The sequence below is a fragment of the Bacillus sp. FSL R7-0646 genome (assembly GCF_037969865.1).
Lineage (GTDB): Bacteria > Bacillota > Bacilli > Bacillales > Bacillaceae > Bacillus > Bacillus licheniformis.
The window spans coordinates 3,492,357-3,548,826 of record NZ_CP150217.1 but is presented as its reverse complement, the minus strand read 5'-3'; the positions used below and the strand labels follow the sequence as shown (position 1 = coordinate 3,548,826).

The following is a 56,470-nucleotide window of genomic DNA, read 5'->3' as shown; positions in this document are numbered from 1 at the left end:
GCGCTATTTATACGAAAAGAACTATGTCGGCTATCGGGAGCATGTAAAATCCCTCAATTTATCCTCAATTGATAAAAGCAGGCTGCTGGAGCTTTTGGAGCTGAGGGGCGGTATTGAAACGTGCAGCAGGGCGGCATCCATCGTCGATTCTGAAAAAGGAAAACGTGCGGTTTTAGAACTTGAAACGCTATGGGAGACGCTCGGCGATTATGGTTGCACAGACGACATTAAGCTCGATTTAGGCATGGTCAGCCATATGAGCTACTATACCGGTGTTTTGTTTGAAATCTATGCTGAAAACGTCGGCTTTCCGATCGGAAACGGCGGCAGATATGATCAGCTTCTCGGCCGCTTCGACTCACCCGCACCGGCAACCGGTTTCGGCATCAGGACTGACAGGCTGCTGGAAGCATTGAAGCCGGCGGAAGAACAAGAAAAGATCGATGTCGTCATCTTCAGCACAGAACAGAGAAAAGAGGCAATCAGATTTGCCGAAGAAGAACGAAGAAAAGGCAAAAAAGTCGTCATGCAGGACTTAGCGGGAATCGGAGATATTGATCAAATGACAAAGTCTTTTCAAAACGTGACCTATTTTATCGGAGCCAGAAAGGAAGAGAAGCATGGGTAAGGAATTGACGATTGCGATGCCGAAAGGGCGGATATTTGAGGAAGCGGCCGATATGCTTCGAAAAGCAGGCTATCAGCTCCCGGAAGAATTCGACGATTCGAGAAAGCTGATCATTCAAGTGCCTGAAGAAAACCTTCGCTTTATCCTCGCTAAGCCGATGGATGTCACAACATATGTCGAGCACGGGGTGGCCGATGTCGGAATCGCAGGCAAAGATGTCTTGCTAGAAGAAGAACGAGATGTCTATGAGGTTCTTGATTTAAACATCAGCAAATGCCGTCTTGCCGTAGCCGGCCTGCCCGAGACGGCGGCAGACACCGTTGCGCCCCGGGTTGCGACCAAGTACCCGAATGTCGCATCAAGCTACTTCAGAGAACAGGGAGAACAAGTGGAAATCATCAAGCTCAACGGGTCGATTGAACTCGCTCCGCTGATCGGGCTTGCCGGCCGAATCGTTGATATCGTATCAACAGGGCAGACTTTGCGTGAAAACGGGCTAGTTGAAACTGAAAAAATTTGCGACATCACATCCCGCTTAATCGTAAATCCTGTCAGCTATCGAATGAAAGACGCAGTCATCGATGAAATGGCTTCAAGACTTTCTCTTATTGTGGAAGGAGAAAAAGCAAAATGAAGATCAAATCCATCAGCGGAAATACGTCGGTTTCACTAAAACGCTCTATTGACGCCGGAACGGAGGAACAAAGAAAAGCAGTCCGCGGCATTATCGAAGAAGTGAAAAAGAACGGAAATGCAGCTGTTTCCGCATTCACAAGACAATTTGACGGAGCGGATGTGGCCGGCTTTCGCGTTTCCGAAGAGGAAATCAAGGAAGCATACAGCGCGCTCGAAGAACGTGATCTCGAGATTATTCAGGCGGCGATTTTCAACATTAAAGAATATCATGAGCGTCAGCTCGCAACATCTTGGTTTTACCACCGCAAGGACGGAACGATGCTCGGCCAAAAAATTACGCCGCTTGATTCAGCGGGGGTGTATGTGCCCGGCGGAACGGCTGCTTACCCATCATCCGTTCTGATGAATGTCATTCCGGCGCTTGTTGCAGGCGTCGACCGCATTGTCCTTGCCTCACCTCCGGGAAAAGACGGTAAATTGTCGGCGGGAGTGCTGGCTGCTGCTGCGGAGCTTGGCGTCACAGAGATTTACAAAATGGGCGGTGCCCAAGCGATTGCCGCATTGGCTTACGGAACGGAAACGATTACCCCCGTCGATAAAATTACGGGACCCGGAAATATTTACGTCGCCTTGGCTAAACGGGAAGTATTCGGCCAGGTTGATATCGATATGATCGCGGGTCCAAGTGAAATCGCCATACTCGCTGACAGTACGGCAAACTACCGGGAAATCGCCGCAGATCTACTTTCACAGGCTGAACACGATGCGATGGCATCGAGCATTCTTGTCACCGATTCAGAGACGCTTGCCGAATCCGTTTTAAAAGAGGTTTACAGACAGCTCGAACATCTTCCGAGAAAAGAGATTGCACGGCAGTCGATTGACAACTATGGCCTGATCTATGTTACAGAGACGATGAATGAAGCAGTTTCCGTCATCAATGAGCTCGCTCCTGAACATTTGGAAATTTTAACAGTTCAACCCGATGCGCTGCTGGGACAGATCAAACATGCGGGCGCCATTTTCCTGGGCCGCTACAGTTCAGAGCCGGTGGGCGATTATTTTGCAGGCCCTAATCATGTCCTGCCGACTAACGGTACAGCCAGATTTTCAAGCCCGCTAAATGTGACAGACTTCCAAAAGCGCTCCAGCATCATTTCCTACAGCAGGGAAGCTTTCCGCGCGAATGCTGAGAAAATTGCGGCCTTTGCCAGATTGGAAGGGCTTGAAGCACATGCAAGAGCAATTGAATCCAGAAACCGGGAGGAAGACTGATGAGAAAAGCCGAACGGGCAAGAAAAACCAATGAAACTGATATTAAATTATCCTTTCATATTGACGGAGAAGGAAAAGCGGATATTCAAACGGATGTCCCGTTTATGACACATATGCTTGATTTATTTACAAAACACGGGCAGTTTGACCTTTCAATTGAAGCGAAAGGCGATGTTGAAATAGACGACCACCATACGACGGAAGATATCGGAATTTGTCTCGGACAGGCGCTTTTGGAAGCGCTCGGAGATAAACAAGGAATCAAACGCTACGGTTCGAGCATGGTGCCGATGGATGAAGCGCTCGCCCAGGTTGCGATTGATCTGAGCAACAGGCCGCACCTCGAGTTCAGAGCTGAATTCCCAAGCAGGAAAATCGGAACATTTGATACAGAGCTTGTCCATGAATTTTTGTGGAAGTTTGCACTGGAAGCGCGAATGAATCTGCATGTCATCGTTCATTACGGTACGAACACACACCATATGATCGAGGCCATTTTTAAAGCGCTGGGACGTGCGCTTGATGAAGCGGCATTGATCGATCCGCGGGTCAAGGGAATTCCATCAACGAAAGGAATGCTGTAAATGATCGGTGTCATAGATTACGGAATGGGAAACCTGTACAGCGTTTCTAAAGCGCTTGAACGGATTGATGCCCCTTATTTTGTGTCCGAGCATCCGGATGAACTGAAGAGAGCGGACAGCTATATCCTTCCGGGAGTCGGCGCTTTTCGGGATGCAATGGAGATTTTAACCGAGACCGGCCTGAAAACATTTATTCAAGCTGCCGCAAACGAAGGAAAGCCTCTTCTCGGCATATGCCTCGGCATGCAGCTTTTGTTTGAAGAAAGCGAAGAACACGGGGCGTCAGAAGGGCTCGGCCTGTTGAAAGGAAAAGTCGTTAAACTGAAAGACTGTGATCAAGCGGGAAATCGCTTAAAAGTGCCTCACATGGGCTGGAATCTTCTCAAAGTCCACCGCGAGTCGCCGCTTTTGCCAAAAGCGAAAGAAGGATTCGCGTATTTCGTTCATTCGTATTATGTCAGCGGAATCGAAGAGGAAGCTTTGCTTGCAAGCGCCGAATACGGTGTGTGTGTACCCGCTGTCGTCGGTCTTGGCAATGTATACGGGGCCCAGTTCCATCCGGAAAAGAGCAGTACGGTCGGCATGTTGATCTTAGAGCGGTTCAAGCAGTTTACACAAGAACAGAAGGTGAAAAAATGAGCGAGTTTACTGTATATCCTGCCATTGACATAAGAAACGGCAAGTGCGTCAGGCTCATCCAGGGAGATTACGAAAAAGAAACGATTTACGGTCATTCCCCTCTGGAGATGGCCTCACGGTTTGCTGAAGAGGGGGCAAGCTGGATTCATCTTGTCGATTTGGACGGCGCAAGAGAAGGCAAAAAAGTGAACGGCGGCCACGTCATAAGCATTGCTGATAAGCTTGACGTTAAAGTGCAAGTCGGCGGCGGCATCAGGACCGAAAAAGACGTGTATGACTACTTGTCGCAAGGCGTTGAGAGGGTGATCCTAGGCAGCTCTGCCGTATCAAATACCGAGTTTGTCAAAAAAATGCTGAAGGCCTACGGAGGGCACATCGCAATCGGTCTTGACGCAAGAGACGGATTTGTTTCGACTGAAGGGTGGCTTGAGACCTCTTCCGTTAGAGCGGAAGAGCTTGGCCGCGAGCTTGCAAATGAAGGTGCAGAAGTTTTTATCTTCACTGACATTGCGACTGACGGTATGCTGTCAGGACCTAATATCAACAGTACAGTGGAGCTTGCCAGGGCAACCGGCAAACAAGTCATTGCCTCCGGCGGCGTCAGTTCTCTCGCCGATCTTGAGGCGCTCGCTTCCCGCGCTTCGGAAGGCGTCTCTGGCGCTATTGTCGGAAAAGCTCTTTATACCAACCAATTTACCGTGGCTGAAGCGCTTGAAAGGGTGGCGGCAAAGTGATCACAAAACGAATCATCCCGTGTTTGGACGTAAAAGATGGACGCGTTGTCAAAGGTGTACAATTTGTTGAATTGAAAGATGCCGGCGACCCGGTTGAACTGGCTGAAGTATATGATCATGAAGGCGCAGATGAGCTTGTTTTTCTCGATATCTCGGCTTCCCACGAGGGGAGAAAAACGATGGTTGATGTCGTTGAAAGAGTGGCGGCCAAGCTGGCGATCCCGTTTACCGTCGGCGGCGGCATCAATCGTTTGGATGATATGAAAACGATACTGCGGGCCGGAGCCGACAAAGTTTCCGTCAATACGGCTGCCGTTCTCCGGCCGGAACTGATAACGGAAGGCGCCGACTTTTTCGGCTCTCAATGCATTGTCGTCGCGATTGATGCAAAATACGATCCAGAAGCTGATCTGTACTATGTTTATACACACGGCGGTCGGAAAAAAACGAACCTTGAGGCCGTTTCCTGGGCGAAGGAAGCCGTTCGGCGGGGAGCAGGTGAAATCCTGCTGACAAGCATGGATTCAGACGGAGAAAAGAACGGATTTGACTGCAGGCTGACAAAGCTTGTGTCAGAAGCCGTTTCAGTCCCGGTCATTGCATCCGGAGGCGCAGGGCGTGCGGACCACATGTATGATGCGTTTGCAGAAGGCCGGGCGGACGCGGCTCTTGCCGCATCTATCTTTCATTACAAAGAAACATCTGTAAAAGAAGTAAAAGCTTATTTAAAAGAGCGCGGGGTGAATGTAAGATGATCAAGGCAGACGAGTTGACATTTAATGAAGCCGGCTTGATCCCGGCGATTGTCCAGGATGCAGCGAGCAAAGAAGTGCTGACACTAGCTTATATGAATAAAGAATCGTTTGAAAAAACGCTGGAAACGAAGGAGACATGGTTTTTCAGCAGATCGCGCGGAGAGCTCTGGCATAAGGGAGCGACGTCGGGTAACATTCAGCGTGTGAAAGACATCAGGCTTGACTGTGATCAAGATGCGCTCATCGTGCTTGTTGAACCGGCGGGGCCGGCCTGTCATAAAGGAAGCTACAGCTGTTTCTCGCCCGGCGAACATATCAGACAGACTGATGGCGGCCGCTTTGACATCATCAATGAACTTGAAACCGTCATTGCCAAACGGCAGGCTGAAATGCCTGAAGGCGCATATACAACATATTTGTTCCGTGAAGGCGTTGATAAGATTTTGAAGAAAGTTGGCGAAGAAGCGGCGGAAGTCATCATCGCTGCAAAAAACCGTGATCCTGAAGAACTGAAATGGGAGGCGGCTGACCTTCTTTACCATCTGCTCGTTTTGCTGAGGGAGCAGTCCCTTCCGCTTGATGATGTGCTTGGCGTCTTGAAAGAGCGCCATGAAGGATCTGAATCATAAGCACACTGCATACAACCAAAAGGCGGTTGGCCTTTTGGTTGTTTTCCCGGTAGGGGAGCTATTTGATGTTCAATTTCATCACGATTTGCTCTCCGATCGGCCCTGTTTTTCTTTCCCCTGTGCCGGCAAACCCGGCTTTAACATACAGGTGCTGGGCCGCGGTGTTTTTCACGTTCACAACCAGCACGACTTCATGACAATGGGTGAACTCCTTGGAGACAAACTCTGGAAGTTTGAGCATTCCTTCTTTTGCAAAACCTTTTCCCTGGTGCTTTCTGTCGCCGGATAGCGCCGTTAACAGCATGGCGTCCAGGTTGTCCGAATAGTCTTTTACCCTCTCGGTCGCATGGAGGATCAAAAATCCGACAGGCTCGCCTTCGCTTAAAATTACGATTGGAAACTGGCCGTCCGTCCGTTTTAAAGCCTCTTTCGGAAGAGCGGTAAATCGATGCTGTTCTTCAGGAAGCTCAAATTCGAGAAGCGCAGCTGAATGTTCTTCTGAGTAATGCGTCAATTCTATTGATCCGCCTTTTTTCACTTTGTGAACCCCCTTTCTATTATCATACAATGGGAACGTACATTCGTCATCATTAAGTGCTAAAAAAAGATTTTGCCCGGGTTAAGATGAAAAGCGTACTTCCGATATAAAACGTACCTTCATCCTTCTGAAAGCCCTATCCGTCCTGGTGCTCCAAACGTCCGGAATAAAATGGTGAAAAAACCATATGTGGAAAATGAAGAGAATTTTCTCGAAACTTGTTTTTGGCCTGTTAAGCCTGCTGGAAACTATGTTATACTACTCACGGTATATAGTTTGAAATGGAGGGTATCTGTGGGAAAGTACACTTCTGAACATCATAAAGATTCGAGAATTGTCCAGCTGTTCCAAGATGGGCAATATTTTTATCATAAAGGGCTCAAAGCATACAGAGAGCGAAATTTATCCCGCGCGAGCAAGCTCATACAGAGAGCGATTTTTCTTGAACCTGAAAACACGGGAATGCTGTCCCAACTTGCGGTTATTTATACGGAAATGGGCTTTTATCAGCAATCAAACGAACTTTTGGACTTTATCCTGAAGAACATCAACGAAAAAATGACTGAATGCTACTATTTTAAAGCGAACAACTATGCGCACCTCGGTCTTTTTCAAGAGGCCTATAAAGCGGCGGAGACTTATTTAAAGGAAGATCCGGACGGCGAGTTCAGCGAGGAAAATGCGGAGCTGCTTGATTTATTGGATATGGGAGAGGAAGATCAGGGCTATTCGCAGTTCGATCAGGACGACCTGATTCTGAAACAGGATCGGGCCAAATCACTGCTGGAAAATGGACAGCTTCAGGAATCGATCGCGATGCTTGAAGAAATTATTTCCGATTACCCTGAGTTTTGGTCGGCTTATAACAATCTTGCACTCGCATACTTTTATGCCGGGGACGTTCAGAAAGCCAAAACGACGGTTTTTACGGTCTTGGAAAAAAGTCATGGAAACCTGCATGCGCTTTGCAATCTTCTTATTTTTTATCACTATGAACGACGGGACGATAAGGTCGAGGCGCTTTCCGAACAGCTTTCAAATATTTATCCGATGCTTTTTGAGCAAAGGTATAAGCTCGGTGCCACGCTAGCCCTTGTCGGCCGATACGATCTCGGGTTTAAATGGCTGAAATCACTCTACCGCATGGGATTTGAAGGGGATGAGACCTTTTATTACTGGCTCGCCTGCTCGGCTTATTACACGGGCCGCGTTCAATTTGCCCGGTCTGTATGGAAAAAGATGCAGGAAGAGTATCCGGATGACGCCCGCATGGAGCCGTGGAAAGAACGGAAGGAAAAGAGACCTGTCCAGCGACCGCTCGAGGAGCGCCTTGCCGCATATTATATCAGCGGAAGAAAAGGGGAAAAAGCCCAGCTGAAAGCGGTGCTTGATTCACAGATGGCAAAAACGCCGTTTGAAGATCAGTTTGTCAGACTTGTGCTTTACGGGGAAAGCGGTGCAGCCGTTGATTCAAAAGACGCGCTACTTGCTTACAGGACTGCAAAAGCGATTGAACAAGCGGATCAGTCGGCGATGGAGCAGGAGGCCATGTGCTTTTGGATTTTCCATGTCATTCAGCAGATCAGGGCTTACGGGCTTCAGCTGAAAAATGCCGGCGGGCTTGCGGCAGCGATCTATTACATTTGGAAGACGGAGCATCAGGAGCGTTTGACAAAAGCCGAAACCGCTAAAATTTTCCAAATATCGCCCAGAACGCTTTCAAAGTATGAACGTACATTAAAAGAGCATCTATAGAAACAGGTGTGAACTTCATTGTTCAGCCTGTTTTATTATGTGAGCAAAAAAATAGCGATTATTCATGATATTTTATAGGATATGGGTAAGGAAGTTATAAGAAGGGAATCTTATTTAACAGGAATGCACTGCTTGCAAGCATAAGATTCATGAAGGAGTGAACATTGTGTCAGAAGAAAAAATGTATGACGTCATTATTATAGGAGCAGGTCCTGCGGGAATGACGGCAGCCGTTTATACGTCAAGGGCGAACCTGTCGACTTTGATGGTTGAAAGAGGCGTTCCGGGCGGACAGATGGCCAATACGGAGGATGTTGAAAACTATCCGGGATTTGAAAGCATTCTGGGACCCGAGCTTTCAAATAAAATGTTTGAACATGCGAAAAAGTTCGGCGCTGAGTATGCGTACGGCGATATTAAAGAAGTCGTCGATGAAGGAGACTATAAGATCGTCAAAGCGGGATCAAAAGAATTTAAAGCGCGCGCGGTCATCATCACAGCAGGCGCCGAATATAAGAAGCTCGGCGTACCTGGCGAAAAAGAGCTTGGCGGCCGCGGCGTTTCTTATTGTGCGGTTTGTGACGGCGCCTTCTTTAAAAACAAAGAGCTGGTCGTTGTCGGAGGAGGAGACTCCGCTGTTGAAGAAGGCGTGTACTTAACCCGTTTCGCTTCGAAAGTAACAATCGTCCATCGCCGCGATAAGCTGAGAGCGCAAAGCATTCTTCAGGCGCGCGCGTTTGACAACGAAAAAGTCGACTTTCTCTGGAATAAGACGGTCAAGGAAATTCATGAACAAGACGGAAAAGTCGGCAAAGTGACACTGGTCGATACGGTCACAGGCGAAGAAGAAGAGTTCCGGACTGACGGCGTCTTTATCTACATCGGTATGCTCCCGCTTTCAGAGCCTTTCAAAAACCTCGGCATTACAAATGAAGAGGGCTACATCGTGACAAATGAACAGATGGAAACAAAAGTCGAAGGCATTTTTGCTGCGGGAGACATTCGCGAGAAAACCCTTCGCCAAATCGTAACGGCAACAGGGGACGGAAGCATTGCCGCACAGAGCGTTCAGCACTATATCGAAGAGCTGAAAGAGAAAGAAAAGGCTGTAAAATAACGCATTTTAATCGTCATCATGATTTAACCGGCCTGTAACACCAGTGAAACAATTATTCGTTATGATTGGTATAGTAATTGACCCCCTTTTATAATGAATTTTATTGGCACGGATGATCTTATCCGTGTCCTTTTTTTGTCTTATTTTCCTGCAAAGAGAATTTTTTACAAATTTCACAAGTTGTTCAAATTTCAATATTGAAACAGTCGTTTTTGCTGTAAAATAGAATAAAAGAACGGTTTTCGCAAGCGCTTCCATTTGCTGAAAAAGCCGTTTCATTAAGTTTTTACCCGGAAAAAGCCTAAAACAGCCCGGGAAAAGGCGATTTTCGCGGCGGAACTGCATGTTCATTGTGAGCGGGGACAGGAAACGGTATAATAGAAAAAAGAATTGAAGGAATAAAAGGATGGGTGACAGACTTTGCAAAGAGTGACGAATTGTGTGCTGACTTCAGGTGATAAAGTCCTGTTGCTGCAAAAGCCCAGACGAGGCTGGTGGGTGGCCCCCGGCGGCAAAATGGAAAGCGGGGAAACCGTCAGGGACGCCGTTATCAGGGAATACCGCGAAGAGACGGGCCTGTATGTGCTGAACCCGCAGCTGAAAGGAATATTCACCTTTATCATAAAGGAAAATGATCAGGTTGTATCTGAATGGATGATGTTCACATTCGTCGCCGATCATTATACAGGCAAGCATGTAGAAGAATCAGAAGAAGGCATCATCAGGTGGCATCAGGCGGGGGACGTCGGTAGCTTGCCGATGGCGCCGGGCGACGTCCATATTCTTGATTTTATGCTGAAAGGCAAAGGACTGCTTCACGGCACCTTTACGTATACGCCTGACTTTGAATTGCTGTCCTATCGCCTCGACCCGCAAGGCGAATAAACATAAGAGGGGGAGAGAAGCATGAACGCGAATGGAGGCCATGATATACAGCTTGTGATCATAACCGGAATGTCAGGGGCAGGAAAAACAGTGGCGATTCAAAGCTTTGAAGATCTCGGTTTTTTCTGTGTCGATAATCTGCCGCCATCTTTGCTGCCGAAATTTTTGGAGCTGATGAAGGAATCAAGTTCAAAAATGAGCAAAGTCGCCCTTGTTATGGATTTGCGCGGCCGCGAGTTTTTTGACAGCCTGATTGAAGCGCTTGATGAAATTGGGGAAACATCCTGGATTACCCCGCGAATTTTATTTTTAGATGCCAAGGATTCGGTTCTCGTTTCAAGATATAAAGAGACAAGAAGATCCCATCCCCTTGCGACAACGGGCCTGCCGCTTGAGGGCATCCAAACGGAGCGGGAGCTTCTCGAAGAGCTGAAAGGCCGTTCTCAAATCATCTATGATACATCCGATATGAAGCCGAAAGACCTGCGCGAAAAAATCGTCCAGCATTTTGCGGCAGATCACGGACATACCTTTACTGTGAATGTGATGTCATTCGGGTTTAAATACGGATTGCCGATCGACGCTGATCTAGTGTTCGACGTAAGGTTCCTTCCCAATCCGTACTATATCGACAGCATGAGGCCGCTGACGGGGAAAGACCAGGAAGTATCTTCATATGTGATGAAATGGAACGAAACGCAAAAGTTTCTTGAAAAATTGACCGAGCTGCTGAGCTTTATGCTTCCGTCATACAAGCGAGAAGGAAAAAGCCAGCTTGTCATCGCGATTGGCTGCACCGGCGGACAGCATCGTTCTGTGACGCTGGCTGAATACCTTGCCGATTATTTTAAAAAGGACTACTATACTCATGTTACTCACCGGGACATCGAGAAGAAAAGCAGAAAATAGCATGGCAGATCAGAAAAAAATCGCAATCTTTGGCGGAGGAACTGGCCTTTCGGTACTGCTCAGAGGATTGAAGCAGCAGCCGGTAGACATCACGGCGATTGTGACAGTCGCAGATGACGGCGGAAGCTCGGGGAGGCTGCGCGACGAGCTGAAAATTCCCCCGCCGGGGGACGTCAGAAATGTCCTCGCTGCACTGTCTGACGTCGAACCGCTTGTTGAAGACCTGTTCCAGCACCGCTTCTCTAAAGGCGGCGATTTAATCGGCCATTCATTGGGAAATTTGATTTTGGCGGCGATGACGAATATAACCGGTGATTTCTTTCACGCCGTCACTGAAATGAGCAAAGTCTTAAATGTGAGAGGAAGGGTTCTGCCCGCGGCCAATACCAGCGTTGTCCTTCATGCGGAAATGGATGACGGACAGATCATATCAGGGGAATCGACGATTCCGTCTTACGGGAAGCGGATTAAACGGGTGTTTTTAACCCCTGAAAAAATCGAACCCGTTCCGGAAACGATTGACGTGATCCGCGGCGCCGACCTGATTATTCTCGGCCCCGGAAGCCTGTATACGAGCATCTTGCCGAACCTTCTCGTTCCGAAGATAAGGGAAGAGATATTAAACGCCCCGGCAAAAAAAGTTTATATTTGCAATGTAATGACCCAGCCGGGAGAAACGCTGTACTACAGTGCGGCAGACCATGTAAAAGCGCTTAACCAGCATATGGGCGGTCCGTTTATCGATACGATCCTCGTCAACAATGAGGAAATCCCGGACGACATTCGGGAACGCTATGCGAAGGAGCAGGCACAGCCCGTCCAGTTTAATATTGATGATCTGTCTGCGATGGGGCTTGAGGTCATCAAAGATCAGATTGTGACATACGAGAATGGCGTGATCCGTCATGATACACATAAAGTCGCTTCGCTACTTGTTGATTTGTTAAAAGAATAGCAGGCCTTGGAATGGGGGTGTCTATAATATGTCATTTGCATCGGAAACGAAAAAAGAACTTACAAACCTTGAAGTAAAGGATTGCTGCGCGAAAGCAGAGCTCTCTGCCCTCATTCGGATGAACGGTTCATTGTCTTTCTCAAACCGAAAAGTGGTTCTCGACGTCCAGACCGAGAACGCGGCCATCGCCAGAAGAATTTACACATTGCTGAAGAAACAATACGATGTTTCCGTTGAACTGCTCGTTCGAAAGAAAATGAGACTGAAAAAAAACAATGTCTACATCGTACGCCTGATCGAAAATGCCAAGCCGATTCTCGAGGACTTGAAAATACTCGGAGACAACTTTGTCATTGCCAGAAACATCTCCGAAGACTTAGTCAAAAAACGATGCTGCAAACGGTCTTATATGAGAGGGGCATTTTTAGCCGGGGGTTCTGTCAACAATCCCGAGACATCTTCTTACCACCTCGAGATTTTTTCGCTGTACAAAGAGCATAATGATTCATTGTGCAGGCTCATGAATCAGTTCCATTTAAACAGCAAAACGCTTGAGCGGAAAAAGGGATACATCACGTATCTGAAGGAAGCCGAAAAAATCACCGAGTTTTTGAATGTGATCGGCGCGCATAATTCGCTGCTCCGCTTTGAAGACGTCCGGATCGTGCGCGATATGAGAAACTCGGTCAACCGGCTCGTCAATTGCGAGACCGCCAATTTAAACAAAACGATCGGCGCTTCTCTGCGGCAGGTGGAAAACATCAAGCTGATAGACGAAAGAATCGGGCTTGATGCGCTGCCGGAAAAGCTGAGGGAAATCGCTCAGCTCCGCATTGATTATCAGGAAGTAACATTAAAGGAACTCGGGGAAATGGTGTCGAGCGGAAAAATCAGCAAATCGGGCATCAACCACCGACTTAGGAAACTGGATGAAATAGCTGAGCAGCTGCGTTCAGGACAATCTGTCTCTTTAAAATAGGGAATGGGGGAGATCGTATGGTTCAACAAAAAGTGGAAGTTCTTTTAAAAACAGGGCTTCAAGCGCGCCCAGCGGCATTGTTTGTTCAAGAAGCCAACCGTTTTCAATCAGATATTTTTCTGGAAAAGGGAGATAAAAAAGTGAATGCCAAAAGCATCATGGGGCTGATGAGCCTTGCTGTCAGCTCCGGATCGGAAGTCACGCTGATCGCTGACGGATCCGATGAACAAGATGCCCTTGATGCACTGACTGCATATGTTCAAGAGAAAGAAGCTAAACCTTTATGAGGTTTGGCTTTTTCTCATTGATAAGCGGAAGGAGAATTACCGATGACGACGATGCTCGATTCGCTGTTTAAGAGGATTGGATACAAGCCAGGTCAGCAGGTGACATTTGCCGACTTGCCCGAGTTTTTATCGCTGCTGGCTTTGCAGTTTCCATTTGAAAATGGCGCGGTTTTAAGAAACGAACGGATTTCGATGACGAAAACAGAGCTGACGGAAGCCTTGCTGAACAATAAAAGGGGCGGTTTATGCTATGATTTGAACGCTTTTCTTTACTATGTGCTGACAGAGCTCGGCTTTTCCGTTCACATGGTCCGCGGAACGGTATTTAATGCAAAAGAGCAGGCGTGGGCGCTGACGGGAACGCATGTCGCCGTAATTCTGCGGGAAGGTGATGAAACCTATCTGCTGGACACTGGATTCGGCATCAACCTGCCGCTTGCACCCGTTCCGTTCTCAGGTGAACCTGTCCCCTCAAAAACAGGAGCTTACCGTATCAGGGAAACAAAGACGGATAAAGGAGATTACCTTCTTGAAATGGATAAGGGAGATGGGTGGCAGATCGGCTATGCATTTTCGCTGACGCCAATCGATGAAGCTGTGCTTACATGCGTGCGGGATGCAATTTTCGATGAGGAGGCGTCGCCTTTTAATAAAAACCCGCTCGCTTCCAAGCTGATAAAGGACGGAAAGTTAATTTTGACGAAGGATCACTTCACAAAGCAGACAGGGGGCGGTTTGACGAAAGAGGATGTGAATGCAGGAGATTTCCAAACCATTTTCGTTCATTCATTTTTTGACTGAAGAACCGATTTTCTGCATCAATTAATATAAGCGGACGCCTGTCTGAAGCGCCCGCTCGTTTTCTGTTTCATCCTTCTGTTTTCAGCTGAAAGCCGTCCAGTGTTTCTTCGGCTTCGCGAAAAAGCTGCAAATATGCCTCGGCTTGATCGCCCAAGTAAATCCGGCTTTTCTCGACATTCTTCCACTTTATCAGCAAAGGCATGCCGACCCAGCCGGTCAGACAATCCCACAGCGCATCAAGATTTTCGCCATAGTAGTCAGGAAGCTCCAGCTGTTCTTTTAATTCTTTGTGAAGATCTGATACACTTCTGATCTTTTCTCCTTTTAAAGTGACTTGTTTCATATGATCATCTCATTCTCGTAAACGTTTTATAGTGGTCAGTCGTTTTATAAACCAGTCTGTCGTTAGAATAGACGATCCGGTCTGACCCCCGGAATCCCGATGTATAGTTGATGTCGGCTTCTCTCCATACGCGTCCGGATGCATCTGGAAGCAGCTTTTCCCTGTTTTGAAAGATATCGCCGCCGATGCTTTTTCCTGGCGCTACTTCTGCCAGATTGCCTTTTTGCGGATCCCAGCCTAATTTTGACGCCTCGGCTTTTGTGATGAAGTTGTCAGGCAGCCTGCCGTATTTCACAATATAGTCGGCAACACCTTCAAATGTATTGATGACTTCATTTGACTGAACGGTGCCGCCTTTTTCTGCCTGCGGCCCTTCAGCTGAGCTTGTAAAAAGGTTCCCCGCCAGAAAGCCCAGCGCGAGAACAAACCCAAGCGCAAGAGTTGATAATATTTTTTTCACGGATAAAGTCCTCCCTGTCTTTAGACTTTATAACATAAACATGAAGAATGTGCCTTCATGGGGTTGAACAGCCGCATTTCTTCATTTCCATATTCCGTCTGCAATCATCTTGAATTGTACCTTAAAACATGCCCAAAAATCATTATATTATTGTAAATTTTCCATGAAAGCCGAGGACGTGAACGGCTTGCCGCAGGTTCCTAACCGCATGCTATTTGGTCTCCCGGAATGCCGGAAAACGATCGAGAACTATTTCTTCAGTTCTTTTCAATGGAAATATGAAATAGGCGGTAAAGTTCCTTTGCGCCGGCGGGCGTGACTGCAACGGCCCGTGTATGCGGGCGCCGCTCGATCCAGCCGATGCGGATGAAGGCATCGAGCAATGCGGAGCCTAAGGCGCCGGCAATGTGATGCCGTCTTTCACTCCAATCCAGGCATTTATGGCAAAAAGAGCGCCGTTTCTTTTTGACTTCCCTGACATCGATGCCAAGCTCTTTCAAAAATGCTTCCCCTTCTTCAGTCACTGTAAAAGCCGTCTCTTCTTCTTTCAATACGCCCATCTCCACGAGCCGATCCGCAAGTGTGACGCCGAGCGATCCAGCCAGGTGATCATAGCATGTGCGCGCTTTTCTGACCGCCCGATCTTCAGCTGACTGCCGGAAAGAGCGAATTTCCGCAGGGGGCGCTATGTTAAGCAGGGTCTCCAGCGATTGTGCAATCTTTCCGTTTTTGAGCCTGTAATAGCGGTGGCGTCCTTGCTTCCTGCATGTCAGCATCTCGGCGTCAAGCAGCTTGGAAAGGTGAAAGCTTGCTGTCTGCTGCTTGATTCCCGCATATCCGGCCAGCTCGGTAGCCGTATAAAACCGGTCATCAAGCAATGCGGTTAAAATCGCCGCCCGCGACGGATCGGTGACAAGCTTGGCGACCTCGGCGATATTTGGATTCACGTTCATTACACTTCCTCCTAAAATGCAATCGATACTTCGATGTTAATTGAAATATTGAAGAATTACAATAAAAGCATAAAAGGAGGAGACGCATATGGAACAAAACAGCAAAATTATTCAGCCAAGCATTTTATATTACGGAACACCAGTCATTTTACTCAGCACAATGAACGAAGACGGTTCCACGAATCTCAGCCCGCTGTCATCTTCTTGGGCGCTCGGGGATTCGATCGTACTCGGTATTGGAACCGAAGGTAAAGCATTGGAAAATTTAGAGAGGCATGCTGGATGCGTTATCAATGTGCCGGATTCATCTTTATGGAGAAATGTAGAACGGCTGGCTTCCTATACCGGCAAACGATTCGTTCCGGAAGAAAAAAAGCGGCTCGGCTTTACTTACCTTAAGGAGAAATTTGAAGCCGGCGGATTTACGGCCGCGGATTCCTTGGCAGTGAAACCTGAAAGAGTCGCCGATTGCCCGCTTCAAATTGAAGCGGAAGCTGTCAACATTCGCATTCCGGAACATTCCCCGTATTTTGCCGTCATTGAAACAAAAGTGCTTCATGTGCACGCACATGAAGCGATTTTAAAAGGGGAACACCACATCGATCCTCAAAAATGGGAACCTTTGATTTATCTTTTCAGACACTATTTTGGCTTAGGAGGAGAGCTTGGCAAAACGTTCCGCGCCTGAAAGATGCGCGTTATCTCAGTTCTTTGACTATATCTTTTGGCCGTTTGCCCTGAAGACCGTCAATCAGGTTTTGAACGGCGCTTTTCAGCATGTTGACGTGTGTGACAAGGGTGGATGATCCAATGTGGGGAACAAGGGTTACATTGGAAAGGCTTAGGAGCGGATTGTCTTTTTCAATCGGCTCTTTTTCAAATACATCAAGTCCGGCTCCTTTAATCCATCCTTCTTTCAGCGCTTGAATCAACGCTTGTTCGTCAACTGTTTTACCGCGGGAGATGTTGATGAAAATGGACGACGGTTTCATTTTTTTGAATTCTGCTTCGCCGATGAGGCGGTATGTCTCATCCGTGAGCGGTGTGACCAGAACAATGAAATCCGAGCGCTCCAACAGCTCATGAAAGCCCGTATAAACCGCGCCGGTTTTTTTCTCTGTATCGGGTTTGCGGCTGCGGCTGTAATAGAGCACTTCCATATCAAAACCCAAGGCCGCCCGTTTGGCGACTTGTTCGCCGATTCGTCCCATTCCGATGATGCCGAGCGTCCGGTGATGGACATCAGATCCGAACAAGCTTTCATCGTCCTCTGATTTGGTCCATTTTCCCTCGCGGACGTAGCGGTCGAGCTCGGCGATTCGCCGAGCTGAGGAAAGGATCAGACCGAAAGCAAGGTCTGCGACTGTGTCGTCAAGAATATATGGCGTATGGGTGCCGATGACCGATTTTTCTTTCATTGCTTCAATATCAAAGTTGTCATAGCCGACGGAATTGTTGCTGACGATTTTTAACTTCGGTGCATTGGATAATAATTCACGGTCAATTTTTGTTCCTGAGGTCAAAAGGCCGTCCGCTTCCTTGATTTTCTCGAGCAGGGTCGTTCTGGGAATACGCTCGCGCGAAGTCCAAATTTCATATTCGCAATGTTCAGCGAGCATCTCTTCGATTTCTTTTGGGACCGGTTTTGTGACATATACAAACGGTTTCATCTGCATTCTCCTTCCGCGTATCATCTGCTTCCATTATAGAGGAAAAACGGTTTCTGTAAAAATCAAAGATTGTTCCAGCTAGCGCAGGACTATCAGCTCAATTATCGTTGTTTAGAAAATCATAGAATCTTATTTCAGTTTTTTAATTTATTTTAATGCATTTTTATAACTATAAATCCAAATATTTGATATTCCATTTTGCTTCCAGTTATTTTTTTATAGGTGAAGAACAGCGTACATTTTATTATTTTAGAAAGATATAAAATTAGATTTTTAAAAATATTCAGTACATTTTTAGTGAATTTTTTGATTCGAATCCAAAGCGGAAATCCATGTGCTATAATTCGGCTGTAACAATATCAAGGTCATATGACTATGAAAAGGAGTGAGAGAAAAATGGCGATTTTAACTTCCATTTTGAAGCACAATCAGTCTTTTGTAGAGGAAAAGGGGTACGAGTTTTACGAAACGACGAAATTTCCTGAGAAAAAACTTGTGATTTTGACATGCATGGACACGCGTTTATTAGAACTGCTCCATCATGCAATGGGTTTAAAAAATGGAGACGCAAAAATCATTAAGAATGCGGGAGCCGTTGTTTCTCACCCTTTTGGAAGCGTCATGCGCAGCATTCTTGTGGCTGTCTATGAGCTGCAGGCTGAAGAAGTCTGCGTGATCGGCCACCATGAGTGCGGAATGGCAAGCCTGAACGCTTCATCTATCCTTCAAAAGGCCAAACAGCGGGGTGTCGATGATGGCTGTCTCGAACTCCTGCAGCATTCGGGCATCGATTTGGACACATGGATGACGGGCTTTGACAGCGTTGAAGACAGCGTCAGCCACAGTGTGAACATGATCCGGAAACATCCGCTCTTGTCTTCAGACGTTCCGGTGCACGGATTGGTGATTGATCCAAAGACCGGCCGTTTGGATGTTGTGGAAGATGGTTATTCACGTGAAGACGTTTCGCTTTCGGAAGTGCGATGATCAAATGGGGGGATAGATTGAATGTTACGATTTTCAGGCAGATTTGAAGGATACAGCCTTAAGCGGTTTCAAAAAGATATTGTAGCAGGAATGGTCGTTGGAGTCGTCGCGATTCCGCTTGGCATGGCTTTTGCTATAGCCTCGGGGGTGAAACCGGAACACGGTCTTTACACAGTGATTGTCGCCGGTATTTTGATTTCGCTTCTCGGCGGGTCGAAATACCAGATTGGCGGACCGACAGGGGCCTTTGTCCCGATCCTGTTCGCTATTGTGCTCCAATACGGATTTGAGAATCTGCTGATTGCCGGTTTTATGGCCGGAGTGATTCTGGTCATATTAGGGCTGCTAAAACTCGGCAAGATCATCAAATTTATTCCGCGGCCGGTGATCATCGGATTTACGGCCGGAATCGCGGTGATTATTTTCACCGGAGAAATCGCCAAGTTTTTAGGCTTGAGAAATGTCGAGAAGCATGAGAGTTTTTATATGAATATGAGAGAGGTTGTCATCAACCTGAATACGCTCAGCTTTTACAGCATTTTGACGGCTGTCGTATCGCTCTTCTTTGTGCTGTTTACGCCAAAGGTTCTGCCGAAAGTGCCGGGAGCGCTCGCAGGCTTGCTTGTATCAACGGTCATTGCCACGATGCTGTTTCCCGAACAGGTGGTGACGATCGGATCAGCTTACGGCGAAATTCCGCGCAGCTTGCCGAGCTTTCAATTTCCTGAGTTGTCATTGGAAAAAATCATTTACCTGATGCCTCCCGCTCTTGCGATTGCAATGCTCGGAGGAATCGAATCGCTGCTTTCCGCGATGGTGGCAGACAATATGAAGGGGACAAGGCATGACAGCAATAAAGAACTTGTCGGCCAAGGAATTGCGAACATCGCCGCACCGCTGTTCGGCGGTATTCCGGCGACAGGTGCGATTGCCCGTACGGCGACCAATATTAAAACGGGCGCTGCTTCTCCGATTTCAGGTATCGTACACGGTGTGTTCGTTTTATTGGTTCTGCTTTTGTTTGCGCCATACGCTTCCCTTATCCCGCTTGCAAGCATGTCGCCGATTTTGATGGTGGTTGCTTGGAATATGAGTGAGCGGAAAGAGTTTATAAATATTTTGAAAATTAGAAATTCTGACTCTGCCGTGCTTGTCGTCACATTTCTTTTAACCGTTTGGCAGGATCTTGTGTTTGGGGTGGCGGCCGGGATCCTGCTGGCGATCATCACCTTTATCGCCAGAATGAGCAAGTCGTTCCGCATTAAAAAAGATGTGTCTGAATCGATCGTCCAGTCGGCAGCTGCAGCGGAAGAAAAGCATTTTCAACGCTCTGTCAGCATCTATTCGGTTGAAGGCCCGCTGTTTTTCGGCTCATCGAATTCATTGGAGGATTCAATTTTGGACAAAGGCCACCCGCCAAAACTCCTCATCCTGCTGATGAATAAAGTAGACTACATGGACTCTTCCGCAGAAGGCAGCCTGATGACGATCGTCAACCGTGTCCACCAGCAAAACGGGAAAGTGATGATCGTGGGTCTTCAGCAGCAGCCGCGTGAGCTTCTTCATAAAACAGGGCTGTTTCATAAGATCGGCAAAAAGCATTTTGTCGACAGGCCTGAACAAATATTTGACGTGACATAACCAAGAAAACCGCCTGTTTCGGCCGGACTGAAGCAGGCGGTTTCTTTTATTGGGCTGCTTTTACATATGCGCCTTTTTTCATGGCGGCTATTGCAGTTTCTTTCATCAGAAGGACGTTCTTTGAAAGTGTGGAGGCGGGGATTTTTCTTCCGTTAACAGCGACTTTTGGATCGATCCATCTCACCTTTAATGTTTGATGAAAAGTAAAATCGCCTTCGTCGCCTTGTTTAACGCGCTTGCTCGCTGTGCTGAGCTTTACCAGCGTTTCCCGGAAGCGCGCTTTTTGCTTTAGCATCGCAAGCAGTTCCGTGTCGGTTTTGAAAAAATCGCGCCCCGCAATAACACGCATGTCAAGCGCCTCTTTCAGCATTTGGCTGAGGGTACAGAGCGCATATATATTGAGGGGATTCATAAAGAAGTCAATCACTTCTTGATAGTAAAGGCGGGCGAACCATTCGGCATGCTCTGCCGAAGTGCAGCAGATTTCGCCTTCAGCAACGGTCAATCCAGTTTCTAAAAATCGTCCAATCTCTACCGGATCGCCAAATCCATAGGCTAAAGAGTCGCGAAGCGTGTAATCGATGCGATCCGCACATAATGAAGGAGCCGGCTGCTCCAGCAGCGTCCATTTTTGCTCGTCATATAAGATGTCTTCATCATGGAATCCGTATGTATGCAGTATCCCGGAGATATCAGATTGCTTGACCCATTGCCGAAACATCTGTTCATGGTAATCTTCGTTTTCCATGTTAAATACATCATCAGCCACATGGGAAAATGCCGTATGGGAAACATCGTGGAGCAAACCTGCAATTTGCTCTTCCAGGCTTCCGCCAAGCCTGCGGATCAAAAGCATAACTCCGATGCTGTGCTCACAGCGGCTGATGTTCCATGCGGGATTGACGAGAAAAGAGGCCCCGCCCTGATGAATCCCTTTCAGACGCTGAACGGCTTTTGAACGAATGAGGTCTGTCAGCACAGGCTCCAAATCTGCCTCCCCGTAAAGGCGGTCATTGATCTTCATGATGCTCTCCTGCAAATCGTTCCGTCAGTTTGCAGCGATGGGCATCCATCATGTCTTCCAATGAAACACCGTATATGCCGGCAAGCATGATCAAATTCCCCATTACATCGCCCATTTCTTCGATCAGTTCTTTTTTCAGTTCAGCAGCCGGCCGTTTTGCTTCGTCAGGACGGTCCCTTCCGATTTCGTATGCTCTAACCGCTCTCGCCAGTTCGCCAGCCTCTTCCATTAAAAATCCCATCCTGATGAAAGGTCCGTATTCGCTCCATCCTCTTTCCCTGTAAAATGCCTTTGTCCATTGCTCCGCGTCTGTGATTGTCATAAGTTATACACTCCCGTTTAGAAATTCAATTATATTATTGCACACGGAACAAACAATATATAGTACAATGTTAATTGCTTTTATCAATATATGGAGTTGGAGTGAGCGAAAGTGAAAACGGTATGCGTATATTCAGGATCAAATATGGGGGCGGACCCGGAGTACAAGAAGAAAGCTGCAGAGCTTGGCGTTTATATTGCCGAGAAGGGGCTTCGCCTTGTTTACGGAGGATCGAGAATGGGATTGATGGGCGTGATTGCGGATACCGTATTGGAAAACGGCGGGGAAGTCGTCGGCGTTATGCCGAAAGGCCTTTTTACAGGGGAAATCGTTCATCAGCAGTTGACGGAGCTGATCGAAGTGAGCGGCATGCATGAGCGCAAAGCGAAAATGAGTGAATTAGCTGACGGCTTTATCGCGATGCCCGGAGGCTTCGGCACGTTTGAAGAGCTGTTTGAAGTGCTCTGCTGGGCGCAGATCGGCATCCATCAAAAGCCGATCGGACTTTACAATGTGAACGGCTATTTTGAACCCCTTCTTAAAATGCTCGAATACAGCGTTCAAGAAGGCTTTTCGAACAAATCGCACCTTGAGCTGATTCATGCTTCGGCAAGCCCTGCGGAGTTGATCGGGAACATGAATGATTATCGCTACCCTGTCCTCGAGAAAAAGTGGAAGGATTTATAGAAGCTTTACATATAGCGAATGGGACAACCCATTTGGAGTAAAAAAAAGCTGCCGGTGACTCCGGCAGCTTTTTGGCTGTTTACTTCTGTGCGTCGATATTGCGTGTAAGCACTTTATCAATCAGGCCGTATTCTTTTGCTTCTTCAGCCGTTTTGAAGTTGTCGCGGTCTGTATCGCGCTCGATTACTTCAAGCGGCTGCCCAGTGCGCTCTGCAAGGATTTTGTTCAGCTTGTCGCGCAATGAAAGAATGCGTTTCGCGGCAATTTCAATTTCAGTCGCCTGACCCTGCGCTCCGCCAAGCGGCTGGTGGATCATGACTTCACTGTTTGGAAGAGCGTAGCGCTTCCCTTTCTCGCCGGCTGCAAGAAGGAACGCACCCATGGATGCCGCCATTCCCGTACAAATCGTGGAGACTTGCGGTTTAATAAACTGCATGGTGTCATAAATCGCCATACCGGCTGTGATGGAGCCGCCAGGGCTGTTGATATAGATGCTGATATCTTTTTCTGGATCTTCGGCTTCAAGGAATAGAAGCTGAGATACGATGGAGTTCGCAACATTGTCATCGATTGCTGATCCCAGCATAATGATACGGTCTTTCAACAAGCGTGAGTAAATGTCATACGCTCTTTCCCCGCGGTTCGTCTGTTCAATGACTGTAGGTATTAAATTCATAATGCTCCTCCTTCACCTTAAAAGGTAAGTATGTAGTTTAATCATACATTTTTGGTCAATAAAGGTCAAACAAAAAGCCGCCTTCATCCAAAAGACATACTGGGTTTATTTTTCCCATTTTGAAGGAAACTCAAACAAAATATCAACTTTATAGAGAAAAGTATAGAAAATTTAGGTCCAATAGTCTAAGATTAGTCCATTGGTCTTCATTTTATTTTATAGGAAAGAAGGAAATCAATTATGGGTTATGTGAACTTGGACAAGAGTAACCTGACAGATCAGCAGAGGCTTGTCGTGGCTTCAGAGCTGCAAAATAAGAAGAAATCGAAGCTGATTGTATTTCTTTTATGGTGGTTTCTCGGAGGCGTTGCCGCTCACAGATTTTATCTGGACGAGAGAAAAGGCTACGCTGTAGCCATGTTGCTTCTCGGCTGGATTACATTATTCATTTGGCCTTTTATTGACGGCATTATCTGCCTTGTCAAAACAACGGACGAAGTAAATGAAGAAATCGAACAAAAGATTATAGCTTCCGTATTATCTAAACCTGCATCATGATGATGCGGGTTTTTTGTTTCGAGCAGGAGATTGTGATTGACTTTTTAAAGAACAGCCCTTATAATATGAATTGCTGACGTTAAAAAATCATATTGTGCGCTCGTAGCTCAGCTGGATAGAGCGGTGGTTTCCGGTACCACGTCTGCCGGGGGTTCGAATCCCTCCGAGCGCGTTTTCAAGACAAGGGTTTGGCATTTGCCGCCCTTGTTTTTTTGTGAACACTTTAGTCGTATTCGGAGAGTGAGCGTAATGATTCGCTTTCACAAAAAAAGGCGGCCGCTTGGCCGCCCGTGTTGTTTAATCGCGGATTGAACGCAAATGTTTGATCTTAAGATTTTCAAAGACGGCCGTTCCATTTTCGCTAAAGAGTGTGATGCCTGTATCATTCATGTCGGGGAATGCAAGGTTTGAATGCGTCGTTTCGCCGTCATCAATAAATGCTTCGACAGTGTTTTGATCTACGATAATTGTGAAATGGACCCGTTTTTTTTCCGGATCAAACGGTGCTTTGCTTTCCAAATAGGTGCGGGTGCTGTCAGGCTGTCCCGTAAATCCTCTGTTCACATAAGAATATCCGCCTTCAGCCGAAATTCCAACATCGATATGGCGTTTTCGGTCCGCGGATTCTCTGAGCCTGAAACCCGCATTTTTAAGGTCGTCCCAAGAGATATCTGCCTCAAGCTGATAGGTATTCCCCTTAATCTGCAGCGTTTTTGATCCGTTCACTTCGATGCGATCCAATTCATCGGCAGATTCGGTTAATTCATCCAATTGATCGATTGGATGAGAGGCGAGGCTGTATCGATCTCCGCCTTTATGTTTAAGCCGAATTTGCCGGACGATCGAATCGGTTCCGTTAAAACCGTCTTTCCATGTTGGCGTCCGGTTTGCATAATCCCAGTTATTCATCCACGCCAAAGCATAGCGTTTCTCGTACGGATCGTTCGTTTCGCCGTCCTCAAATGTCACGCCCGCATACCAGTCAAATCCGTAATCAAGCCACTGGGGTTCTGCTTCGTCTGCCGTAAATTCGTTGCCGTTGAAGCTGCCTGTCCAGTATGCATAAGTATTCGGCTTGCCGGTCCCTTTCCCGTTGGCGCTTGCTCCAAGAACCCATTTATATGTTCCGTCATCCGCCCGCATCTTATACAGATCCGGACATTCGATGATGCCGATATTTTCTGTTTGAAAACTACCTGTATAACGCCATTCCTTAAGGTTTTGCGATTCGTAAAAGCCGACTTTCGTTCCTTCAGCCAGCGCCATCACCCATTTATCATCCTGTTCATCCCAGATCACTTTCGGATCTCTGAAATCGACGGTGCCCGGATTAGGCAAGACCGGCTCTTCACCGTAAGGTTTAAATGTTTTTCCTCCATTTTGGCTGTACCATAAAAATTGCTCTTCCTTCCCGTCATTGGCCGACGGCTGCGTCATAACCGCCACGATCGTCCCTTTGCCGAAGCCGGCTGTGTTTTTTGAGTCGACAACGACAGAACCGGACCAGGGATCGCCATTTTTATTCGTATATTTCGGAATGGCAACCCCTTTATCCTGCCAGTGGACGAGATCATCTGATACTGCGTGGCGCCACTCTGTTCCATTGCCGTCCGGATAGTCTCGGTTATAGAGGTAGTAGTAATGATATTCTCCATTGAAATAGACGGGTTTTTGAGGGTCGTTTTTCCATTTGTCAGGGGTTGTCAAATGGAAAGCTGCACGATATTCCGGTGTATCCGGAGATTCTCCCTTTTTTTCTGTTTCCCGGACTGAAAGAAATATCATGATGAAGATTCCAAGACAAACAGTTAAAATGCTGATCCGCTTATATACTGCCTTCTTCAAGAAAATTCCCCGCTTTATTCTAAGATGACATACGAAAGAAAATGCCGATGTTCACCGGCATTTTCCTTCGTTCGTTTTATTTGTTTACCGTTAGTTGTCCCTGTTCAAGGATGCTGTTTTTGACAACGGATGTTTTTGATCCTTTGATCTTCAGCAAAAAGCTTGGTGCAAACGTGGCGTGATGCTCGTTCGAAATCCCTCTGTTTGTGATGTAGCTTGTAATGACGACTTCGTCGCCTTTTTTCTGCGGTACGGCAAAGTGTGAATAAGTAAACGTGATGTCATTGTAATCCTGGTCCATATGCAAAACAAGTCCGGATTTGTTTAAAGGCTTGAATGGTCCGGTTAATGAACCTGATACATAGCCGAGCATATAAATGTCTTTTGAACCGATGCCGTCAATTGTCATTTTTGATCCTCTTGAATCTGTGAACAGATACCATTTTCCATTCATTTTGAAGAGGTTGGCCCGTTCGATTTCATCTGTCACCGTATTGGAGGCGATCAAAGGCTTCATGACTTTTTTCAGTGTATAATCGTTATTTAATTCGATGATTCCGAGAGCGCCGTTAGCCAGCGAAGCGTTCTTTTTGTTCGCACCTTGCAGCAGCTTGCTGCTTTCTTCTTTAAAGAACTTCTTGCTGCCCCCGTAGTAGGCTCTGTTGAATAGGGAGTCTTCTCCTTGGTAGCCGGTTTTTGTTCCCGTATTGGCTTCAAATACGAGATATTTATGGCCGCGGTCTTCCACATAATGCGGGTCTCTCATCGTATGGTTGTCGCCGGAGCTGTAGTTTCCTTCGTCAATGAATTGCTGAACGTTTTGGTATACCGTGCCGTCGGCGCCGTCAAAGACCGATTTATGATCTTCTACACCGTCAATTTTGAGCGTGTCCGAATCCGGCTGAGAGAAATTGACCTGAGCTGTTGTCAGCGTCTGCTTGCCGTATTGCGTGCCGGAAAAAGCTGTGTAAAACAGTCGGACTTTTCCGTCTTTTGTCAGCGTGGCAGAACCTGACCATTCCTGTGTTTGATGTTTGAGGTACGGATCGTCTGGAACAAATTTGTCGCTGTCTTTAAACACTCTGCCGGCGTTTTTCCAGCTGTCGATAGAAGTTTCGCCTTTCTTTTGATAGAACAAATAGATGGATGTGTCATCGACGTCTTTCGGATCGCCCGCCAGCGCGAAAACAAGATTGTAGCCGTGGTATGTAGCAACCGTCCCGTCGGCATTTTGCAGCGGCCAGCTGTCCCATACGTCTAAATCGATCAGCTCTCCATTTTTGTTATACCCTTTTGCAGAAGGGATGTTTTTGATTGTTTTCGGATCGAATTGAGGAACTTTAAATTGTTCGCTCTTTTGCTGCTCGGGAATTTTCAGCATGTCATGTCTTGTGATATGAGAAAATCCGTAGCTTTTCTTGTAATCCTGCGTTTCTTTTGCAAAGGTTTGCGGCGCACCTCCGGCCAGCAGTGCCGCAGCAACGGTTAAGGCTGACGCTTTTTTAGCAATGTTTTTGATGTTCATCAATATTTCCTCCCTTTTTCAATATGTAATAGATTGCTTCTGACAACATGAACGTTCCCAATCATCCCTCCTAACTGCGGCATTGTCCTGAAGAACAGAAAAAAGACCTAAAATGTGCAAGTTCATATAGGCAAAAGATAGATTTCGCCCTTCACACATTTTAGGTCTTGCCTGCTTAGACAGTAACAATCCCGACGATATTGAATTACCATCATTCTAATATACTCATCTCTGGGACTCAACTGGTCTAAGTTCCTCTTTTCCTATACATTTTTATGCAAATGACACCGATTTTAAGCGGAAAGACACCTTTTTTATATGAATCTATAGTCTGTATAAGCGGGAATCGTCAATCGCTGAAATCAATATACATCGGTATACTTTCCCAAAAGGCATCTGGAATTGCGAGCTTCCGCTGATCATGTCTTGACAGGGTTGTTTGAATATCGTCCTCTTTTCCGGCTCGAACTTTTTGTAGCCACTCCGGATCCATCAGGAGACCCCGCCCGATTCCGATGAGATCGGCTCCTGTTTCCAGCGCTTGAAGGGCGTCTTCCGGTGTGTGTACTTGCCCGGCTCCGATCAGTGGGAGACGGTCTTGGACGGCTTCTTTGATCAGTTCCATCCTTGCGCGGGATCTGTCTGCACCCCTGCGCGGCAAGGACCGGAAATCAACCAGTGATACGTGCAGGTAATCCAATCCTTGCTCCCGCAGTACATTGACGAAAGACAACGTTTCATCCATTGTGATTCCAGGTGTTTCCGGCTCTTCGGGCGAAAACTTGTAGCCGATGATAAAGGACGGCTTATGGCAGCTATCCGCTACGCGTCTGATTTCTTCTATAATCTGAAGCGGAAATCTCATCCGTTTCTCTAAAGTGCCGCCCCAGCCGTCATTGCGCCGGTTGTAATAAGGAGAGAAGAACTGATGGATGAGAAACCCGTTTGCGCCGTGAATTTCGACTCCGTCAAACCCGGCTTCTATCGCTCTTCGCGCCGCCTGGCCGAAAGAATGGATAAGGTCTTGAATTTCTTGCTCAGACAGCGCCCTCGGCACCGGTGCATTCGGTTGATTCGGAGCGACGGCGCTGGCGCTGACCGTCCGCTCTATACCTTTGGCTCCAGGATGGAAGAGCTGGAGGATTGCTTTTGCTCCGTGTTTCTTTAAAGTGGCTGCAAGCCGGGTTAGTCCAGGGATTTGATCATCGTTCTCAGCTCCGGGGATGCCTGGAAATCCGGTTCCGGGCTGTACGGTTGTCGCAGATGTGATGACCATCCCGACTTCTGTCGCCCGCGCGGCATAATAGACCAGTTCGTCGTCAGAAATGAATCCTCCCGGCAATGAGGATGAATGCCCCATTGGCGGCATGATGATCCTATTTTTCAATTGGATTCCGTTTTTAAAAGTAAACGGGGTGAATAAAGACTCGTATTGTTTTTTCATGTTTTTCCTCCTTTTGATATAACCATAGCAACCGCCGGAAGGCTCCACAAGAACGCAATTTTTTTATACATGCTTTATAAAAATAAACCGTAAGATCGTTTTCTTGAATGCTCTGATGTCCATATGGTAGGATCAAGTCAAAATTGGCTATGAGGCAATGGAGGAATTGCTATGAATTCAGCTGTCGATCATAAAGAATGCTCTTCTTTAATTCAGGATGTATTGAAAATTTTCTCTGGTAAATGGTCATTTTTAGTTCTCGCCGAACTCATTCAGGGCAAGCGGCGATTCAACGAGCTCAGAAGGAACTTGGGAAACGTCAACACGAAAGGATTAACTGACACATTAAGACATCTTGAAGAAAGCGGCATGATTTCCCGGAAGGTGTTCCCAACGGTTCCTGTTACTGTAGAATATAAATTAACAGAAAAAGGTAAAGAGTTCCACAGCATTTTTAAAGAGATGGCCGCATGGGGGGGGAAATGGCTTCCGTAATGGAGCCTTTTTATTTTGCCTTCGTTTTGCGGTTCCAAATATTTCTGACTTTTGGTATAGTGATAATGTGTTTAAATTTGCAACAAAAGGTGATCGAATATGAAAGTGATGGCAATTGCTCCATATGAAGGACTGAAAGAGCTGATGGTTCAAGTGGCAGGCGGCGAGAATTTTGAATTCGAGGCGGCTTCCGGAGATTTAGAGAAGGGCGTGGAGCTGGCGAAACAAGCGGAAGCAAACGGGACTGATTTGATTATCAGCAGAGGTGGAACCGCTGAGCTGATCCAGCAAGAAGTTTCCATTCCGGTTGTGGATATCGAAGTGTCGGGATACGATATGCTGCGTGTGCTTACGCTTGCCAAGGGCTATCCCGGCAAGGCGGCAATTGTCGGATTTCCGATGATTGCCGACGGCGCATCGGCGGTGTGCGAAATTTTGGATATTCGGATCGACGCCTGCACCGTATCAGACGAACGCGATGTTGAACCGGTGCTTCTTCAGCTCAAAGAACAGGGCTATCAGATCATTATCGGCGATGTGATCACAATTGAGAAAGCAGAGCAGCTCGGTTTAAACGGACTGCTTTTGACATCCGGAAAAGAAAGCATTGCCAAAGCTTTTGCATACGCTAAAAAACTGTATTCCTTTTTAGAGAGCATCAAGCAGAAGTACGCTGTGCCGTATCACATTTTACAAAAGGCCGAGACCGGTTATGCAGTATACAACAAGACATTGCGGCCGGTTTTTCAAAACGGCGTATTTGCCGAACATATCGGCTTGCTGGATAATCTGGAAGAGCTGATCGGGGAAGCGGAAAAGAAGGGAGTCATCCATTTTAGACTCCGAAAGCATGGGCGGACATGGAATATCACGGGGCGCAGGTTTTTCGTATCAGACGAGGCATTGACCGTATTTACCGCGGAAAATGCAAAAGATGTTCGCGTTTCTTCTTTGCCCGGGGCAACGATTCTTTCTCCTTTGCGGATGAGTTATATGGAAACATCAAGGAACGAAACGATGCAGAAGGTGCTGAAAAAAGCAGAGTTGTTCTCGGCAAGGCGGGAACCCGTATGGATCAATGGAGCGCCCGGCTCAGGGAAAGAGAGCTTGGCCGGGCTGATCCATATGAAGGGGGAGGACAAGCATGAGCCGTTTCGAAAAATCGATGCCGGTTTGCTGTCTGAAGCAGAATGGGAACAGGCTTGTGAAAGCGAAGAATTCTTTTCAGGGAGAGGAACGCTATACATCAAACAAGTCGATCGCATGCCGCCGTCCTCGCAACGGCTTTTACTCAGGCGGATCAGCGAACCGTATGATGGGCCGAGGCTGATCGTTTCTTCTTCCCGCAGGCGCGCCGAGGAATTTTCAAGCGATTTATATGATGCGCTTTGTCATTTGGAACTGGACGTTCCCCCTCTTTCCGAAAGAAAAGAGGATATTTTGCATCTGGCTTATCTGTTTATTGCGGAAAGCAATGAGGCATTCGGCAAACAAATCGTCGGCTTTCGAAACGAAGCTGGTGTTCTGCTTGAAGAAGCGAAATGGCCGGGCAACCTCAGCCAATTGAGAAAAACGGTCCAAAACTGTGTCCTTGAAGCGCAGGGCGTATATATCGAGAAGACTGACGCCGAACGGGTCCTGAGCCGCTTGAACGAGGAAGAAAGAGAAGACATCGATTTATCCGGAACGCTTGAAGAGATCGAAAAAAGGATCATTCAAAAGATCTATGCCGAAGAAGGGAACAATCAAACAAGAACAGCGGAAAGGCTCGGCATCAACAGAACGACGCTTTGGAGAAAATTGAAATCGTCAGATTGATAAGACACCGGCTAAACCGGTGTCTTATTTTTTGTTTTAATATGCAACAACAAATAAAAATATTTAGATAAATACCGTTGATTATTGAAACATTTATGTATATAATCATTTTTGAAAACGCTTTATAGGAAGGGGAGGCAATCATGGGATTCGTACCAAAGGGGATTTATCCTGCTATGCTGACACCGCTCACAAAAGATCAAAGCATTGATGAATCGGCATTGAAACAGCTGACAAACCATTTGATCGATGCTCATGTACACGGGCTTTTTGCGTTGGGTACCAACGGGGAATTTCATATGTTCAACATCGAAGACAAGCTGAAAGTTGCAGAAATCATCATTCAAGAAACGGCCGAACGCGTTCCCGTCATGGTAGGGAGCGGAGGAAACAGCACAGAAGAAGCGATCTGGCTTTCTAAGGAAATAGAGAGGCTTGGAGCAGATGCGCTGTCGGTCATCACGCCATTCTTTATTCCACCGACACAGGAAGAAGCGGCGGTGCATTATAAAACAATCGCGGCATCCGTTTCACTTCCGATCCTTTTGTACAATATCCCTTCAAAAACAGGTTTCCATTTAGAACCAGAAACAGTGGCAGAGCTTGCAAAAGTGGACAATATCGTTGGAATTAAGGACAGCAGCGGAAACTTTGAAAACATACAACAGTATATCGAGCAGACGAAAAATGACGACTTTTCCGTTTTTGCAGGCACCGATTCGCTCATATTGAAAACGCTTCAAGCGGGAGGAGCGGGAGCAGTCGCAGCAACAGCAAATATGCTTCCGGATATCGTAACGTCTATTTACCACCATTGGGCAGAGGGTGAGACTGAAAAGGCGGAGGCTGCCCAGATGGAGCTTCAGCCGCTTCGCGATACGTTTCGTTTAGGTACGATCCCGGCGGCACTGAAAAAAGCGGTTGAGCTTTATTCGATCCCTGTAGGCCCGCCGAAAGCGCCCGTCAAAGAACTGACCGGTCCGGCGCTTTTGGAGGTCGAAAAAATGGTTGCTTCCTATCAATCAAAATAGGGAGGTTTCAAGAATGCCAGCGAATTATCAATTTCGGACAGCCGGTCATATCGTTGCAGGTGAACATTCCATCCGCCGGCTGAAAGATCATGTGCGAACGATTGTACCGAAGGCGGACAGGGCGCTGATTATTACCCAGCCGTCGATCGTCAAGCTCGGCGCGATCGGAGAGGTACAGGCTCAGCTTACAGAGATCGGCATTCAGTCAGATGTTTGCACAGCCATATTGCCGGAACCGACCGTACAAAATATTGAAGACGTATTTAGAGGCATCCGTGAGAAACGATACGACATTCTCATCGGAATCGGCGGAGGCAGCGTTTTGGACGGAACGAAAATATTGTCCGTGCTGCAAACGAATTCAAAAAAGGTCGAGGAGCTGCTCGGGACAGATTTGGTCGAAAAGCCGGGAATCCCGACCGTGCTGATTCCGAGTACTTCGGGGACGGGCGCAGAGGTGACGCCGAACGCGATCGTTACGCTTCCAGAAGAGGAATTGAAAGTCGGCATCGTCAGTCCGCTTCTTTTGCCGAAACTTGTCATTCTTGACCCGGTCATCACCCTTGGATTGCCAAAACCGATTACGGCGGCTACCGGAATGGATGCATTCACTCATTCGCTTGAATCGTTCATTTCGACGAAAGCAAACCCGATCAGCGATATGTTCGCTTTAGAATCCATCAGATTGATTTCGGCAAGTATTGTGGAAGCATATGAAAACGGTTCATCGATACAAGCGAGAGAAAACATGCTGCTCGGTTCGACGTATGGCGGAATGGCGCTGACGGCTGCCGGTACTGCTGCCGTTCACGCCCTCGCCTATCCGCTTGGGGGGAAATACCGAATTTCCCACGGTGTCGCCAATTCGATGCTCCTTCCGCATGTGATGGAGTTTAATATGGATGCCATTACAGAACGGCTGTCTCTTGCGGCAGAAACAATGGGAATCGTTGCATCTGATTTGACCGCCGAACAAGCGGCTGAGGCCGTTGTGCAGAAAATAAGAGAGTGGACGGAGCGGCTGAATATTCCTCAGGATTTAAAAGCGTTCGGCGTAACCGCAAGCGACGTGGACGATTTAGCCGACTCAGCTTCAAAAGTGACGCGCCTGCTTCATAACAATCCGAAACCGCTCAGTCTGGAAAATATAAAAGACATCTATCGAAAACTAATCAACTAAAGGATGAAGACATTTGAAAATTGCAATCATCGCGGATGATTTGACGGGAGCGAACGACTGCGGCGGTCAGCTTGTTCATTACGGGATGGATGTTTCCGTCAAACTCGACGCCGAATTCACCAGACGGGAAACGGAAGGCGTCGTTATTTTCAATACGGACAGCAGATCGCTGCCAGCCGCAGAGGCGAAGGCGACTGTTAAAAACATCAGTGAACACATCTCCCGGCAATCGTTTGATATCGTCTACAAAAAAATCGACAGCACGATGAGAGGAAATATCGGAGCCGAGCTTCAAGCGATGTACGAAGTGTTTCAGCCGGACTTTGTGCTGATCGCTCCCGGCTACCCTCAAAACGGACGCCAGGTTATCGGCGGCATCCATTATGTGAACGGCGTAAAGCTTGAAGAAACCGAAGCGGCAAACGATCCGAAAACGCCTGTAGCCGAGTCGAATATTCAAAGATTAATAGAAAAGCAGACTCGAAATAAGAGCGGGCATTTATCATATGAAGACATCCGCCGCGGACACGGGCATGTCCGCAACAAGCTGGAACGCTTTCGGGCGGAGGGGATTTCATATGTGACGGCCGATTCGGTTCACGAATCCGATCTGCAGGGGCTGGCGCTTATTCTGGAGAGTTTGCCGTATTCTATCATTTTGGCCGGTTCGGCAGGCTTGATGAGCTGTCTGCCCAAAGCGTTCAATCTGAAAGAAAGGGAGCTCGGTCAAACCGTTCCGTCTTCCGACCAGCCGATCATGTTTGTCGTCGGAAGCATGAGTCGGACGGGGAGGGAACAGCTTCACGAACTATTCGCCGGACGTGCGGCTGAAAAAATTGAAATGAGATCAGAGCGCGTGCTGTGCGGCGGAGCTGAGAAAAGAAACGAGTTCGAACGGCTGAAGGAAAGGGCGGCGGACGTCCGGCGCCGTTCGAAACACATCGTCCTCTGCACCTCAGACAATGCGGCAGAGACACAGAAGATTGGTGAAAGCCGCGGACTCACCCCAGTTCAAACGAGCAATGCGGTGTCCGGTGCACTTGGCGAATTTGCGGGCGAGCTGATTCAAGCTTTTCATGTGAAACGGCTGTTCTTAACCGGAGGTGACACGGCATATCAAGTGCTGCATCAGCTTCGGATTCATGAGATACGATTGCTGGACGAAGTAGAGCCCGGCATTCCGCTGGGAGCAGCCGGTGAAGAATTGTACATTGTGACAAAGGCCGGAAATTTTGGCTCGCGTTCGGTGATGGCAAGTGCGGCAATCAAGCTACAAGGAGGATAAACAATGAAGAAACCGGTTATCGGCATTACAATGGGCGACGCGGCAGGCGTCGGTCCGGAAATTATCGTAAAAGCCCTCACGTCCCGCGAAGTGTATGATATGTGCAGGCCGCTCGTCATCGGCGATATGAAAATGCTGAAAAAAGCCGCCTTCCAAATCGGATCAGAGGTTGTTATTAACAAGGTCGGGCATCCGGACGAGGGCGGTTTTGTACATGGAAAGATCGATTGTCTCGATATTGAACTGCTGCCTGAAAACCTGCCTGTCGGAAAGGTGTCGGCTGAAGCTGGAAACGCCGCTTTCCATTTCGTGAAAAAAGCGGTTGAGCTCGCTAAAAAAGGCTGTATTCAAGCGATTTGCACAGCGCCGTTAAATAAGGAGGCGCTGCATAAAGGCGGACACCGATACCCGGGGCATACGGAAATTCTCGCTCATTTAACGAATACAACAGACTACAGCATGATGCTGGCTTCGCCAAAGCTGAAGGTGATTCACCTGACAACGCATCAAGGGCTGATCGAGGCGATTCAGTCGATTACGCCGGAGCGGACCTATAAAGTCATCCGTCTCGCACATGATACATTGACAAGAGCCGGATTCGAACAGCCGAAAATTGCTGTTTGCGGAATCAACCCCCATGCAGGGGAAAACGGCCTGTTTGGAAGCGGCGAGGAAGAACGGCAATTGCTTCCGGGGATTGAGCAGGCGGCAGCTGAGGGAATCGATGCCGGCGGCCCATACCCCGCAGACACGCTGTTTTACAAAGCTGTCAGAGGAGATGTTGACCTTGTCGTAGCCTGCTACCACGACCAGGGGCATATACCGGTCAAAGTCCTCGGGTTGGAAGAGGGCGTCAACATTACAGTCGGATTAAACGGCGGGATCATACGCACCTCTGTCGACCACGGAACCGCATTTGACATTGCGGGGCAGAACAAAGCCGATGAAAGAAGCATGCTCGCTGCTTTGCGGTCAGCCGCTGAGCTGGCGCCCAAATCGTAGAAAAATGAAAGAAGGTTGGTGCATCTTATGAAAGTCGTATGTACATCACCGTCATTTGCGAAATACTCAGACGATCCCGTCTTGTTTTTGGAAAAAAAGGGCATGTCGCTGGAACGCCTTCCTGCAGATATAACCGAGGAGCAGTTTATTGAAGCAGCAGAAGGAGCGGATGCCGCGATCGTGGCGTTTAACCAGATTACGCCGTATGTCCTGGATCGTCTCCCTTCTTTAAAAATTGTCTGCAAACATGGCGTCGGTGTCGACAATATCGATCTGCACGCTGCGAAAGAGCGCAACGTCTGGGTGACGAATGCCCCCAACGCCAACAAGCATGCAGTCGCCGATTTTGTATTCGGTCTCATGCTGTCGGCTGCAAGACAGATTCCTGCAGCCGACAGGGAGACAAAGCTGGGAAAATGGCCGAGGATTTTTGGATCTGACGTTTACGGCAAAACACTCGGCATCGTCGGACTTGGCATGATCGGAAAAGAAGTCGCCAAACGGGCGCAAGGCTTCAATATGACTGTTTTAGCCTATGATGTGTTTCCTGATCGTGCATTCGCAGCCGATCATCACATCCATTTTACAGAGCTTGATCAGCTCTTGAAAGAATGCGACTTTATCACTCTTCATATGCCGCTCACAGCCGAAACGGAAAACATGATCGGTGAAAAAGAATTAGCCGCTATGAAAGAAACGGCTTATCTGATCAATGCTTCAAGGGGAGGCATCGTGTCCGAGTGTGCGTTATATGATGCCTTGGCGAGCGGGGGCATCGCTGGAGCTGCGCTTGACGTGTATCAAACCGAACCGCTGAAGCAGCACCCTCTCTTTGAGCTGGACCGTTTTATCGCCGTGCCGCATATCGCGGGGTATACCCGAGATGCCGTACAGAACCTTGGCATGATATGCGTCAAAAACATCGCTAGTGTACTGATCGACAAACAAAAACCGGAGTTTGTCGTCAACGGGTTGTGAATGTGTTTTCATTCATGCCCTGCATCATGATTTGAAAGCGTTTTCTACAAATGGGATGAGGTGGATAACATGTTGAATCACCCGATTCAAAAAAAGTCAAATGTACGCTGGGTTGTCGCGTTTATGATGTGGGCTGCGATTGCCATCAATTATATTGACCGGACAGTTCTTTCGGCTGCCGCTCCCTATATTACCGAGGAGTTCAACTTGACACCCGGCCAAATGGGAATCATCATGTCCGGTTTCTTCTGGTCGTACGCTTTGCTGCAGCTGCCTTCAGGCTGGGCGGCCGACAAGTACGGCCAGAAAAAAACGCTCGGTTTTGCGGTTGTTTGGTGGTCTGTTGCTACGGCGCTGACGGGTCTTGCGACAGGCTTCAAATCCCTGCTCGGGCTGCGGGTCGCACTGGGAGTCGGAGAGGCTGCTGCATATCCGAGCAATGCGGGGATTGCCGCCAAATGGTTTCCGAAAAAAGAAAGGGCGACAGTAGCCGGAATTTTTGACAGCGGGTCAAAGTTTGGCGGAGCTGTTGCAATGCCTTTGATCGCCTGGATGATAGCGGTCTTTGACTGGAAACTGACGTTTCTTTTGATCGGACTTGTCGGTGTCGCGTGGGGAATTGTCTGGATGATTTTCTTTAAGGAGAATCCCGCAGATCATAAGCGCGTCAATGAGGCGGAACTGGCCCATATTCGGGAAGGGCAGGCTCACATGGAAGAAACGGGCGGCGGCCAGCCGCTGAAGTGGTATCAGCTATTCAAATATCGCAACATATGGGCGATGTGCATTGGATTTTTCATGATCAATTATAATTCTTACTTCTTTATCACATGGCTGCCGACATACCTTGTTAAAGAAAGGGGCATGGATTTAATCGAGATGGGGATTATGGCGTCTCTCCCGCTTTTGACTGCAATGGTCGTCGAAGTCGGAGCCGGATGGATGTCCGACCGGATATATGCAAAGGGAAAACTGTCGCTGACAGCCGTCCGGAAACTGTTTTTAATTATCGGGCTTGTCATGGCTTCGTGCATCGGTTTTGCCGCTTTTGCAGATTCCGCTATCCTGGCTGTCATCCTTCTTTGTGTAGCGAAATCGGGAACGACTGTCGCCGCGTCCCAAGTCTGGGCGCTTCCGGGGGATGTGGCTCCGAAAAATATGACGTCGATGGTTGCCGGTATTCAAAATACAGTCTCTAATATGGGCGGAGTGGTCGGACCCATCATTACCGGCTTCATCGTTGGCGCAACGGGTTCTTTCGTGCCGGCGCTCCTTTTTTCGGCTGCTTTGATCATCATTGCCATTTTAAATTATCTATTCCTATTGGGAAAAGTGAAACAGATTCAAGTATAAGGAACAAGCCCGGCTCATAAGCTGGGCTTTTCTCATTTAAAATGACTTCAGCACATGCTCCCTGTATTGTGTCGCACCTTCAGCAAGCTCGCTTTTTCCGGCCGTGCCCGCTTGATAGAAGACGTAAGGCGGAAGGTATGTAGTACCGATGAAGTTGCTTGTCGCCTGAAAAGGGCGTAACAGTTCGCTGATCGCATAATGATTTGACCCGCCGGCCTGATAGGCTTCTTCGGGAGCGCCCGCCGATACAGCGACCATGAATTCTTTGCCGCGAAGCGCTGTGCCGTTTGTTCCGTATGCCCAGCCGTAGAGAAGAACGTGGTCCAGCCATTTTTTTAGGAGAGGCGGCGAGCTGTACCAATAAAGCGGAAACTGGAAGACGATCCGATCGTGTTCTTCACAAAGTTTTTGTTCTTTTTCCACATCAATGGCCTCGTCAGGATATTCCTGATAAAGGTCGCGCAATGTAATGCCCGGTGCGCCTTTCAATGTGTCTGCAAATGCTCTGTTCACAACTGACTGCTCCATATTCGGATGAAATGCGAGCACTAATACTTTCATGATTTCATCTCCTTCTTCCATTTTATTCATCTTAACGAACAGCCAGCGCGGATTCAACAAAAACGCTCCGTCCCCATTCAAGGAATCGGGCCGTGACAAAGGTCTTGATATAAGCCGCAAGACACAGACTTTGCATGCATTGGAGGATGATGCGAAAGGTCAAAATCCGAGTTTCTTCATTTATATATAAACATAAGCAAAAAGTCTCTTAAAGACTGCCATGAAAAAATAAGGCAAACAGGTGAAAACGGAGCTATAGACATGGATCATCATGATCGGGCGATATCTATTAATGCGATTATTCCGAATTTTCGGCAAGTTGAAATGGAAATGTGGATTTATATCCGGATGAATGGTTCAAGTCAAAAGCACCCGTTTTCTTCTAAAAAAAATATGAATGCAGGATAAATTAATGATTTTTTGTCCTCATCAAAAACGCTTCTACTTCTTTGACGGTCAGTCCCATTTCTTTGGCCTCCAGCATAAGGGCTCTCCATTCGTCGATATTCGCCCGGGTCAGCTCTCTGTTTCGATAAAGCGCCCGTTCTTTCTTTTTCTGCTTGAGGCGATGTGTGAATTGAAACAGTTCTTCCTGGTTCATCCCGGCCTGCACGGCCTGTACAAGATGGGTTCTCCACTCATCTTCCTGCTCAGTCCGGCGATAAAGGATCACTTCGGTATCAAACAATTCCTTTAATTCGACTTTCAGCGCCCGGGAGATTTTTTTCAGGAATTCGACTGACGGATTTCTGTGAACGCCGCGTTCAATTTTGCTTAAATATGATTTTGATACGCCTGCTATATCAGCAAGCTGGTTAATGGAGTAGCCTTTTCTCTTTCTGTACATTCGGATGACTCTTCCGATCATACTGAATCCTCCCCTTCCCCTTGCCATTCATATAAAACGCTTTCCTGTTCATTATAAGAAATAATTTGTTCTTTATAAAATTCAAAAATTTAAGATATCGACAGAAAATAAAAGAAAACGAACGAATTTGTTCTCTAAAAAGAACTATATAGCTAAATTCAGCATTTTTCAATTCAAATTTTTTCTTTTATAATCCAATCATTAACAAACGGCATTCCTGAGGAGGCAGTCAAGCATGAAAGAAAATATTGATTTTAGAGAACTGATTGCAATCTTGCGAAAAAGAACGGTTCTTATTCTCGTTTTGACAATAGGTGTAACATTGACGACCGGAATCATTCAGTTCTATGTGCTGACACCTGTCTATCAGGCATCGACGCAGATCTTGGTGCATCAAGTAGGGGAGAAAAAGGGGAGCGCCACATACAGCGATATTCAAATCAATCTTCAATACACACGGACATTCCAAGCGCTTTTGAAAAACCCGGTGATTTTGGAGCAAGTCAAGAGAGAGCTTGATTTACCTTACTCTGCGGGCCGGTTGGGTGAAAAAATTGCAACGAGCAGTGAAAGCGAATCTGAGATTATAAATATTTCGGTCCAAGATGAAAATCAGAAACGGGCGGCCGATATAGCGAACACTTTAACTGCGGTGCTCAAAAAAGAGATTAAGCAAATTATGAACACCGATCGGGTAACCGTCCTGTCAAAAGCCGAAATAGTCGATTCGCCGACACCTGTCAGACCGAATTACAAAATGAATATTTTGCTGGCATTCGGCGCCGCATTAATGACCGGAATCGCTTTGGCGTTCTTTTTGGACTTTATCGATGATACGGTTGCAAGACCGTCTCAAGTCGAAAAGGAAGCGGGATTCATTTATTTGGGAAGTATTGAGCAAATGAAGCATAAAAAAAGTCTGTTTCGCGGGGACCCCGATATGAATATCCGCGTAAAAGCAGGAAGGAGTGAGCCGCTTGGGTATTAGAAAAAAACGCTCTCGCAAATATCAATCGGCGCTTGTCGCATTGCATCAGCCGAACACGCCGATCGTCGAACAGTATCGGACGATCAGGACGAACATTGAGTTTTCATCATTTGAGAAGCCGTTCAAGTCATTGCTCATTACATCGGGCCTGCCGGGAGAAGGCAAATCATTCTCGGCTTCAAACTTGGCGATCGTATTTTCGCAACAGGAAAAAAAGGTCCTTTTGATCGACGCAGATTTAAGAAAGCCGACGATCCATAAAATTTTTGAGCTCGATAACCATTCAGGCGTCACAAATGTATTAATGAAAAAATCGACGCTGGAAAATGTCGTCCAGCAAAGCCAGGCGGAAAATCTCCATGTGCTGACAAGCGGTCCGATTCCTCCGAATCCGTCCGAGCTTTTGTCGTCGCAGGCGATGGAGGACCTGCTTGCGGAAGCGTACGACCAATACGATTTAGTCATCCTTGATTCGCCGCCGCTTTTGCCGGTCGCAGACGCGCAAATATTGGCGAATCAGGTGGATGGAAGCATTCTTGTCATCCTCAGCGGAAAAACAAAGCTTGATAACGCGATCAAGTCTCGGGACGCGCTGAATTCTTCCAAAAGCGAACTGCTCGGCGCCGTGCTGAACGGGCGGAAAGTGAAGAAAGCGCGCCAATATAATTACGCAACCATGTAATCTTATGAAGCGGCTGCAGCCGCTTTAGGTGATGTCTCCTTGCCTTTACCGATGGAGGCACTCGGCTCTACCGTGGGCAGACTACCTGTCTGCCTTAGACGCAAGTCGTCGATGGCGGGGCGTGAGGACGGGTTAAATGCCCATCTTTATTTAATTTACGTGCTCGGTTTAAATTTGAAAATCGCCCGTATCTTTTTAGCTCATGGGATTTTGCCCTGAAAGATCCTATCAGCTAGAAAGATACATTAGGAGGTAGGAAATTGACATATCGGAGAAGGCTTTCCATTATTACCGCACTCGATTCGTACTTGGTTTTGCTGTCCATCTTTATCGGATATCAGCTGATTTTGCCATCATATGATTTATACCCTTCGGAAATGCTGCTGATGACTTCACTGATACTGCTTGGCGCTCAGCATTTATTCGCCCATTGCTTCCACCTTTATAAAAAAGTATGGGAGTATGCAAGCATCGGTGAATTGTATGTGCTGCTTAAATCGATTACATTGTCCCATCTTGTGACGGCGGCCCTCGAGCTGTTTTTCTTTCAAAACGTTCCGGTTCGTCTTTTATGTTTAAGCTGGCTGTTCCAGCTCATTTTGATCGGCGGATCGCGGATGATGTGGCGCATCATCAGGGAACAGGTGAACAAAGAAAGCAAAGGATCTCTAAGGGCGCTTATCATCGGAGCGGGCTCTGCCGGCAGTTTGATTGCAAAACAGCTTGTGCAGAAGCCGGAATTGAACATTAAGCCCGTCGCCTTTATCGACGATGACAAAACGAAATACCGGCTTGAAATCATGGGTCTGCCCGTCTTAGGCGGGAAAGAGCAGATTATGCAGGCGGTCCGGCAATGGAATATCGACCGGATCATCATCGCCATTCCATCTTTGAGCGTCACTCAGATGCAGGAAATGTACAAGGCGTGTGCGCAAACAGGTGTCAAAACGCAAATCATGCCGAAAATAGACGAAATTTTGCTTGGCAGACATCCTGTCGGCCAGCTTCGCGATGTCAAAGCAGAAGATTTGCTTGGAAGGGAGCCTGTCCAGCTCGATACGAGCGAAATCTCCAATACGGTCAAGGACCGCGTCGTACTTGTGACTGGGGCCGGAGGTTCAATCGGCTCGGAAATCTGCCGGCAAATCAGCAAATTTAAACCGAAATCGATCATTTTAGTCGGGCACGGAGAAAACAGCATCCATTCGATCCTGCTTGAACTGAAGGAGAAATTCGGAAAGCATGTCGCCTATTATCCCGAAATCGCGGACATACAGGACAGAGAAAAAATGTTTTTGCTGATGGAACGCTACAAACCGAATGTCATTTATCATGCAGCTGCCCACAAGCATGTACCGCTGATGGAAAAATGCCCGAAAGAAGCTGTCAAAAACAATATCCTCGGCACGAAAAACGTCGCTGAGGCCGCCGACGAAACCGAAGTGGAGACATTTGTCCTGATATCGTCAGACAAAGCGGTCAACCCTGCCAATATCATGGGGGCAACGAAGCGGTTCGCGGAAATGCTGATCATGAATCTCGGCAAAACGAGCAAAACCAAATTTGTCGCCGTCCGCTTCGGAAATGTTCTCGGCAGCAGGGGAAGCGTCATTCCGATTTTCAAAAAACAAATCGCTAAAGGCGGCCCGGTCACTGTCACACACCAGGACATGACGAGGTACTTCATGACGATTCCGGAAGCTTCAAGGCTCGTTATTCAAGCGGGGGCGCTTGCCAAAGGAAGACAGATATTCGTGCTCGATATGGGCGAACCGGTCAAAATCGTCGACCTCGCCAAAAATCTTATCCAGCTTTCCGGCTATACGACAGAACAGATCAAAATCGAATTTACAGGCATCCGGCCGGGAGAAAAAATGTACGAAGAGCTGCTGAATCAAAATGAAGTGCTGGCAGAGCAGGTTTTTCCGAAGATTCATATCGGCAAGGCGGTCGACGTCGAATGGACGGTGCTGAAGTCATTTATGGATGAATTTATGTATTTGTCAGACCGCGAGCTGAGAGAACGCTTGTTCAAAGCGATCGGCCAGCACGAGAAAAAGCTGGTGACAGCGCACTAGGGGGAAGAACATGACAAGAACGGTTTTGTTTTGCGCTACTGTGGATTACCATTTCAAGGCCTTCCACCTCCCGTATTTAAAATGGTTTAAAGAGCAGGGGTGGAATGTTCATATCGCCGCAAAAGGAGATATGACACTGCCCTATACAGATAAAAAATTTGATATCGATATCAGGCGTTCTCCTTTGAATGCAAGCAATATCGCTGCCTATCGGGAGCTGGCGCGAATCATTGACGAACACCGGTACAGCATCATTCATTGCCACACGCCGATGGGAGGCGTGCTGGCAAGGCTTGCGGCCCGGAAACAGAGAAAAGAGGGGACGAAAGTGATCTATACCGCTCACGGTTTCCACTTTTGCCAAGGTGCTCCTTTAAAAAATTGGCTGCTGTATTATCCGATTGAAAAAGGGCTGTCCGCTTTGACCGATTGCCTGATTACGATCAATGAAGAAGATTTCGTCCTTGCAAAAGGCTTGCGAAAAGCGCTGCGCACGGAAAAAATCCACGGGATCGGCGTCGATACGGAGCGGTTTCATCCTGTCAGTGAAACAGAGAAAATGCTGCTCAGGAAAACATACGGTTTCAAAGAAGACGACTTTATCCTCATATATCCCGCGGAGCTGAACGCGAATAAAAACCAGGCCTTGCTCATCGAAACGGCGGCTGCTTTAAAAGACAGAGCCCCGAACTTAAAGGTCGTGTTTGCAGGAAAAGGGCAGATGGAGCAAAAATACCGAAATCACGCTGAACAAAAAGGCGTTTCTTCGCTCGTCATGTTTGCCGGTTTTCAAAAAAACATCCACGAATGGATTCAGCTTGCAGACGTGTCTGTCGCCTCAAGCATCAGGGAAGGGCTCGGCATGAACCTCCTTGAAGGAATGGCGTCAGGAAAGCCCGCCGTTGCAGCGGACAACCGCGGACACCGGGAAGTCATTCAAGAGGGCGTGAACGGATTTTTGGTTCCGCAGGGAGACGCCGGAACGTTCAGCGACCGGATATTGCAGCTGTACCGTCTGCCTTCTTTGCGAAAAAAGATGGGAGACGCGGGGAGACGAACAGCCGCCGCTTTTTCCCAGCAGCGCACCGTCAAAGAAATGGCGGGCATTTACTCTTCCTTTATGGATAACGAAACAGTTGAAAGGAGGCTGAAAGGATGATAGGGGGTCAAAAGCCGAAAGTTTCTGTCATTATGGGAGTCTACAATTGTGAGAACACGATCGCAGAGAGCATCGAGTCAATTTTAAATCAAACCTATAAAAATTGGGAACTGATTATATGCGACGATGCTTCGACAGACGGGACATATGCTGTTGCCAGGCGGTATGCCGATCATTACGCAGATAAGATTAAGCTGATCAAAAACGAGAAGAATCAGCGGCTGGCTGCCTCGTTAAACCACTGTCTCCAATACGCCGGCGGGAAATATATCGCGCGCCAGGACGGAGATGACATCTCTTTGCCGAGGCGGTTTGAAAAGCAGGTCGCGTTTTTGGAATCGCAATCTCATTATCATGTCGTCGGAAGCGGCATGATGGCCTTCGACGAAAACGGGATTAGAGGCGTCAGAATGCTTCCTTCCTCTCCAGAACCGAGAATCATGGCGAAAGGGACGCCGTTTTGCCATGCGACGATCATGATGAGAGCCGACGTCTACGAGGCGCTGGACGGCTATCGGGTCGGCCGGAGAACAAGAAGGATGGAAGATGTCGATTTGTGGCTTCGTTTTTTTGAGGCGGGCTTCACGGGCTACAACCTTCAGGAAGCCTTATACAAAGTAAGGGAAGACGAATCGGCGTTTAAAAGGAGAAAGCTCAGCTACTCGATTGATAATGCGTTTATCGTCTTTGCCGCCTGCAGACGGCTGAAGCTGCCGCTATCGGACTATATTTATACAATGAAACCCATCATCAGGGGGCTTATGCCTCCTTTTATCATGAACAGATATCATAAAAGAAGATTGATGAATGAAGGCGGAGGGGTCGTAAAACATGAATGACGGAAGCGTGAGACCAAAACGGGTGCTTCACATCGTAAGCGGAATGAACCGCGGCGGCGCGGAGACGATGATTATGAATATATACCGCCACACAGACAGGCGGCATATTCAATTTGATTTTATTTCCCACCGGGAAGAAACGTGCGATTACGACCCGGAGATCATCACGCGCGGCGGCCGGGTGTTTTATGTACCGAGCATCGGTCGGTCGGGTCCTGTCGCCTACATCAAAAACATCAGAAGGATTTTGGTTGAGAAAGGGCCTTATGCCGCCGTACACGCTCATACGGATTTTCAGACGGGCTTTGCCGCATTGGCGGCCAGGCTCGCCGGCGTTCCGGTCAGGGTCTGCCATTCCCACAACACGGCCTGGAAGCCTAACCCCCGGTTTTGGGATACATGGCAGCTTCTTGCATTCCGCCGCTTGATTTTCTCCAGTGCTACGGCTCTGTGCGCTTGCGGCAAAGATGCCGGGCGTTTTTTATTCGGCGCAAAGAAGATGGGTGAAAACGCGGTCCATCTTTTGCAAAACGGGATTGAACTTGACCGGTTCAAAGAAGCGAACGGCGTTTCAAAAACGAATGCGAAAAAGAGCTTCGGTATCAAAGAAGACGCACTGGTGATCGGGCATGTCGGCCGTTTTTTTGAACAGAAAAACCACGCGTTTCTGCTCGGGCTTGCCGCTTATTGCAAGAAATCGGGCATACCTTTTCAAGCGGTGTTCGCAGGTGACGGTCCGCTGCGCAGACAGATGGAAGAAAAAGCCGCTGCTCTCGGTGTAAAAGACGACATTCTGTTTCTCGGCGTCGTCGAAGATATCCCGGCTCTCATGCAGGCATTTGATGTATTTGTCATGCCGTCTTTGTTTGAAGGGCTACCCCTCGTACTGGTCGAAGCGCAAGCGTCAGGGCTCCCCTGCATTGTATCAGACAACATTACGGAAGAAACCGATTTGGGACTCGGCCTGCTGCAACGTCTCAGCTTAAATGCCGGTTTTGAACGGTGGGCTGAGGATATCAGCCGTGCTGCTCAGCCGAAAAAGCCTGCATGGCCGGAAATAGAGAGAAGCCTTGCTGAGAGAGGCTATGATGCAAAAGCAAATTTGGCGAGACTGATGGACATCTATTCAATCTCCGCAGCAGAAGGACAGTGAGTGTATGGCTGTCTACATGTTGAATATGGGGATTGTTTTCGTCTGGTCATGGTTTGCGAAAATGTACGGCAGGGAAGATCACAGGCTGCCGACGGGCTACCGTCCGAATGCGATCCTCACCGTCGTTCCGCTCGCGTCTTTGATTATCGTTGCCGGCTTAAGATACAAGGTCGGAACGGATTACCACACATATATGCTGCTTTACGAATTAGCCGGAAAATACAACAGCATTTGGGAGATATTCGGTTTCGGAACAGGCAAGTCGTCGACGGACCCGGGATTTACCGCACTCTTATGGATTTTAAATCAGATTTCAGCCGATCCGGCGCTCATGTTTGCCGTCGTTGCCGCGATTACCTATATCTATATTGTCAAGACGCTTTATGTGTATGGAAGGCCGTTTGAATTGAGCATGTTTCTGTTTATCGGCATGTTTCACTATTATGCTTCGTTTAACGGCATTCGCCAATACATGGCGGCGGCCATTCTGTTTTGGGCGGTGCGGTATCTGATCGATGGGAAGCTGGTGCGCTATATGATCGTTGTACTGATCTGTTCGCTTTTTCATTCTTCGGCTTTGATCATGATTCCGGTTTATTTCATCGTCAGAAGAAAAGCGTGGTCGCCTGTCCTCTGGTGCCTGATGCTCGTCTTTTTGGCGGGGACTTTTCTGTATCAAAAATTTCTGTCCGTATTCCTAGTCGTGCTTGAAAACAGTCAATACGGACATTATGAAGAATGGCTGATGAAGAATACAAACGGCATGAACGTTATTAAAATCATCGTTCTTCTTCTCCCGCTCGCACTTGCCTTTTGCTTCAGGGAGCAGCTCAGAAAGCGCTGGCCCGAAGTCGATTATATCGTAAACCTTTGTCTGATCGGTTTCCTGTTCGGAATTTTGGCGACAAAGGATGTCATTTTTGCGAGGTTCAACATTTATTTCGGGCTCTATCAGCTGATTCTCGTTCCTTATTTTGTACGGATTTTTGAACCGAAATCAAACGCGCTTCTTTATGTTTTGATTTTGATCTGTTACTTCTTATACAGCTTTATGCTCATGCCGTTCGACTCGTCGGTATTGCCGTACAGAACGATTTTTGAACGTTGAATAGCGGAAAGACCGGACATTTTAGGTCTTGTAAAAATTTCGTCAAAGGAGTCATCACATTGGAAAATCCAGCAGTTAGTCTACTGGTCGCTGTTTATAATACAGAAGCTTTTTTGCCGAATTGTTTGCAGTCGCTGATCAGCCAGACCTTGAAAAATATTGAAATCATTATCGTCAATGACGGTTCAACAGACGGAAGCCAGAAGATCATTGATCATTACGCCCGAAAGGACGGGCGCATTAAAACGATTCAGCAGGACAATCAGGGCCTCGGCGCTGTCCGCAATAAAGGCATCGAAGCGGCGTCAGGCGAGTACTTGGCATTCATCGACTCCGACGACTGGATTGAGCCGGACTATTGCCAGTCTATGTATGAAAAAGCGAAGGATGAGGATGCCGATCTTGTCATCTGTGATTATGCCGTTGAAATTCAGGATACCGAAAAAACGGTCTGCCCGGACATCGGGAAGAACTATGAAGGAAAGCCGAAAGAGGCATTTATGAAGGATTTGTTAAAGGGTAAAGTAAGCGGCTTTTCCTGGAACAAGCTCTACAGGCGGAGTCTGATTGAGCGGCATAAGCTCGTTTTCCCGCTCCGCGACGAGCTGGAAAACATCGAAGATCAATATTTCAGCTTCAGATGCCTTCTATATGCGAATACCGCGGCGTTCGTGACTAAGCCGCTTTATCATTACAGGGTCCACCTGGCGTCCATCGTCCAAAAGTATCAGGCAGGGCTGTTTGAAGACGGTCTCGCTCTTTATGAAGCAAACCTGGACTGCCTGACAAAGCACGGAGAGCTCCCGGCTTTAAAGGAGGCGCTGCACGTCTTTATCGTCAACCACGGCTGCATCAGTATTTTAAATGAATGCAAGAGCCGAAACAAAAACCCTTCAATAGAAAAATATAAAAATATCCGCAGCATATGCGCCTGTCCGGAATTCAGGGGGAAAATCTCCGCAGTGGACATGTCGGCATTCGATTCCAAGAAGAAGCTTTTGCTTATGCTGATTCGCTTGCGGTTGATGCCGGCAGTGTATGGATTTGCGGCCATTTACCAGAAAATGATCGAGCACAGAATGAAGAAATAGGCGGTGAGGAAATGACCTTTCAGGAACTGAAGATCAATCTTGCAGAATGGCTTTTGCTCAAGGTGAAATATCCTTCTGAATATGTGATGGGAACGCCGGGTTTAAGGCGCTTTGAACAATATAAAGGCAAGAAAAAAATCATTCTGACTTTAATTCCGTCCCATGATAATTTGGGAGATCATGCGATTGCCCTGGCAAGCCGCACATTCATAGAAAACGAGTTTCCCGATTTTGAGTTAATTGAAATCGGCATTAACGATATTTACAAACATGCAAAAGCGCTCATGCGCATCCGCCACCCCGAGGATATGGTATTCATCATCGGCGGAGGAAACATGGGGGATTTGTACCGCAATGAGGAATGGACGAGGCGCTTCATTATCAAAACATTCAAGCATTATAAAATCGTCCAGCTCCCGGCAACTGCGCACTTTTCCGAGACGCTCCGCGGCAAAAAAGAGCTGAAAAGGGCGAAAAAAATCTACAACTCCCATCGCCGGCTGTTCATGATGGCGCGCGATGATACAACCTATCAATTTATGAAACAGCACTTCTCAAACCAAACGATTGTAAAGCAGCCTGATATGGTGCTTTATTTAAAGAAAGAACAGCAGTCTGAAAGAGAAGGTGTGTTGGTTTGTTTAAGGGAGGATAAAGAAAGCTTTCTCAGGCCGGAAGAGCGTAAAAAGCTGCTGAAGGCTGTCGGCGACGAGTATGGCGGTGCAAAAACTTTTACAACGACGATCGGCAGGAGGGTCAGCCGCGTGTCCCGCGAGAAGGAGCTGAACCGGCTTTGGGATCAGCTGAGAGGCGCGGAGGTCGTCGTGACAGACAGGCTGCACGGCATGATTTTTTGTGCGATAACAGGAACGCCGTGCGTCGTGATCCGCTCTTTTGATCATAAGGTGCTTGAAGGCTTTCGCTGGCTGAAAGACGTTCCTTCGATGAAGCTTGTGGAAAATCCCGATGCGGCAGAGGTTCTCGGCGCAATCGAAGAGCTGGTCAAGACCGGTGACTCGCATCGTGAGACCCCGGCAAGGGATCATTATTTCGCAGATTTAAGACGGAAAATTATGGGTGATGTCCAATGAAGCCATTTATCAGTATCATTGTTCCGATGTACAATGTCGAAGATTATATAGAAGAATGCGTCGATTCGCTGCGCAGGCAGACGCTGAAAAATATTGAAATCATCCTTGTTGATGACGGCTCTCCCGACAGATCCGGGGAGATAGCCAGAACGTACTGCAGCCTGGATGCCAGAGTGAAAGTGATTCATAAAAAAAACGGCGGGCTGAGCTCGGCGAGAAATGCCGGTCTTCAAGCCGCGACAGGAGATTATGTCGGGTTTGTCGACGGTGATGATTTTGTATTGCCTGCCATGTTTGAAAACATGTACGCCGCTGCCAAAAAAGACGACCTCGATATCGTCATGTGCGGGTATCATAAACATTCCGATACGGAAGACGCCTACTTCCCGCCGCCGCTGCCGACCGATCGCCTCTTGTTGAGCTGGGATATTAAACGCGAGCTCAAAAAGGCGCACGAAACCCGCTTCATCTGGTATGTGTGGCGGAATTTGTACAGGCGCGACCTGCTGAAGAAAAACCAGCTGTACTTTTTTGAAGACATTCGTTTTGCAGAGGATTCGCCGTTTAATTTGTACGCCTTTTATGCAGCGAAACGAGTGAGAGCGATCGATGAAGGCTACTACATGTACAGGTGCAACCCGGACAGCCTGACAGAGGCGCCGTTTAAACCGTACATGGATGAAAGCCTGAAAAGGCAGTACCGGGCGAAAAGGAGATTCTATGAGACGTTTCAGCTTTTGGATGAATGTGCGGACGATTTGGAAACGTACACATGCAAACATCAAATTCCGATGCTTTTAGCCAATGCCTGTGCGGAACCGAAGCCTTCAAAGCAGGTGAGGCGGCACATTAAAGACATTTTGTCTTACCGGATGGTGCAGTCGTGCGTCAAAGCCACGTCTCTCCGCAACCGCAACCTGTTAATCGGCCAGCGGCTCGTTTTATTGCTATGCAAGCTGAATATTCCGATTCTGCTCGAATTGTTTTTTAAACGAAATCTGCCCAGTAAGGGATGAGCCTTTTGAATAAGACATTTGTTTTGAATCTCGGCGCCAATATGGCGTCTTTTTTATTATCGGTGCTGTTTTCGATGTGGCTGACGCCTTACGTCATCAAGACCCTCGGTGTTGAGGCGTTTGGATTTGTCCATCTTACACAGAATATGATCAATTACTTTTCGATAATTACGGTCGCCCTGAGCGCGGTCGTTGTCCGGTTTTTTTCTGTTTCCGCCCACAGGGGAGCGCTTGATGAAGCGAGAGGCTATATGAATACCTATATCGTTTCATCACTGGTGCTTTCAGTCATCTTGTTTTTTCCGCTCGGCGGCACGGTGTTTTTTATCGATCAGATCATTCGCGTTCCCGCCGGTCTTTTGGGGGATGTGCAGGTCGCGCTTTTGATCGGCAGCCTGCTGTTTTTATTGACCTTTGTGATGTCGGGGTTTGCCGCCGGTCCGTTTTTCGCCAATAAAATCTATATTACGAGCACGATCCAAGCCATCCAAATGCTGATTCGCGTTCTGAGCGTATTGTTGATTTTCGCGTGGTTTGCACCGAAGATCTGGCACATTCAGCTCGCCGCTCTCATCGCAACCGCTTCGGCGTGCATCCTGTCGATCTTTTTCTTTAAGAGATTGATTCCATGGTTTACGTTCCGGGTGAGGGATATGTCGTTTGCAAAGTGCAAAAAACTGCTTCAGGCGGGAGGATGGAGCTCCGTCAGCCAAGTCGGCATCCTGCTGTTTCTGCAAATCGATTTAATGGTGGCGAATGTGATGCTGGGGGTTTCCGAATCCGGCATGTACGCGGCGATCATTCAGTTTCCGCTGTTGTTGCGGACGCTTTCGGGAACGCTAGCGGCCGTATTTTCACCTACGATTACACTCTATTATTCAAAAGGCGACAAAGAAGGGCTCGTCCGTTATGCCAATCAGGCCGTCAGGTTTAACGGCATCCTGCTCGCTTTGCCGGCGGCGCTTCTGGGGGGGCTTGCCGGCCCGTTTCTGTCGCTTTGGCTCGGCCCTTCATTCGAACATTTGAAATGGCTCTTACTGATACATGCGGGCTATTTGGTTGTTTCATTAAGCCCGGCGCCGCTGTTTTACATCTTTACCGCCTATAACAAGCTGAGAACACCGGCGCTGACCACGGTTGCCTTCGGCGTTGTCAATTTGCTGCTTGCCATCGTGCTGAGCGGCCCGGCGGGACTCGGCCTTTACGGAATTGCGCTGGCCGGTGCGGCAGCTTTAACGCTGAAAAACGTCGTCTTCACTCCGATTTATGCATCAAAGATTACGGGTGAAAGAAAAAGGGTCTTTTATAAAGGCATATACGGGCCGGTTGCCGGCGCTTCATTTACTTTGGCTGTCTGTTACGCTCTTCAATACTTATTTTCGATCGTCAGCCTGCTGTCTTTGTTTGTCACGGCACTGGCTGCGACGTTGGCTTACGGCCTGTTTGCCTATTTCGTCATGTTGACGAAAGCGGAACGGCGCATTGTCACAACGAAGCTGCAAGCATACCGGTGTTCTCTATCCTTCCCGTTTCAAAAGGGATTTTTTAAATAAAAGAAAGGGGTGCGTTTTTCGTGCTAGCGAAACGGTTTTTCGATCTTGCATTGTCAGTTATTTTGCTGGTCGCGCTCAGTCCGGCCATGATTCTGACGGCTTGTCTCATCAGATGGAAAATCGGCTCGCCTGTTTTATTTCGCCAAACCCGTCCGGGGCTGAATGGCGAGCCTTTTACATTATATAAATTCAGAACGATGACTGATGAAAGAGATGCAGCAGGCAATCTGCTAAGCGATGAAAAGCGGCTGACAAAGACGGGGCGGCTGATCAGAAAAACGAGCCTTGACGAATTGCCGCAGCTGATCAACGTTATCAAAGGAGACCTCAGCCTCGTCGGGCCGCGCCCGCTTTTGATGGAGTATATCCCCCTTTATACGAAGCGGCAGTGGAGACGCCACGAAGTCAAGCCGGGCATCACGGGCTGGGCGCAGATCAACGGGAGAAATAAAGTGACATGGGAGGAAAAATTTGAACTCGATGTCTGGTATGTGGATCATCGTTCTTTTTTGCTTGATCTCAAAATCCTTTTGTTGACTGTCGTAAAGGTTTTGAAGTCGGAAGGCGTCAGCCAGGACCGGCATGTGACAGCAGAAAAATTTACAGGGAGAAGGAATGCCTGATGCAAAACGTGGTGATCATCGGAGCCGGCGGCCATGGGAAAGTCGTTCGGGAACTTGTAAAAGAGCGGCCGGATACGGAGCTTGCCGGTATTCTTGATGACCGGTATGCGGAGCTTCATGTTGAGAACGGTCTGTATCGAGGGCCTTCAGCTGCCGCAGAAGAACTTGCGCGGCTTCATCCGGACGCGAAGTTCGTCCTGGCTGTCGGCCAAAACAGCATCAGACAGCAGCTGTATGAACGCATTGGTCTTCCGCTTGACCGGTATGCGGTTTTGATTCATCCCTCTGCTGTTGTCAGCGGTTCGGCCCGGATTCAAAACGGCGCCGTTGTTATGGCATCGAGCGTCATCCAAGCGGATGCAGACGTCGGCATCCACGCGATTGTCAACACAGGTGCGATCGTCGAACACGACAATCGGATCGGCGATTACGTTCATCTTTCGCCCGGAACGGTGTTAACCGGCGGCGTGACAGTTATGGAAGGCGCTCATCTCGGCGCGGGAACGGCGGTCATTCCCGGAAAGACAGTCGGACGCTGGAGCGTGACGGGAGCGGGGGCAGCCGTGATTCACGACATTCCTGATAATTGCACCGCAGTCGGAGTCCCTGCAAGAATGATCAAATAACAGCAGTAAAAAGGGTGAAAAACATGAGTCAGAATAAGCGAATTTATTTATCACCGCCGCACATGAGCGGAGACGAGGAGCGCTATGTAGCCGAAGCGTTTCGGACAAACTGGATCGCGCCCCTCGGTCCCCTTGTCGACACATTTGAAGAAAAGCTTGCCGCCTATGCGGGGACGTCCGGAGCCGCGGCAGTCAGCTCAGGAACAGCTGCGATCCACCTGGCCTTGAAATTGCTCGGCGTCGGCAAAGGCGATACGGTCTTCTGCTCTTCTTTTACGTTTGTAGCGAGCGCCAATCCGATCATATATGAGCAGGCTGAACCGGTTTTCATTGATTCTGAACGGGATACATGGAACATGTCGCCCGAGGCGCTTGAACGGGCGCTTGACGAAGCGGAGCGGGCCAGGAATCTCCCGAAAGCCGTCATCGTCGTCAACTTGTACGGCCAAAGCGCGAAAATGGACGAGATTATGGCCATTTGCGATCGATTTGCCGTGCCTGTCATTGAAGATGCAGCCGAATCGCTCGGTTCTGTTTATAAAGGCAGAAAAAGCGGGACCTTCGGACGCTTCGGCATTTATTCGTTCAACGGTAACAAAATCATCACCACATCGGGCGGAGGAATGCTGGTCAGCGATGATGAAGACGCGTTGAAGAAGGCGCGCTTTTTAGCCACTCAGGCGCGCGAGCCAGCCATTCATTATCAGCACGAAAAAGCGGGCTACAATTACCGGATGAGCAATGTTCTGGCCGGAATCGGCATCGCACAGCTCGCCGTTCTGGATGACCGGGTACATGCCAGACGGGCGGTTTTCGAGCGCTATAAGGAGGCGCTTTCCGGTATCGAAGGTATAGAATTCATGCCTGAGGCCGGCATGTCAAACCGCTGGCTCACGACATTAACGTTAGACACAGCAAAGATTCAAACAACACCGGCGGACATCATCGAACAGCTCGCAAATGAAAACATTGAGGCCCGCCCGTTATGGAAGCCTTTGCACAGACAGCCCCTTTTTAAAGGCGCGGCCTTTTATCCGCACGATGACCAGGGCTCTGTCTGCTGCGACTTATTTCAGCGCGGGCTCTGCCTGCCGTCAGGATCAAGTATGACGCGAAAAGAGCAGGACCGGGTAATTCAAATCGTTGCCGACCGGATTAAATATAAATGAGGTGCTAAACATGGCGATTACATATTCCATGGACAGCTTAAAGCATAAGCTGGCAGAAATTTTGGATGTCATTCCAAGGCATTCATCAGTCGTTTACTTGGACTACCCGCTATACGGAAACGTCGGGGATCTATTGATCATGAAAGGAACGGAAGCTTTTTTTGAAGCATACGGCATCAAGGTGCGCGAAAGATGGAATGCGGAGAATTTCATTCCGGGCCGCCGCATTCCAAAGGACGCCATCATTGTTTGTCAGGGGGGCGGCAATTTCGGCGACTTGTACCCTCACTTCCAGCAGTTCAGAGAACGGGTGGTCGAACATTACCCGGACAACCGGATCGTCATTCTGCCGCAGTCGATTTATTATGAGCATGAAGAAAATATAATAAAAACGCGCGGCATTTTGGCGGCTCACCCGGATCTGCACTTATTCACGCGGGAAAAGGCATCATTCGATTTTGCCGTCAAGCGTTTCGAAGAGGTGAAAAACATCAAAATGATGCCCGATATGGCTCACCAGCTCTGGCCGATCGCGGCACCTGCCGAAAAGCCGTCCGAGTCCGTTCTGCGGTTGATCAGGACCGACAAAGAAGCCAACAGCAGCCTGCAGAAAGCAGGGGAGCCGGACACGTACGATTGGAACGTCATCTTATCAGAAGGCGACAAACGCGGAATCAAACGCCTGCAGACGATCAATGTCCTCAACAAAAAAGCGGGCAATCCGCTGCCGATCGCTTCTTATTGGAAACGCTTTTCGGACAGCCTCGTCGACAAATCAATCCGTTTCTTCAGCCGCTATGAATCAGTCGTTACTTCAAGGCTGCACGGCCACATCTTATCGTGCCTGCTCGGAAAAGAAAACGTAGTGATTGACAACTCCTACGGAAAAAACGCGAATTACTACAATACATGGATGAAAGACATCCCGAATACGAAACTGATTCAAAACCATCAGACAGAAGCAGAAAAACCGCCTGTTCACGTATGACAGGCGGTTTTTTTGCTATGCTTCTTCACGCTTTACTTTGTTGTAGGCTTCATCCAAATGCTGAATCCGTTTTAAAACGACGGCGTTTTTTGTCAGCTGGTCTTGCACAAGCGTTGAAACGACTGAACGGTAGTAGCTGTTCATCGCGTGGATTTTATCCTCATTTGGATGCATTTCAATATGGGTTTTAAAATTTTCTATGAAATAGGGCACGGAGAAAAGCTCTGTCAATGGTAACACTCCTTTTTTAAGTCTATACGGTTCGGAACCGATCGTGTAAACTAATAGTGGGAGGGGAGATATGATGAACTTGCATGTACAGCAGCAGCAAACGGCAAAACTTCACTTGACGCAAGGGCTTGCCCAAGCCATTCATATGCTTCAGTATTCGTCGGCCGAGCTGAACAGCCGGATTGATGAACTCTCATTGGAAAACCCCCTGATCGAACGAAAAGACTCCGATATTCCCCGATCATTTTACCATAAAACGAATCGTCATTTGCAAAATGAAGGAATAAGCCGCTCTGAGACGGCCCATTCCCGTGAAGATGTTAAAAGCGCTTTGAAACGGCAGGCGCTCGATCTCCAGCTGTCAAGCCGCGAAAAGCGGGTTTTCAGCTATTTGGTCGAATCACTTGATCCAAACGGATATGTGACAGAAGACATCGCCTTTATCGCTTCCGAGCTGGCTGTCACCAGAGAAGAAGCTGAAGAAGTCTTGGGCAAGCTGCAGACTCTTGATCCGGCAGGCATCGGGGCGCGGTCGCTACAGGAATGCATCCTGATCCAATTAAAGCGTCTGCCCAAGGAGACGGCAAAAGCGGAAAAAGTCATTTCCTCATACTTTGACCTGTTTGCCAAAAAGGGATGGAAAGAGCTGTCAGAGAGAGCGGGGCTTTCGCTTTCAGAGCTTCAGGACATTCAAGACCTTGTCGCAGAACTGTCGCCGCGTCCCGGATTGATATATGGCACAGATGATGGCGAAGTCTATGTCGAGCCTGATTTAATCATTTCAGCAGAGGATGGAAAATTGGTGCTTGAGCTCAGCAGCCGTTCTTTTCCCGACATCCAGCTTAACGCGTTTTACGAGCCGTTTTTAGAGCGTCAGTCAAAAGACGAGGCGACCGCTTATATCTCTGATAAGTTCAAGCAGTGGAAATGGCTCGACAATGCCCTCAGGCAAAGACGGGAAACGATGCGGAGGGTGATGGCGGAAATCATGGTGCGGCAAAAAGATTATTTTTTAAAAGGGAAAGACGAACTGAAGCCGCTCACATTAAAAGAGATCGCTGATGCCCTCGGCGTTCACGAATCAACGGTAAGCCGCGCAGTCAAAGGGAAAATCGTGCAGACGCCTTTTGAGCTTTGCGAGCTTAAACGGTTTTTTTCGGCGAAGGTAAAGGACGCCGCTGACGGGCATGCGTCAAGTCACACAGTCAAAGCGCATCTGCGCCGGCTGATCGATGAAGAAGATAAAATGAAACCGCTTTCAGA

At 48.0% G+C, this 56,470-nt stretch carries 60 protein-coding genes and 1 tRNA gene (2 of these 61 only partly in view); 47 read left to right on the top strand and 14 right to left on the bottom strand.

Annotation, left to right across the window (positions count from 1 at the left end; genetic code table 11):
* The 8 genes in view from MKY62_RS18565 to hisIE are tightly spaced (each overlapping or abutting the next) and all read left to right on the top strand, a layout consistent with a single transcriptional unit that may run on beyond the window.
* Positions 1-628, top strand: the 3' portion of a protein-coding gene (locus MKY62_RS18565) for an ATP phosphoribosyltransferase regulatory subunit (protein WP_009329644.1). 548 nt of this gene lie to the left of the window's left edge; the window shows 628 of its 1,176 coding nt (coding positions 549-1,176); its start codon lies off the left edge, out of view; it ends in the stop codon at positions 626-628.
* A complete protein-coding gene (gene hisG / locus MKY62_RS18560; protein ID WP_003185607.1) occupies positions 621-1,262 on the top strand; it encodes an ATP phosphoribosyltransferase in 642 nt (213 codons plus the stop codon). The genes MKY62_RS18565 and hisG overlap by 8 nt, the downstream gene beginning before the upstream one ends.
* Entirely contained in the window at positions 1,259-2,539 is a 1,281-nt protein-coding gene (gene hisD / locus MKY62_RS18555) for a histidinol dehydrogenase (RefSeq protein WP_003185605.1), read from the top strand. Before hisG ends, hisD begins: the two co-directional genes overlap by 4 nt.
* A complete protein-coding gene (gene hisB / locus MKY62_RS18550) occupies positions 2,539-3,123 on the top strand; it encodes an imidazoleglycerol-phosphate dehydratase HisB (RefSeq protein WP_003185604.1) in 585 nt (194 codons plus the stop codon). Before hisD ends, hisB begins: the two co-directional genes overlap by 1 nt.
* On the top strand, positions 3,124-3,762 hold the full coding sequence (gene hisH / locus MKY62_RS18545; RefSeq protein ID WP_009329643.1) for an imidazole glycerol phosphate synthase subunit HisH: 639 nt from the start codon (positions 3,124-3,126) through the stop codon (positions 3,760-3,762).
* Positions 3,759-4,496 (top strand): 1-(5-phosphoribosyl)-5-[(5-phosphoribosylamino)methylideneamino]imidazole-4-carboxamide isomerase, encoded by a 738-nt coding sequence (gene hisA / locus MKY62_RS18540; protein ID WP_011198343.1) that lies wholly within the window; start codon positions 3,759-3,761, stop codon positions 4,494-4,496. Before hisH ends, hisA begins: the two co-directional genes overlap by 4 nt.
* Positions 4,493-5,251 (top strand): imidazole glycerol phosphate synthase subunit HisF, encoded by a 759-nt coding sequence (gene hisF / locus MKY62_RS18535; protein ID WP_003185597.1) that lies wholly within the window; start codon positions 4,493-4,495, stop codon positions 5,249-5,251. Before hisA ends, hisF begins: the two co-directional genes overlap by 4 nt.
* Positions 5,248-5,880 (top strand): bifunctional phosphoribosyl-AMP cyclohydrolase/phosphoribosyl-ATP diphosphatase HisIE, encoded by a 633-nt coding sequence (gene hisIE / locus MKY62_RS18530; protein ID WP_003185594.1) that lies wholly within the window; start codon positions 5,248-5,250, stop codon positions 5,878-5,880. The genes hisF and hisIE overlap by 4 nt, the downstream gene beginning before the upstream one ends.
* A gap of 58 nt (positions 5,881-5,938) precedes the next feature.
* Here hisIE and MKY62_RS18525 read toward each other — a convergent pair whose 3' ends face one another.
* On the bottom strand, positions 5,939-6,418 hold the full coding sequence (locus MKY62_RS18525; protein WP_016885715.1) for a GNAT family N-acetyltransferase: 480 nt from the start codon (positions 6,416-6,418) through the stop codon (positions 5,939-5,941).
* A 294-nt stretch (positions 6,419-6,712) separates the two neighbouring features.
* On the opposite strand from MKY62_RS18525, the gene MKY62_RS18520 reads away from it, so the two are divergent.
* The 8 genes from MKY62_RS18520 to MKY62_RS18485 all read left to right on the top strand — a co-directional run bounded on the left by MKY62_RS18520 (position 6,713) and on the right by MKY62_RS18485 (position 14,106).
* Positions 6,713-8,173, top strand: a complete 1,461-nt coding sequence (locus MKY62_RS18520) for a tetratricopeptide repeat protein (RefSeq protein ID WP_009329641.1) — start codon at positions 6,713-6,715, stop codon at positions 8,171-8,173.
* Between the two features lie 166 nt (positions 8,174-8,339).
* Positions 8,340-9,290, top strand: a complete 951-nt coding sequence (gene trxB / locus MKY62_RS18515; RefSeq protein WP_003185588.1) for a thioredoxin-disulfide reductase — start codon at positions 8,340-8,342, stop codon at positions 9,288-9,290.
* A gap of 420 nt (positions 9,291-9,710) precedes the next feature.
* Positions 9,711-10,175, top strand: coding sequence for an 8-oxo-dGTP diphosphatase (locus MKY62_RS18510; RefSeq protein ID WP_003185583.1), 465 nt, complete (start codon positions 9,711-9,713; stop codon positions 10,173-10,175).
* A gap of 21 nt (positions 10,176-10,196) precedes the next feature.
* Positions 10,197-11,084 (top strand): RNase adapter RapZ, encoded by an 888-nt coding sequence (gene rapZ, locus MKY62_RS18505; RefSeq protein WP_003185581.1) that lies wholly within the window; start codon positions 10,197-10,199, stop codon positions 11,082-11,084.
* 1 nt (position 11,085) lies between these two features.
* Complete coding sequence (locus tag MKY62_RS18500; protein ID WP_003185579.1) at positions 11,086-12,039, top strand: YvcK family protein; 954 nt, start codon at positions 11,086-11,088, stop codon at positions 12,037-12,039.
* A gap of 28 nt (positions 12,040-12,067) precedes the next feature.
* The gene (gene whiA, locus MKY62_RS18495) at positions 12,068-13,018 is read left to right on the top strand and encodes a DNA-binding protein WhiA (RefSeq protein ID WP_003185576.1); all 951 of its coding nucleotides are present in this window, start codon (positions 12,068-12,070) and stop codon (positions 13,016-13,018) included.
* 17 nt (positions 13,019-13,035) lie between these two features.
* Positions 13,036-13,305, top strand: coding sequence for an HPr family phosphocarrier protein (locus MKY62_RS18490; protein ID WP_003185574.1), 270 nt, complete (start codon positions 13,036-13,038; stop codon positions 13,303-13,305).
* A gap of 42 nt (positions 13,306-13,347) precedes the next feature.
* A complete protein-coding gene (locus tag MKY62_RS18485; protein WP_003185572.1) occupies positions 13,348-14,106 on the top strand; it encodes an arylamine N-acetyltransferase in 759 nt (252 codons plus the stop codon).
* Positions 14,107-14,173: 67 nt separating this feature from the next.
* On the opposite strand, the gene MKY62_RS18480 is transcribed toward MKY62_RS18485, so the two are convergent.
* The 3 genes from MKY62_RS18480 to MKY62_RS18470 form a co-directional block, all read right to left on the bottom strand.
* On the bottom strand, positions 14,174-14,449 hold the full coding sequence (locus tag MKY62_RS18480; RefSeq protein ID WP_021837749.1) for a barstar family protein: 276 nt from the start codon (positions 14,447-14,449) through the stop codon (positions 14,174-14,176).
* Between the two features lie 4 nt (positions 14,450-14,453).
* Positions 14,454-14,909, bottom strand: coding sequence for a ribonuclease (locus MKY62_RS18475; RefSeq protein ID WP_003185568.1), 456 nt, complete (start codon positions 14,907-14,909; stop codon positions 14,454-14,456).
* A gap of 257 nt (positions 14,910-15,166) precedes the next feature.
* Positions 15,167-15,862, bottom strand: coding sequence for a winged helix-turn-helix domain-containing protein (locus tag MKY62_RS18470; protein ID WP_016886527.1), 696 nt, complete (start codon positions 15,860-15,862; stop codon positions 15,167-15,169).
* Positions 15,863-15,950: 88 nt separating this feature from the next.
* Here MKY62_RS18470 and MKY62_RS18465 point away from each other — a divergent pair, with 88 nt between their 5' ends.
* Complete coding sequence (locus MKY62_RS18465) at positions 15,951-16,550, top strand: flavin reductase family protein (protein ID WP_003185564.1); 600 nt, start codon at positions 15,951-15,953, stop codon at positions 16,548-16,550.
* 10 nt (positions 16,551-16,560) lie between these two features.
* Here MKY62_RS18465 and MKY62_RS18460 read toward each other — a convergent pair whose 3' ends face one another.
* The gene (locus MKY62_RS18460) at positions 16,561-17,532 is read right to left on the bottom strand and encodes a D-glycerate dehydrogenase (protein ID WP_003185562.1); all 972 of its coding nucleotides are present in this window, start codon (positions 17,530-17,532) and stop codon (positions 16,561-16,563) included.
* Positions 17,533-17,928: 396 nt separating this feature from the next.
* On the opposite strand from MKY62_RS18460, the gene MKY62_RS18455 reads away from it, so the two are divergent.
* Both MKY62_RS18455 and MKY62_RS18450 read left to right on the top strand, forming a co-directional pair.
* Positions 17,929-18,519, top strand: a complete 591-nt coding sequence (locus tag MKY62_RS18455; protein WP_003185560.1) for a carbonic anhydrase — start codon at positions 17,929-17,931, stop codon at positions 18,517-18,519.
* Between the two features lie 21 nt (positions 18,520-18,540).
* Positions 18,541-20,160, top strand: a complete 1,620-nt coding sequence (locus tag MKY62_RS18450) for a solute carrier family 23 protein (protein ID WP_003185558.1) — start codon at positions 18,541-18,543, stop codon at positions 20,158-20,160.
* Between the two features lie 46 nt (positions 20,161-20,206).
* Here the strand turns inward: MKY62_RS18450 and MKY62_RS18445 are convergent, their stop codons facing one another.
* Positions 20,207-21,184, bottom strand: a complete 978-nt coding sequence (locus MKY62_RS18445) for an HD domain-containing protein (protein ID WP_016886529.1) — start codon at positions 21,182-21,184, stop codon at positions 20,207-20,209.
* Positions 21,171-21,506: a MazG-like family protein gene (locus MKY62_RS18440; RefSeq protein WP_003185554.1), complete on the bottom strand. Its 336-nt coding sequence runs from the start codon at positions 21,504-21,506 to the stop codon at positions 21,171-21,173. The genes MKY62_RS18445 and MKY62_RS18440 overlap by 14 nt, the downstream gene beginning before the upstream one ends.
* Before the next feature lie 111 nt (positions 21,507-21,617).
* On the opposite strand from MKY62_RS18440, the gene MKY62_RS18435 reads away from it, so the two are divergent.
* Positions 21,618-22,193, top strand: coding sequence for a TIGR00730 family Rossman fold protein (locus MKY62_RS18435; RefSeq protein WP_003185552.1), 576 nt, complete (start codon positions 21,618-21,620; stop codon positions 22,191-22,193).
* Positions 22,194-22,272: 79 nt separating this feature from the next.
* On the opposite strand, the gene clpP is transcribed toward MKY62_RS18435, so the two are convergent.
* The gene (gene clpP, locus MKY62_RS18430; protein ID WP_003185550.1) at positions 22,273-22,869 is read right to left on the bottom strand and encodes an ATP-dependent Clp endopeptidase proteolytic subunit ClpP; all 597 of its coding nucleotides are present in this window, start codon (positions 22,867-22,869) and stop codon (positions 22,273-22,275) included.
* Between the two features lie 240 nt (positions 22,870-23,109).
* On the opposite strand from clpP, the gene MKY62_RS18425 reads away from it, so the two are divergent.
* Together MKY62_RS18425 and MKY62_RS18420 are read left to right on the top strand one after the other, a co-directional pair.
* Positions 23,110-23,427: a TM2 domain-containing protein gene (locus MKY62_RS18425; RefSeq protein ID WP_009329632.1), complete on the top strand. Its 318-nt coding sequence runs from the start codon at positions 23,110-23,112 to the stop codon at positions 23,425-23,427.
* Positions 23,428-23,523: 96 nt separating this feature from the next.
* Positions 23,524-23,599: transfer RNA gene (locus MKY62_RS18420), tRNA-Arg, on the top strand.
* Between the two features lie 125 nt (positions 23,600-23,724).
* On the opposite strand, the gene MKY62_RS18415 is transcribed toward MKY62_RS18420, so the two are convergent.
* The 3 genes from MKY62_RS18415 to MKY62_RS18405 all read right to left on the bottom strand — a co-directional run bounded on the left by MKY62_RS18415 (position 23,725) and on the right by MKY62_RS18405 (position 28,241).
* Complete coding sequence (locus MKY62_RS18415; RefSeq protein ID WP_003185547.1) at positions 23,725-25,272, bottom strand: glycoside hydrolase family 32 protein; 1,548 nt, start codon at positions 25,270-25,272, stop codon at positions 23,725-23,727.
* Between the two features lie 76 nt (positions 25,273-25,348).
* Entirely contained in the window at positions 25,349-26,797 is a 1,449-nt protein-coding gene (locus MKY62_RS18410; RefSeq protein WP_003185545.1) for a glycoside hydrolase family 68 protein, read from the bottom strand.
* Between the two features lie 349 nt (positions 26,798-27,146).
* Positions 27,147-28,241, bottom strand: a complete 1,095-nt coding sequence (locus tag MKY62_RS18405) for an NADH-dependent flavin oxidoreductase (RefSeq protein WP_016886530.1) — start codon at positions 28,239-28,241, stop codon at positions 27,147-27,149.
* 171 nt (positions 28,242-28,412) lie between these two features.
* Between MKY62_RS18405 and MKY62_RS18400 the strand changes: the two genes are divergently transcribed.
* The 8 genes from MKY62_RS18400 (at position 28,413) to MKY62_RS18365 (ending at position 37,383) form a co-directional block, all read left to right on the top strand.
* Entirely contained in the window at positions 28,413-28,736 is a 324-nt protein-coding gene (locus MKY62_RS18400; protein WP_011198338.1) for a helix-turn-helix domain-containing protein, read from the top strand.
* Positions 28,737-28,835: 99 nt separating this feature from the next.
* On the top strand, positions 28,836-30,554 hold the full coding sequence (locus tag MKY62_RS18395; protein ID WP_003185539.1) for a sigma-54-dependent transcriptional regulator: 1,719 nt from the start codon (positions 28,836-28,838) through the stop codon (positions 30,552-30,554).
* Between the two features lie 143 nt (positions 30,555-30,697).
* Positions 30,698-31,585 (top strand): 4-hydroxy-tetrahydrodipicolinate synthase, encoded by an 888-nt coding sequence (gene dapA / locus MKY62_RS18390; RefSeq protein WP_003185537.1) that lies wholly within the window; start codon positions 30,698-30,700, stop codon positions 31,583-31,585.
* Positions 31,586-31,598: 13 nt separating this feature from the next.
* Entirely contained in the window at positions 31,599-32,765 is a 1,167-nt protein-coding gene (locus MKY62_RS18385) for an iron-containing alcohol dehydrogenase (RefSeq protein WP_003185536.1), read from the top strand.
* Between the two features lie 13 nt (positions 32,766-32,778).
* The gene (locus MKY62_RS18380; protein ID WP_009329628.1) at positions 32,779-34,050 is read left to right on the top strand and encodes a four-carbon acid sugar kinase family protein; all 1,272 of its coding nucleotides are present in this window, start codon (positions 32,779-32,781) and stop codon (positions 34,048-34,050) included.
* Positions 34,051-34,053: 3 nt separating this feature from the next.
* Positions 34,054-35,052: a 4-hydroxythreonine-4-phosphate dehydrogenase PdxA gene (gene pdxA, locus MKY62_RS18375; RefSeq protein WP_003185532.1), complete on the top strand. Its 999-nt coding sequence runs from the start codon at positions 34,054-34,056 to the stop codon at positions 35,050-35,052.
* Between the two features lie 27 nt (positions 35,053-35,079).
* On the top strand, positions 35,080-36,030 hold the full coding sequence (locus MKY62_RS18370) for a phosphoglycerate dehydrogenase (protein WP_003185530.1): 951 nt from the start codon (positions 35,080-35,082) through the stop codon (positions 36,028-36,030).
* Between the two features lie 69 nt (positions 36,031-36,099).
* Complete coding sequence (locus MKY62_RS18365; RefSeq protein ID WP_009329627.1) at positions 36,100-37,383, top strand: MFS transporter; 1,284 nt, start codon at positions 36,100-36,102, stop codon at positions 37,381-37,383.
* A gap of 36 nt (positions 37,384-37,419) precedes the next feature.
* Here the strand turns inward: MKY62_RS18365 and MKY62_RS18360 are convergent, their stop codons facing one another.
* Positions 37,420-37,944 carry an NAD(P)H-dependent oxidoreductase gene (locus MKY62_RS18360; RefSeq protein WP_009329626.1) on the bottom strand — a complete coding sequence of 175 codons (525 nt, stop codon included), beginning with the start codon at positions 37,942-37,944 and terminating at the stop codon, positions 37,420-37,422.
* Positions 37,945-38,205: 261 nt separating this feature from the next.
* Here MKY62_RS18360 and MKY62_RS18355 point away from each other — a divergent pair, with 261 nt between their 5' ends.
* A complete protein-coding gene (locus MKY62_RS18355) occupies positions 38,206-38,352 on the top strand; it encodes a hypothetical protein (protein WP_016885727.1) in 147 nt (48 codons plus the stop codon).
* A 1-nt stretch (position 38,353) separates the two neighbouring features.
* Here the strand turns inward: MKY62_RS18355 and MKY62_RS18350 are convergent, their stop codons facing one another.
* Complete coding sequence (locus MKY62_RS18350) at positions 38,354-38,812, bottom strand: helix-turn-helix domain-containing protein (protein WP_003185523.1); 459 nt, start codon at positions 38,810-38,812, stop codon at positions 38,354-38,356.
* Between the two features lie 235 nt (positions 38,813-39,047).
* On the opposite strand from MKY62_RS18350, the gene MKY62_RS18345 reads away from it, so the two are divergent.
* From MKY62_RS18345 to MKY62_RS18275, 15 genes are all read left to right on the top strand, one after another.
* Positions 39,048-39,800 carry a Wzz/FepE/Etk N-terminal domain-containing protein gene (locus MKY62_RS18345; RefSeq protein ID WP_003185522.1) on the top strand — a complete coding sequence of 251 codons (753 nt, stop codon included), beginning with the start codon at positions 39,048-39,050 and terminating at the stop codon, positions 39,798-39,800.
* Entirely contained in the window at positions 39,790-40,482 is a 693-nt protein-coding gene (locus tag MKY62_RS18340) for a CpsD/CapB family tyrosine-protein kinase (protein WP_003185520.1), read from the top strand. The genes MKY62_RS18345 and MKY62_RS18340 overlap by 11 nt, the downstream gene beginning before the upstream one ends.
* 260 nt (positions 40,483-40,742) lie before the next feature.
* Positions 40,743-42,560, top strand: coding sequence for a nucleoside-diphosphate sugar epimerase/dehydratase (locus MKY62_RS18335; RefSeq protein WP_003185518.1), 1,818 nt, complete (start codon positions 40,743-40,745; stop codon positions 42,558-42,560).
* A 10-nt stretch (positions 42,561-42,570) separates the two neighbouring features.
* Positions 42,571-43,719 carry a glycosyltransferase family 4 protein gene (locus MKY62_RS18330; protein WP_003185515.1) on the top strand — a complete coding sequence of 383 codons (1,149 nt, stop codon included), beginning with the start codon at positions 42,571-42,573 and terminating at the stop codon, positions 43,717-43,719.
* The gene (locus tag MKY62_RS18325; protein ID WP_003185513.1) at positions 43,716-44,558 is read left to right on the top strand and encodes a glycosyltransferase family 2 protein; all 843 of its coding nucleotides are present in this window, start codon (positions 43,716-43,718) and stop codon (positions 44,556-44,558) included. Before MKY62_RS18330 ends, MKY62_RS18325 begins: the two co-directional genes overlap by 4 nt.
* Complete coding sequence (locus tag MKY62_RS18320) at positions 44,551-45,711, top strand: glycosyltransferase family 1 protein (protein ID WP_003185511.1); 1,161 nt, start codon at positions 44,551-44,553, stop codon at positions 45,709-45,711. Before MKY62_RS18325 ends, MKY62_RS18320 begins: the two co-directional genes overlap by 8 nt.
* Positions 45,712-45,715: 4 nt before the next feature.
* Entirely contained in the window at positions 45,716-46,819 is a 1,104-nt protein-coding gene (locus tag MKY62_RS18315) for an EpsG family protein (protein WP_003185509.1), read from the top strand.
* A gap of 59 nt (positions 46,820-46,878) precedes the next feature.
* Complete coding sequence (locus MKY62_RS18310; RefSeq protein WP_011198336.1) at positions 46,879-47,910, top strand: glycosyltransferase; 1,032 nt, start codon at positions 46,879-46,881, stop codon at positions 47,908-47,910.
* Between the two features lie 11 nt (positions 47,911-47,921).
* Positions 47,922-49,001, top strand: coding sequence for a polysaccharide pyruvyl transferase family protein (locus MKY62_RS18305; RefSeq protein ID WP_011198335.1), 1,080 nt, complete (start codon positions 47,922-47,924; stop codon positions 48,999-49,001).
* Positions 48,998-50,017 carry a glycosyltransferase gene (locus MKY62_RS18300; RefSeq protein ID WP_009329620.1) on the top strand — a complete coding sequence of 340 codons (1,020 nt, stop codon included), beginning with the start codon at positions 48,998-49,000 and terminating at the stop codon, positions 50,015-50,017. Before MKY62_RS18305 ends, MKY62_RS18300 begins: the two co-directional genes overlap by 4 nt.
* A gap of 41 nt (positions 50,018-50,058) precedes the next feature.
* Positions 50,059-51,570 (top strand): MATE family efflux transporter, encoded by a 1,512-nt coding sequence (locus MKY62_RS18295; RefSeq protein ID WP_223307124.1) that lies wholly within the window; start codon positions 50,059-50,061, stop codon positions 51,568-51,570.
* Between the two features lie 20 nt (positions 51,571-51,590).
* Entirely contained in the window at positions 51,591-52,193 is a 603-nt protein-coding gene (locus MKY62_RS18290; RefSeq protein ID WP_003185499.1) for a sugar transferase, read from the top strand.
* Positions 52,193-52,819: an acetyltransferase gene (locus tag MKY62_RS18285; RefSeq protein ID WP_003185497.1), complete on the top strand. Its 627-nt coding sequence runs from the start codon at positions 52,193-52,195 to the stop codon at positions 52,817-52,819. The genes MKY62_RS18290 and MKY62_RS18285 overlap by 1 nt, the downstream gene beginning before the upstream one ends.
* A 23-nt stretch (positions 52,820-52,842) precedes the next feature.
* Complete coding sequence (locus MKY62_RS18280) at positions 52,843-53,988, top strand: aminotransferase class I/II-fold pyridoxal phosphate-dependent enzyme (protein ID WP_003185495.1); 1,146 nt, start codon at positions 52,843-52,845, stop codon at positions 53,986-53,988.
* A gap of 10 nt (positions 53,989-53,998) precedes the next feature.
* Positions 53,999-54,976, top strand: coding sequence for a polysaccharide pyruvyl transferase family protein (locus tag MKY62_RS18275; RefSeq protein ID WP_003185493.1), 978 nt, complete (start codon positions 53,999-54,001; stop codon positions 54,974-54,976).
* A gap of 15 nt (positions 54,977-54,991) precedes the next feature.
* Here the strand turns inward: MKY62_RS18275 and yvfG are convergent, their stop codons facing one another.
* The gene (gene yvfG, locus MKY62_RS18270; RefSeq protein WP_003185491.1) at positions 54,992-55,207 is read right to left on the bottom strand and encodes a protein YvfG; all 216 of its coding nucleotides are present in this window, start codon (positions 55,205-55,207) and stop codon (positions 54,992-54,994) included.
* 70 nt (positions 55,208-55,277) lie between these two features.
* Here yvfG and rpoN point away from each other — a divergent pair, with 70 nt between their 5' ends.
* Positions 55,278-56,470: the 5' portion of an RNA polymerase factor sigma-54 gene (gene rpoN / locus MKY62_RS18265; RefSeq protein ID WP_003185489.1), read on the top strand. 121 nt of this gene lie beyond the right edge of the window; the window shows 1,193 of its 1,314 coding nt (coding positions 1-1,193); its start codon is at positions 55,278-55,280; the stop codon falls past the right edge of the window.

Excerpts from the sequence above, each read along its gene's own strand:
- hisG (WP_003185607.1), top strand. The coding sequence starts at position 621 with ATGGGTAAGGAATTGACGATTGCGATGCCGAAAGGGCGGATATTTGAG.
- hisD (WP_003185605.1), top strand. The coding sequence starts at position 1,259 with ATGAAGATCAAATCCATCAGCGGAAATACGTCGGTTTCACTAAAACGC.
- hisB (WP_003185604.1), top strand. The coding sequence starts at position 2,539 with ATGAGAAAAGCCGAACGGGCAAGAAAAACCAATGAAACTGATATTAAA.
- hisH (WP_009329643.1), top strand. The coding sequence starts at position 3,124 with ATGATCGGTGTCATAGATTACGGAATGGGAAACCTGTACAGCGTTTCT.
- hisA (WP_011198343.1), top strand. The coding sequence starts at position 3,759 with ATGAGCGAGTTTACTGTATATCCTGCCATTGACATAAGAAACGGCAAG.
- hisIE (WP_003185594.1), top strand. The coding sequence starts at position 5,248 with ATGATCAAGGCAGACGAGTTGACATTTAATGAAGCCGGCTTGATCCCG.
- rapZ (WP_003185581.1), top strand. The coding sequence starts at position 10,197 with ATGAACGCGAATGGAGGCCATGATATACAGCTTGTGATCATAACCGGA.
- MKY62_RS18500 (WP_003185579.1), top strand. The coding sequence starts at position 11,086 with ATGGCAGATCAGAAAAAAATCGCAATCTTTGGCGGAGGAACTGGCCTT.
- whiA (WP_003185576.1), top strand. The coding sequence starts at position 12,068 with ATGTCATTTGCATCGGAAACGAAAAAAGAACTTACAAACCTTGAAGTA.
- MKY62_RS18490 (WP_003185574.1), top strand. The coding sequence starts at position 13,036 with ATGGTTCAACAAAAAGTGGAAGTTCTTTTAAAAACAGGGCTTCAAGCG.
- MKY62_RS18485 (WP_003185572.1), top strand. The coding sequence starts at position 13,348 with ATGACGACGATGCTCGATTCGCTGTTTAAGAGGATTGGATACAAGCCA.
- MKY62_RS18480 (WP_021837749.1), bottom strand. The coding sequence starts at position 14,449 with ATGAAACAAGTCACTTTAAAAGGAGAAAAGATCAGAAGTGTATCAGAT.
- MKY62_RS18470 (WP_016886527.1), bottom strand. The coding sequence starts at position 15,862 with ATGAACGTGAATCCAAATATCGCCGAGGTCGCCAAGCTTGTCACCGAT.
- MKY62_RS18465 (WP_003185564.1), top strand. The coding sequence starts at position 15,951 with ATGGAACAAAACAGCAAAATTATTCAGCCAAGCATTTTATATTACGGA.
- MKY62_RS18460 (WP_003185562.1), bottom strand. The coding sequence starts at position 17,532 with ATGAAACCGTTTGTATATGTCACAAAACCGGTCCCAAAAGAAATCGAA.
- MKY62_RS18455 (WP_003185560.1), top strand. The coding sequence starts at position 17,929 with ATGGCGATTTTAACTTCCATTTTGAAGCACAATCAGTCTTTTGTAGAG.
- MKY62_RS18450 (WP_003185558.1), top strand. The coding sequence starts at position 18,541 with ATGTTACGATTTTCAGGCAGATTTGAAGGATACAGCCTTAAGCGGTTT.
- MKY62_RS18445 (WP_016886529.1), bottom strand. The coding sequence starts at position 21,184 with ATGAAGATCAATGACCGCCTTTACGGGGAGGCAGATTTGGAGCCTGTG.
- MKY62_RS18440 (WP_003185554.1), bottom strand. The coding sequence starts at position 21,506 with ATGACAATCACAGACGCGGAGCAATGGACAAAGGCATTTTACAGGGAA.
- clpP (WP_003185550.1), bottom strand. The coding sequence starts at position 22,869 with ATGAATTTAATACCTACAGTCATTGAACAGACGAACCGCGGGGAAAGA.
- MKY62_RS18425 (WP_009329632.1), top strand. The coding sequence starts at position 23,110 with ATGGGTTATGTGAACTTGGACAAGAGTAACCTGACAGATCAGCAGAGG.
- MKY62_RS18410 (WP_003185545.1), bottom strand. The coding sequence starts at position 26,797 with ATGAACATCAAAAACATTGCTAAAAAAGCGTCAGCCTTAACCGTTGCT.
- MKY62_RS18405 (WP_016886530.1), bottom strand. The coding sequence starts at position 28,241 with ATGAAAAAACAATACGAGTCTTTATTCACCCCGTTTACTTTTAAAAAC.
- MKY62_RS18400 (WP_011198338.1), top strand. The coding sequence starts at position 28,413 with ATGAATTCAGCTGTCGATCATAAAGAATGCTCTTCTTTAATTCAGGAT.
- MKY62_RS18395 (WP_003185539.1), top strand. The coding sequence starts at position 28,836 with ATGAAAGTGATGGCAATTGCTCCATATGAAGGACTGAAAGAGCTGATG.
- dapA (WP_003185537.1), top strand. The coding sequence starts at position 30,698 with ATGGGATTCGTACCAAAGGGGATTTATCCTGCTATGCTGACACCGCTC.
- MKY62_RS18385 (WP_003185536.1), top strand. The coding sequence starts at position 31,599 with ATGCCAGCGAATTATCAATTTCGGACAGCCGGTCATATCGTTGCAGGT.
- pdxA (WP_003185532.1), top strand. The coding sequence starts at position 34,054 with ATGAAGAAACCGGTTATCGGCATTACAATGGGCGACGCGGCAGGCGTC.
- MKY62_RS18370 (WP_003185530.1), top strand. The coding sequence starts at position 35,080 with ATGAAAGTCGTATGTACATCACCGTCATTTGCGAAATACTCAGACGAT.
- MKY62_RS18365 (WP_009329627.1), top strand. The coding sequence starts at position 36,100 with ATGTTGAATCACCCGATTCAAAAAAAGTCAAATGTACGCTGGGTTGTC.
- MKY62_RS18360 (WP_009329626.1), bottom strand. The coding sequence starts at position 37,944 with ATGAAAGTATTAGTGCTCGCATTTCATCCGAATATGGAGCAGTCAGTT.
- MKY62_RS18355 (WP_016885727.1), top strand. The coding sequence starts at position 38,206 with ATGGATCATCATGATCGGGCGATATCTATTAATGCGATTATTCCGAAT.
- MKY62_RS18350 (WP_003185523.1), bottom strand. The coding sequence starts at position 38,812 with ATGATCGGAAGAGTCATCCGAATGTACAGAAAGAGAAAAGGCTACTCC.
- MKY62_RS18345 (WP_003185522.1), top strand. The coding sequence starts at position 39,048 with ATGAAAGAAAATATTGATTTTAGAGAACTGATTGCAATCTTGCGAAAA.
- MKY62_RS18330 (WP_003185515.1), top strand. The coding sequence starts at position 42,571 with ATGACAAGAACGGTTTTGTTTTGCGCTACTGTGGATTACCATTTCAAG.
- MKY62_RS18325 (WP_003185513.1), top strand. The coding sequence starts at position 43,716 with ATGATAGGGGGTCAAAAGCCGAAAGTTTCTGTCATTATGGGAGTCTAC.
- MKY62_RS18320 (WP_003185511.1), top strand. The coding sequence starts at position 44,551 with ATGAATGACGGAAGCGTGAGACCAAAACGGGTGCTTCACATCGTAAGC.
- MKY62_RS18315 (WP_003185509.1), top strand. The coding sequence starts at position 45,716 with ATGGCTGTCTACATGTTGAATATGGGGATTGTTTTCGTCTGGTCATGG.
- MKY62_RS18305 (WP_011198335.1), top strand. The coding sequence starts at position 47,922 with ATGACCTTTCAGGAACTGAAGATCAATCTTGCAGAATGGCTTTTGCTC.
- MKY62_RS18300 (WP_009329620.1), top strand. The coding sequence starts at position 48,998 with ATGAAGCCATTTATCAGTATCATTGTTCCGATGTACAATGTCGAAGAT.
- MKY62_RS18295 (WP_223307124.1), top strand. The coding sequence starts at position 50,059 with ATGGCGTCTTTTTTATTATCGGTGCTGTTTTCGATGTGGCTGACGCCT.
- MKY62_RS18285 (WP_003185497.1), top strand. The coding sequence starts at position 52,193 with ATGCAAAACGTGGTGATCATCGGAGCCGGCGGCCATGGGAAAGTCGTT.
- MKY62_RS18280 (WP_003185495.1), top strand. The coding sequence starts at position 52,843 with ATGAGTCAGAATAAGCGAATTTATTTATCACCGCCGCACATGAGCGGA.
- MKY62_RS18275 (WP_003185493.1), top strand. The coding sequence starts at position 53,999 with ATGGCGATTACATATTCCATGGACAGCTTAAAGCATAAGCTGGCAGAA.